The following is a 44,913-nucleotide window of genomic DNA, read 5'->3' on the forward strand; positions in this document are numbered from 1 at the left end:
GAATACATTTTTAAAAATCGAGAGTCGCACCAAGGGCGGAGTCTACCCTTTTTTAGGGTGCTAAGGTAGCAGACCCATCTTTATTTATAGAAAAGCTTGATCGTTCATAAAAATCATCAGAATTGCAGTTGTTTATTGCTTGTTTCTGATGATTTTTTTGATAGTTACGCAAAGATATTCAGGGTATGAATAATTCGGGTAGACTGAAGCAAACCGCTAATGAGGACAGGCATGAGACGACCGTGGCGGAAAGCTGTGAAGGCTGCGGTAAAGACATTCTCTTCTTTTTGTTTATCTAGGAGATTTAGAAAGGCCATTTGAGCACTTGCAGCAAAAAAGATGATGAGGAGTCCCCCAAAACCAAAGGTGAGAAAAGCAAGAAAACTTGGTAATAAGGTTATCAGTAGGGTTAGTGCAACTGCCCAAGTCCAGTTGCCAGCCAAGGCCTTTTTGGCTTGATTTTTTAACAGTGTTCGATTCATGAAAACCTCCCAAAAATAATACAGAGGCTAGTATAGCAGAATTGGTAGCTTTGTCAAGATTTAGTCTTTTAGTTTATCTTTTATTACTGTGTTAGCTCGTCTTGCCGTACTTCAGTACTGTCTACGACTCGCTGCCTTGTACTAAAAGTAAACTAAAAGACTATATAAAAAAGACCAGGCACAAGGCCTAGTCCTTGATTCTCTCTTATTCCTCTGATTCTGTCTCGCTTAGAATAGCAGCAATTTTCGTATTGATGAGGTCAATAGCAACTTTGTTGGTGACCCCTTCTGGAATTATGACATCCGCATAGCGTTTGGTAGGTTCGATAAATTGGTGATACATGGGTTTGACCACTTCAAGGTACTGTTTGATCACAGAATCTAAGCTACGACCGCGTTCCTCAATATCCCGTTTAATCCGTCGGATGATACGAACATCATCGTCAGTGTCTACGAAGATTTTGATATCCATGAGGTCACGGAGACGCTTGTCTTCCAATACTAGAATTCCCTCAACGATAAAGACATCTTGAGGTTCTTGGCGATAACGGCGGTCGCTGCGGGTGTGGGCAGTGTAGTCATAGGTTGGGATATCTACAGGTCGTCCAGCGCGGAGTTCGCTCAATTGTTCAATCATCAAATCTGTGTCAAAGGCTAGGGGATGGTCATAGTTGGTTTTGACCCGCTCCTCAGGAGTTAGGTGAGACTGATCCTTGTAGTAGGAATCGTGCTCAATCATGGCAATCTTAGCATTTGGGAAATTGGACAAGATGGCCCGAGATACACTGGTTTTTCCGCCACCGGATCCACCTGTTACACCGATAATGATTGGTTTTTTATGCATGAAATCGTCCTCTCTATTTTTCCTATTCATTGTACACTATTTTCCCTGCTATGTCAGTAGCCTGGACCATGTTATAATGGAGTGAGGTGAAAAAATATGATTACATTTGGAATTTTAGCAACCAGTCCGATTGCCCATGAGTGGATGAAGGCTGTGACAGTAGCAGGGGGCTATAAACTTGGTGCGGTTTATTCACGAAGTCTTGAGAAAGCACAAGCTTTTGCGGATCAATATGGTTCGGAGATAGAGACTTACGACTCTTTGGAGTCCTTCCTCGCGGATCCCAAACTCGACTTGATTTACATCGCCTCGCCCAATGGCCTTCATTTCCAACATAGCCGCTTGGCCCTTGAAGGTGGGAAACATGTCGTGGTGGAGAAACCAGCAGTTTTACGTCCTTTTGAGTGGGCCAGCTTATTTTCTTTGGCCAAGGAAAAAGGGGCCATGCTCTTTGAAGCAGCACGGAATGTGCATGAAAAGGCTGTGACCCTTGTTTCCGATTTTTTGAAAGATCAGGAAATCTTGGGGGCTAATCTGCGTTATGGCAAATACTCTTCGAAAATGCCCGCCCTATTAGCTGGTGAACTGCCCAATGTCTTTTCTGCTAAATTTGGCGGTGGTGCCTTGATGGACTTAGGCATCTATCCTCTCTATGTGGCCCATTACTGGTTTGGGAAACCCGATCAGGTTTCTTATCAGGCTCAAAAATGGGATTGGGATGTTGATTTGGCGGGTCAGGCCAACTTGGTGTATCCAAGAAGTCTGGTGACGATCCAAACTGCAAAAAATTACACAACTTATCTGCCAAGTGAAATTTATACCAGACAGGGAACCTTGATTTTGGATTCGGTAGAGGAAATCAAGTCTGTTCGCTTTCGAGACTTGGCTGGTGAGGAAGAAATGCTTCCTGTTCAAGCTGCTAGCCACCAGATGGCAGAAGAGGCTATGGACTTTGCGCAGATCATTGAGAACGAAGATTGGCTTGCTTGGGAAAAATGGGCAGAACTAGCCCTTGACGTCCATGAAACGATTTGGAAATTACGCCAAGCTGCGGCCATTGTATTTGAAGGAGACAAAGATGCTGAATAATTTTCCCCCAGCCTGGCAGGAACGCTGGCAGGCTCAAGGTTTTGACCAAGCCACGCCCATTCAGGAAGCACTCTGGCAGCCCATTCAAGAAGGGGAATCGCTGCTAGGTATTAGCCCAACTGGCACAGGAAAAACACTAGCTTATTTATTGCCACTCTTGCTGAAGGTGCGAAAAGGCCAGGGGCAGCAGGTGCTCATCCTAGCTCCTAATAGTGAGTTGGCAGGTCAGATTTATGAAGTGACACAGACTTGGGCTCAAGACTTGGGCCTCAAGACACAACTCTTTTTATCCGGTTCTAGCCAAAAACGGCAAATGGAACGCCTGAAGAAAGGACCTGAGGTCTTAATTGGAACCCCCGGACGGGTTTTAGAATTGGTTAAACTCAAAAAAATCAAATTACTGTCTATTGATACCATTGTCCTGGATGAATTTGACCAGTTACTGAGTACCTCACAATTACCGTTTGTGGAGCGTCTGTTGACCTATGTGCCTAAGACTCACACCCATATCTATATGAGTGCTACTCAAGGGATTCCGATGGACCAGTTGCAGGAAGGCACGCGCCTGATTGCCCTCGGTCAAGAAGAAGAAGCCAGTCACTTACAGCACTTCTACATGCAAGTGCCCCAACGTGAGAAAGTGGCGACTCTCAGGAAACTCCTAGCAGTCGATGACTTTCGCGCCTTGGCTTTCTTCAATACCTTATCAGATGTGGGCAATGCAGAGGAAAAACTCCAGTACCATCACTTGCCAGCCTATTCCTTGGCTAGTGATATTAGTGTGCAGATGCGTAAACAAATTTTGGATCGATTTAAAGACGGCTCCATCTCTCTCCTCCTAGCAACCGATTTGGTAGCCAGAGGAATTGATATCCAAGGTTTAGACTGTGTGATTCAGGTGGATTTGGCACGAGATAAGGATACCTATACCCACCGGGCTGGACGTACCGGCCGCATGGGGCGACCAGGTTCTGTGATCACCTTTGTCAGCCATCCCCAGGAATTGAAACAACTTAAAAAATATGCAAAGGTTTCTGAAATTCAATTAAAAAACCGAGAATTATTTCTGGTAGAGGAAGATTAAAAAGCTGTTTGGGCCTTGTCCCAAACAGCTTTTTTCAGAAAATCGAAGTTTTTTTCAAAAACATATTGTAAATTATACAAAAACTATGTATAATATTCACATCAAACAAGAGGAGATACAAGATGAACGTAAAAAATATTCTTAAAGGAATGGCTGTTTTAGGCTTGGGTCTTAGCTTGGCAGCCTGTGGTTCAAGCACTGCTTCAACACCAGAAGCCATTAAAGAAAAAGGGAAATTGGTCGTCGCAACCAGTCCAGACTATGCTCCATTCGAGTTCCAGACTTTGATTGATGGGAAGAACCAAGTTGTGGGTGCAGATATTTCTTTAGCTCAGGACATCGCCGACGAATTGGGGGTCGAGCTCGAAGTTTCAACCATGAATTTTGATAATGTGCTATCGACCCTTCAGAGTGGGAAGGCGGATCTAGCCATTTCTGGTCTGACCAGCACGCCAGAGCGGGAAGCCGTTCTCTCCTTCTCAGATTCTTACTATGAGAATGGGCATTCGCTCCTAGTTCGGGCGGAAGACAAGGATCAATACCAATCTTTGGATTCTTTCAAAGGAAAAAAAGTGGCGGCGCAAAAAGGTTCGATTCCAGAACAAATGGTGAAGGATCAGTTAGCGGACGCGGAATTGGTGTCCCTCCAAGCCATGGGAGAGGCCATTAATGAGTTGGTCGCTGGCAAGGTGGATGCAGTAGCCATTGATGAACCTGTTGCCCTAGGTTATGTCAGCCAAAATAAGGCTTTAGCAATCGCCCAAGCTGGGCTAAAGTCCGATGAGTCTCAAGGTAACGCGGTTGCCATGCAAAAAGACAACAAGGAATTGCAAGAAGTCGTTAACAAGGTCATTGCCAAGGTTAAAAAAGATGATAGCTATACCAAATATTTGGAAGAAGCAAGTAAGTACACGGTAGTAGAAGAATAGGAGTAAGACCATGCAATTAAAAACGGTATTGAAAGGTGTTGGGATTCTGGCTCTAGGCTTGGCCTTAACAGCCTGTGGTTCTAGTAGTGCAGGGTCTACACCTGAAGCGATCAAGGAAAAAGGGAAGCTGGTCGTCGCAACCAGTCCAGACTATGCTCCATTCGAATTTCAAACCCTTATCGATGGTAAAAACCAGGTTGTTGGAGCGGATATTTCCTTAGCACAGGACATTGCGGATGAACTTGGGGTTGAATTAGAAGTCTCAACCATGAGCTTTGATAATGTTTTGACCAGTGTAGCAGGCGGCAAAGCTGATCTTGCCCTCGCCGGCCTCTCCAAAACACCGGAACGGGAAGAGGTGGTCACCTTTTCGGATTCCTACTATGAAAACGGACGGGTCCTGTTAGTCCGAGCTGAAGACAAGGAAAGTCTCAAAGATTTAGAAAGTTTTAAGGGCAAAAAAGTAGCCGCTCAAAAGGGAACCCTCGAAGAACAATTGGCAAAAGAGCAAGTGGCTTCCGCTGAATTGGTTTCTCTACAAGCTATGGGAGAAGCTATCAACGAATTGGTTGCCGGCAAAGTGGATGCAGTTGCCATCGACGAAGCCGTAGCTCTTGGCTATGTATCGCAAAATAACAAATTGGCGATCTCAGAGGCAGCCTTGAAAACCCAAGAAACTGTCGGTACAGCTGTTGCTATGCAAAAAGACAATAAGGAACTCCAAGAAGTTGTCAACAAGGTTATTGCTAAGGTTAAAAAAGACGGTAGTTACGACAAGTATTTGGAAGAAGCAAGTAAATATACGGTTGTAGAAGAATAAGGTTAACTGAATAGTCTAATACTCATTGAATTTCAAATTCTGACTTTGTCGAGCCTCTTTGATGCGTGCACGCACGACTCATCGGGTATATGCAACAGGTCTCCTAGATCTGTTGCACTACCGTCATCGGCTTTCCTTGTTATTTTTTGAAATTCTGAGAGTATTTTGATTGAAATTAGTTAAGTCTGAGTTAAGGGAATAAAACGAAGGAAAAGAAAAAAGGGACCGATTCTTGTTTTTGAGTCAATACAGTCCCTTTTTTCTTATATTAAAAAGTTTATTTGTCTATGGGATACAGTTCTTAAATATTAGAACCTTTTTTTCAACTGCTTTAGGGAGATTACTGAGCAGGTGAGTAGCCAAAATACTACAATTCCAACCTTGGGCCAGGCGATGTCTTGATTTTGAAAGAATGTATTGCGAATTAAATCTCCCGAAGGAACGAAGGGCAGGAATTGATAGATTGCAAGAATTGCAGCAGGTATCCGTTCAGCTGGGTATAGAATCGGTGCGAAGAGTAAACCAATCATCAAGATAATTTGTGTCATTAAAATTGTTAAACTAGGACTAGTAGCATAGGCAATAGAAAAACCAAGGCTAATCATCGTTACAAGTATGAGATAAAGGACTAACAGACCTGACCAACTAAAGGTAGGTAGGATCCTAAATTTTATAAATACCACTAAGAAAGAAATACAGACACCGGGAATAGCCGAAAGGCTCCATATGAGTATATCTGAAAGTAGGATAAGTTCTCTATTTACAGGAAGGGTTTTTACATAGGTTACAAGTCCGTTTTCTTTATCCTTTGTTAAGGACTGTGGGGCGATCGTTGTCCCGATGGTCACCATCCCCATAGTAATAGCACCAGATGCCAGATAAAGATTAATTTGATCATCCGCTTGTGGTATGATCTGCGAGTAACCAAATGTTAGAGCCAAGGTCATCAGTAGTTGAAAAATGCAGCACAGTAGCAATAAATTCCGGTTTCGGATGTAGCTCCAGCTCATCAAAGCTAATAGTTGTTGTCGCTTACTGGTCATCGTTCATCTCCTCGTATTGGTCATTTAAGGTTACAGTTGTTATGCTGTAATGGCTAATTTCCCCTCTTTCAATTTTTTTCGTCATCCACGTTAGAACCTGTGGTACCTCTCCATTATCTACTCGGACTTCAATCTGACCATCTTCTTTGTGAATGAAGGAAAGTGGAAAATCCATTAACACGTGAAGGTTTTGAGGAAGAAAACTGATCTTTATTTTAGCTTGATGAGAGAGTTTTTTTACAGATCCTGCTGCTTTAATTTGTCCTTGTTCCAATAGATAAAAACCGTCAGCATATTGTTCCACCTCAAGAATATTATGGGTAACAACGACTACTATATGTCCGCAAGCCGTTAATCCTTGAAGGTAAGACCAAAGTAACTTACGACGGATGGGGTCAACATCATTGGTCGGTTCATCTAAAAGTAGGATGGGAGGGGGAGCGATGACGGCCATCGCAAAAGAGGTTAGACGCTTGAGACCACCAGATAAATGATCCCCAGATTTGTTTTCCCATTTCCGAATATCTAGAGCGTCTAAAATGTGCGACACCTGCTCTTCTAATTCCGAACCTAACAATCCCCGAATTTTGCCAATTGCACGAACTGCTTGGCGGATTGAAACGCCTTTTAGAGGGGCATGCAACTGGGGCATCATTGCTACCTTCATACGTGCATCATCGGGATTTATTGTTAGGGATTGATCCTCAAACAGTACTTGGCCTGAAGTCGGCTTAACGAGACCTATGATCTGATTGAGTAGGGTCGTTTTTCCTGCTCCGTTATGACCGATTAAAGCAGTTAACTGACCAGCAGGGAAAGTACACGTAATATCTTTGTTTGCGAAAAACTGTTCTTTTTCATACTGTTTGGATAGATGTTTAATTTCTAAGTCCATGTTTCATACTCCTTTTCATCGCTATAGTATGAAAAGATTTCCCAGTCTTCCACATTTCCGTCTCCACATGTAGGACAATCTTCTTCGTAGCGGGGCCATGGATCATGGCAGAATGAAGCTCCATCTTCAAAGTTTACTTCAAATTGTGTACTTAAACTCATCGGTGGTGTGTAATTTGTGAGAACCCTGACGAATTCGTCTGCAAGTACTGCACTTAATTGAAAAATAGCTGGTCCATAAGCAATTGTAGGCGGAGAAAAATTTATTTTTTGAAATCCTAAAAACTGCCCTACAAAATTTGGCGAAGTTTTTGTATAGTGAATGTTCAAGCAATCAAAACAACCGGTTATTCCGGGAATAACAGAATAGATGCGTCCTCTACTTATCTGAGAACCACCAAATATACAAGGAACTCCTGCCTTGATGATAGCTTCATTTACACGTCTCTGTGCGGTAAAAGGAGGCTCATCCATGACGCAAATCACAATTGTCGCTTTAGATTCTAAAATAAGTTCATACACATCAGCTGAAGATTCTATTTTTTTTGTAATAGCTTTTAATGCGACAGACGAGTTCATTTTTCGAAACTCTCTTTCGGCAACTTTTGCTTTACTCAAACCAATATCGTCTTGCTTATAGAGAAGTTGACGTCCTAAATTACTCAGCTCGACAGTGTCGTAGTCTACGATTGTCAGTTGTTTGGGTCCTAAGCCAGCTAGTAAGGTTAAAACATTTGCCCCACCTCCCCCTAGCCCAAGCAGTAGAACGGAACTCTCGTTAATGTTTCTCTGTATATCTATACATTTGTTAATATCCTTTAAATATCTACGGAAATAATGGATATTTGGAATATATCTATCGTCAATTATTGGGAGCTCACAATATTCTTCTAAAACATCTGCTTGATCCAATAAATCAATTCCAAATTCGATATCCTCAGTCGTTAAAGTAGGATACATTTCTTTTAGATTCTCAATCACAAGGGATAGTGGTTTTCCATTTAGTTGATTTGCTAAGGCCAACAGCTGTCCTGAAGGGTCTACAAATTCTTTCGTAATACCTAACTGAGCTCCAATTCGAAAAACGGTCTCATTTATTGAATAGATAGGGTAGATATGTTTTACGCATGGTCTTTTAAACTTCATCATACTTCCTCCTATAGTCTTTTAGTTTATCTTTTATTACTGTGTTAGCTCGTCTTGCCGTACTTCAGTACTGTCTACGACTCGCTGCCTTGTACTAAAAGTAAACTAAAAGACTATAAATGATAACCTTAGATAGAAAAAGGGGATTAGAAATCTGTGATATTCCTAACCCCATGGTTTTCTTCATTCCTAGAAAACAACCCACAGAACATCACCAGCCTGAATAGGCTCACGAACTTTTGCCTGTCGCATATCCCCATCTCCTTTCTATATTTTCCTTATTTTATCTTTTTAATGAGTCGCCATAGATTCTTATGTAAAAAACTGCAGATTTTGTGTCATTTTTGGTATAATAAAATCAATAATTTATCAAGGAAGGTGGATTTATGTTGCTTAAACTAGCCATTTGCGATGATAACCCTCAAGCAAGTACGATAGTCGAATGTGCGCTAGCAGAGAATTTTTCAGAAATAGACTATACGTTAGATATTTATGAAAAACCTGAAAAATTATTGCAATCTGGGGCATCTAATTACCATCTTCTTTTTTTAGATATTGAACTGGGTTCACAGTCAGGTATTGATGTTGCTGCGAAACTGCGCAAACAAAATCCGGATATTCTGATAGTCTTTCTAACAAGTCATCGTGAGTATATGGAAAAAATTTTTCCACTTCAACCCTTTGATTATTTATTAAAACCACTAGCATTAGAACGTCTTAAACAAGTGATGGAGCGGGCGGAACAAGTTTTAGTCCTAAGTAAACGATTTTTTACTTTCTCCTACAATCATGTTCATTATAATCTACATATGATGGAGATTTTATATTTCGAAAAGGAAGGGCGTAAACTTGTCATTCATACTTTGACAGGAATCCATACTTGCTTTATGTCCACGAAGGAAGTATTAGAGCAGGTTGCAAACTATTTTGTACAGTCTCATAATTCTTATATCTTTAATGTTCAGTATTTTTATAAACTTGAGGGAGGGAATGTCATCTTATCTCATCCAGATGGTCGATGGAGCTCCTTACCAATTAGTCGGAAGTTTCGTAAAGAACTTCCAAATCAGATCTTTCAAATTTTAAGGAAGCTAAATGGTTTTAATTAGTCTGTTTCATATTTATACAGCTATCGCAAATATCTTTATGATGGGTTACTTTTTCTATCAAGAATCTTATTCAAAATTCCCAAACAGGAGACAGATTCTGTTTTTAGTAGGACTAGTAGGAGTGGAAGCCTATGTCTACTATCAAGATCTATCATTAGCGGCTATCGTTTCTATCCTTTGTGGAGGGGGCGCGAATCTCTATTTAGCTCGTATCTACGGACATTCTTGGAAACAAGGTGTGTTTTGGACATTTTTCTTTTTAGCTCAAAGCTTACTTCTAGAGAGCTGTTTGGCACTAGTTCTGATGAATTTTATTGCCAATTTGTACACCATTGAAAGTCTTTTTATCTACATCAATTTACTGATTTTACTGGGAGCACTGCTAACTTTTTTCTTAAAACAATTTCTACGTCCAACCGAGGGAGGTGCTAGCATATTAAGATTGACCATTGTTCCAATCATTACAGCAGTTCTCCTATTTTTGGAATTGACGCAACAACAAAACAGACTCATTTTAACTTTTGGCCTGCTCATCATTAATGGACTTGTACTTTTCTTCTATGATTGGATGCAGAAAGAAGAAGTGGAGCGCATTCGAATACAATCAGAAATGGAGAGATGGGAAGGACTGCTTGAGAGCGCTAAGGCTACTCGGGCACTCAAACATGATTTGAAAAATCATCATGTGACCCTCCTTGCTCTTCTGCAGGAAGAGAAGTATGACCAAGTGAAACAGGTTCTGGGGCAAAATCTAGCTAGCTTGGAATCCTCAGAAACTTTTTATACGAACGACGGTACTTTGAATTACTTGCTCAATCAGAAACAGAGTGAGGCGAAAAAAGTTGGTGTAGAGGTCCGTATCCATTGTCTCTTACCTGAGAATATAGCGCTTAATCCGAATATCATTGCAATTCTCTTGGGGAATCTACTGGATAACAGTATTGCGGCAGTTGCTCGGCTTGAGACTGCTGCTTCTCCTATAGAGTTACAGATTTACTATTTTAAAAACAAGTTAACGATTGCCATCCAGAATCCTTTTGATATTAAAGAAAAAAGCAGCCGTGTCCACCGTCAAAAGAGTGGTCTTGGAACGAAAAATATTCGAAAACTCGTCAGTAATAACGGTGGTCTTTACCATCAAGAAACTGATGGCCCTTTCTATAAGGTTGAAATTATTTTCCCCCGTGTGGAGTTAGTTACAAGTGTGACCAACTAACTTTTCTGCTGCTTTTTAAGAATTGTAGGTTACAACTTTTGTCTTCAGTTCCATTTCTAGATAAGATTAAGTCTATTTTTAAGGTAATGGAAGAAAGTTAGAACATGCTTGTTGAAGAATGAATATGCAGAAGGTTAGATGCTCCCAGTCTTTGGTTTTTATTTAAATACGTATTACACGTATGGTGTGCTTTTCTTGTCAGGAGATAAAATCACTATGCTTATGTCGAAAAAGAAAATGGTTGCGCTACTTTCCTCTCATGGCTGGAAAAAGTTAAGGAAAGAAAAGAATCTCATGTAAAGATGGATAAATCTGGTCAGAGACTTATATGGATTCCCAGATGGGTAGATCGATTGGGAAATGAATAAGGGTTAAACTTTTCTAAAACTCTATCAGAAGCGATAGCTGAGAAGAAATTACAGAATTTTTAAATAGGTTTTTGCTTGAAATATTAGACTTCCTGCGGAACCAATGTATTTGATCCAATTTCACAGCAGGATATATAGCATAACCACACTGAAATATCTTGTGACTCAGTCTTTTTTCAAATGATAACTCCGATGAATCTCAAGTTCCGTCACTGTTTTGCAGGAAGTCTAATGATAGAAATGAAGGGAGTATAGATGAATAAAATACGTTTTTTGTTAAAAATGTAAGTGTTGCTTTCCTATCGTTTAATGTACATGGAAGCTCCATTCTAAAAACTCTTGATTAGGCAGCGAAAATGAATCTTAAAAAATTTAGAATGATTGATAAAAGATTGGGGATGACATAAGAAGGTAAAGATCGTATTGGCTGAACTAAATTGTTTTGTATAAAGGCGCAGTACCTCAAACATTAGATGTAGACTCTAGTGATTGGGTTTTTTTTGATATCCGAAAGGGCTATCTGAATGTATAAATTTATCGTATAATAGAAAGCATGAATACTAAACCAAGGGCAGCTTATGTCCATATACCTTTTTGTACACAAATATGCCATTACTGTGATTTTTCTAAGGTCTTTATTAAGAACCAACCGGTAGATGATTATTTACGGGCTTTGATGGAGGAGATTCGAGCTTATGATCCGGGGCCTGTGGATACACTCTATATCGGGGGTGGGACGCCGTCAGCTTTGACGGCACCGCAATTGGAGTTCCTTTTGGAGGGCTTGGCGTCGATTTTTGATATTAGCCAGGTGCAGGAGTGGACCTTGGAGGCGAATCCGGGGGATTTGTCTCAAGATAAGATTGAGGTTATGGCCAAGGCGGGCTTGAATCGAATTTCGCTTGGGGTTCAGACGTTTGATGACCGTGAATTACGGCAAATAGGCCGCATGCACCAGGAGAAGGATATTTATGAAAGTATCGATCAGCTCAAAGCTGCAGGTTTTCATAATATTTCCATTGACTTGATTTATGCCTTACCTAATCAAACCATGGACCAAGTTGTGACCAATGTAGAGAAGGCTTTGGCCTTGGATATTCCCCATATGAGTCTTTATTCCTTGATTTTGGAAAATCATACGGTTTTTATGAATCGGATGCGACGGGGCCAACTGAATCTCCCCCAGGAGGATTTGGAAGTGGATATGTTCCACTTTATTATCAATCGGCTCAAGGAGGCGGGCTTTGACCATTATGAGATTTCCAATTTTTGCCGGCCAGGTTATGAGAGCCAACATAATCTTATGTATTGGGATAATGCAGAGTACTATGGTCTAGGAGCAGGAGCTTCGGGCTATTTAAATGGCGTTCGTTACCGAAATCATGGTCCTATCCGCCATTATTTAGAGGCGGTTGCGGCTGGAGATGCGCGTGTCTATAAAGAAGAACTCAGCCTCAAAGAACAAATGGAAGAAGAGCTTTTCCTTGGACTTCGCAAACGGTCCGGGGTTTCGATTCAGCGATTTGAGCAGAAGTTTGCACGTTCTTTTGAAGAAGTCTATGGTAAGGTCGTAGCCCAATTGCTGGAGGAAGGCTTACTGATTCGGGAAGGTGATCGGCTTCGAACGAGCCAGAAGGGGCTCTTTTTAGGGGATACAGTAGCCGAACGATTTATTCTGGAGTAGCTATGGGAAAGGTTTTTCAAGAACGAGTTCCGGTTCGATTTGAATGGGTAGATAGGACAGGTCGGATTTCCCTGCCTCGTTTTATCAGTCAATTATTGCAATTTTCTGGTAGGCAATCACAAGCACTGGGGATTTCTGACCAGGACTTGGCTGATCGCTATGGCTTGGCCTGGATTGTATTGGAGCACCAAGTTACGGTCACGCGCCTGCCTGGTTTAGATGAGGAAGTTATTCTAGAAACCGAGGTCTTGTCCCACAACCGGTTTCTCTGTCATCGGAGTTTTCGGGTGCTGGATACATCCGGTCAGGTCTTGCTGGAGATGCAGTCCTTGTTTGCGCTTTTAGATTTGTCCAAGCGAAAACTCAGCCGGGTTCCAGAGGAGCTGGTCCAGCGCTATGGCTCGGTTTTCCAAAAACGGGGACTGAACCCCCACTCTTTTGCGGCATTGGAGCAGTTTGAAGAGGTGATCCATCCCCTTCATTTTTTCCATATAGATCGGAATGGGCATGTCAATAATGCACATTATTTGGAGTGGGCTATGGCCAGCTTGGGTTTTAATTTTTTGGAGCAGCACCAAGTTGCGCGCGTGGCGATTAAGTATGTGAAGGAAATTCGGAGAGCCGATGAGGTTGTCGTGCAGACGCAGGTAGAGGGTCGGCGGTCGCGCCATGAAGTCTATGCTGATGGCGATTTGCGGGCTCAAGTTGAAGTAGAATGGAGAGAGAATCAAGATGTATAAGGGATATTTGTTGGATTTAGATGGGACCATTTACCGGGGCAAGGAGCTGATCCCAGAGGCGCGTGATTTTGTCCAGGAGTTGCAGAAACGGGAGATCCCCTACCTCTTTGTGACCAATAACACCACCCGCCGCCCGGAGGCCATCCAGACCATGTTGGCCGAGCGCTTCGACCTCTCGGTCCCCCTCTCTACTATTTATACCGCTAGTCTTGCGACAGTGGATTATATGTTGGAGAAAAATTTAGGGAAGACCGCCTACGTCATTGGTGAGGACGGGTTAAAGGCAGCCATCTCCGAAGCCGGTTTTGAAGAAGATCCTGTTACCCCAGCCTATGTGGTGGTCGGATTGGATACTGATTTAACCTATGAGAAGGCTAAAATTGCCAGTCTAGCCATCCAAAATGGTGCCCATTTTATCGGAACCAACCCTGACCTGAATATCCCTACAGAAGAAGGACTCTTGCCAGGCGCTGGTTCCCTCGTTCGGTTCATCCAAGCCAGCACCCGGGTGGAACCTGTCTATATCGGCAAACCTCAAGCCATTATCATGGAAAAAGCCTTGGAACGCATTGGCTTGACCAAAGAAGAAGTGGTCATGGTCGGGGATAATTACATGACCGATATCCGAGCAGGGATCGATAATGGCATAGCCAGTCTGCTAGTTCTGACCGGCTTTACCCAAGCAGAAGAAGTACCTGACTTGCCAATCCCTCCAACCCATGTGGTGAACTCGCTTGCGGAATGGAGTTTCCATGAATAGGCGGATTCTGGGCACAGGCCTGGTCCTCGTATTTTGGGGCCTGTCTGCATCCATCCTGTTAACCATCCTGGCTTTTGATCTAAGCTACCCACTATTTATAGAGGCCTGGGACTTACCAGGTACATTGGGGTGGACAGCGGAGCGCTTGCTTCGACAAGTCGATGTTTTGATGGACTACCTAACCCTGCCCTGGGTGACAGAATTGAAGTTTCCAGACCTACCCTCTTCGGAATCTGGACTCTACCACTTTTTCGTGGTTAAGCTGCTCTTTCATTTCTGCCAACTGGTCTTTCTTGGAACAAGTATCGGAATGCTGATCAGCAAACCATGGCGCTGGTTGCCCTCGTCTTGGTACCGAACTTGGATCCTGCTTCCCTTAGGCCTTGCTTTTTTAGCAGCCCTAGTCGGATTTGACCAGTTCTTCATCTGGTTCCACCAAGTCCTATTCCCAGGAGATTCCAGCTGGCTCTTTGATCCTGCTAAAGACCCGATTATTTTGTTACTGCCACAGGATGCCTTTATGCTCGCTTTTGTTTTCTGCGGAATCCTCTATGAACTTTATTTCCTTTCTTGGTACATTTATGCCAAAAGAAAAGAGCGCCGATAAATCTTCGACAACTCTTTGAGAAAAGTGTATACTGGAAAAGTAGAAAGTTACAAAGCGGGGCGAAAATCTGAATCTGGAGGTGATGCTTATGCAGGAACCACCTAGAAAGGAAATTCGCATGAGTGTTGAGCTGCCATAGGGCTAATGCTTCAATTCGGGACCTTACTCCTGGCACTGTTGACATTTATTGTCTTATGTATTAACCATATGAACAAAAAATGACAAACAGCCGCTATGAACTTGACAGGTGATTAGCGGCTGTTTGTCGACAATCAATTTGTCCCGTCTTTACAACGGTCTACGATGAGGTTGAGTTAGCACCTCAATCTCTTTCATAACTAGTATAGCAAATGATTTTCTTAAAGGCAAAGAAATAGTGGTTGAGCGGGTATAGTCTTTTAGTTTATTTTTAGTACAATGCAGCGAGTCGAAGACAGTACTGACGTACGACAAGACGAGCTAACACAGTATTAAAAGATAAACTAAAAGAGTATAAAGTTAACTCATTATCCTGAAAATCTAATAGGCCAGTTCCGTAAAGGAGCTGGTTTTTTGAGTGGAATGGTTGAACATTTATTGTTTCACTCAGTGAATTTATACTCAGTTAAGTTCAAAATCTGAAACCAGCCATTGTCTTCGAACAATGGTTTTTAAATCTTCCCAATGTAAACCTCTAATGACTGTTTCTAATTGATCGATGACTGCTTCAAGTGAAGAAAATACCTTGTTCTTAAATCCTCGTTTTCGAATTTCTGCCCAAACCTGTTCAATTGGATTCATTTCTGGTGTATATGGCGGAATGAATTCAAAGCCTATATTGCTAGGGATAACTAATTCCTGAGATTTATGCCATACTGCATTATCCATAATTAATAGGATGTAGTCATCTGGATACTGTTCAGAAAGCTGCTTCAAGAATTCGTTCATCCAAGCTGAATTACAACCGCCAGCTATTATAAAGAACGACTCCCCAGTAAAAGCATCGATAGCTCCATAACAATAACGATATTCTCGGATATGATGGCTTCCTACTATAGGACGGTGTCCTTTGGGAGCCCAAGCTTTCCCAAGTTTACTAATACGCCCAAAACCAGCTTCATCTTGATACATCACACGAACTTTGTTGTAGCGTCTACTGTGTTTAAAGCGCTTTCTCAACTCCCGAAATTTAGATTAGTATGTTTAGACGCCTCAATGGTTTGGGCGTCTGCCTTTTTGGGATGTTCTGGACGGGGAGTTATTTTTCGCCATCCGTGACGTTTTAAAAGATCGTAGAAAGCTACTTTTGATGTGCTTTTGTTAATTTTCTTTTGATAGGCTTGGTGTAAATGAGTAGCAGTAACAATCTCTCCAGCCTGAGCTGATTCCAATTCGTTCTCTAGAAATTCAGCCTCCTCTTCAAAGGATAGATAGGAGTTACGTCGACCTCCACGGCCATCTTTTGTTAGAGCGGACAAGCCATCTGATTCATATTTAGTTACCAAACGCCAAACCATATCGTGAGATAAATTGAGTAGTTGTTTAATTTCTGAGTAGGTTTTATCCTGGCTTCTAAACATACGGCTTGGATACGCTTATGAAAAGGAGCTAGTGACTTATCTTTTAGGGCTGTTTCTAATTCGTTAATGTGTTCTGATGTAAAAATCATAATACTATTATATTTCAGGTTTTGAAACTAATCAAGTATTAATGTTGTTCGGACTTTATATATGCTAGTTACAAACAAATATAAAAATGGTTCTTGGGTTTTGCGCGCTATACTACAGTATAGCAGGTATAGGTAGTCATTGACATTCCTACCTATACCTTATAAAACTTTTCAGCCTTTAAAACACTTTCAAGTGCTTCCATGAAAATCAATTCTGCTCGTTAGTGCTTTAATGGCAGTGTGGAGGCATTATGGCAAAACTAGATATTATTACAATTGAAGACAAGATTCAGCAATTATTAGAGGATGATTTTGATCAGACTTCTTTTATTTTTGAATTCTTGTCTTTTTATGATATTCCCAAAGCAACGATTACGCGTATTCGAAAGGCAAATAGTGGAGAAATAAAAAATAAACTTCATTTTAAGGCCATTAAAGCCGACAAATCTGTGGTAGCGGGTGTTGCCGAAATTGAAGACGCAATCAAGGATAAAAAATCACAGCCGCGCTACATCATCGTGACCAATTTTGTGGATTTTGCAGCAAAGGATACTAAAACTGGCGACACCCTACAAATTCCTTTTGGAGATTTACCAAGCTACGCTGATTTCTTCTTAGCTTGGAATGGAGTTGAGAAAGTAGATTATGCCAAGGAAAATCCAGCGGATATTAGGGCTGCTGAACGTTTTACTCGTTTATACGATGAATTGAAGAAAATCAATCATTTTGATGATCGTAGCCAAGAGGAAAAAGAGTTTAATCTATTTTTAATTCGTTTACTCTTTCTTTTATTTGCTGAAGATACGGAAATCATGAAAAAAGGTATATTTACCAATGCTATCAAAACGAGATCTCGTGAAGATGGTAGTGATTTGAATTTCCTTTTCAATCAGATTTTTTCTAGTCTTGATATATCTAACCGTTTTAGTCAAGAGAGCTGGCTGCAGGAATTTCCTTACGTCAATGGAAAACTGTTTACAGATGCTGAGACCAACTTAGTTTTTGACAAAAAAACGAGAAAGTTAATCTTGGAAGCAGGTGAGCTGCTTAACTGGAATGAAATTAATCCTGATATTTTAGGGGCTATGATTCAAACAGTCGCTAATAGTGAACATCGCTCTAAATCAGGGATGCATTATACCTCTGTTGAAAATATCATGAAGGTCATCAAACCTCTATTCCTAGACAACTTGACTGCCATCTATGATTCAATTGTGGACAAAATAAATGAAAATGAGGATAAAGAGATAACAGAGCGGACCCGACGTGAAAATAGGAATATCTATCAAGGGGAGCTAAAGAAACTTCATGAAAGACTCTCTAAGATAAAATTCTTTGACCCTGCCTGTGGTTCAGGAAACTTCCTCATTATTACTTATAAAGAACTTCGACGTCTGGAAATTCAAATTTTGAAAACCCTCCGTCATCTAAAAAATGACAATAGCATTGATTTTTTCGAGGAATCAAAAATCAGCCTCAATCAGTTTTATGGAATTGAGCTGGATGATTTTGCTCATGAGGTGGCTCGTCTTTCACTCTGGATTGCTGAACATCAAATGAATGTGGAAACGGAAAAGGAAATCTCACTAAAACAAGCCTTTCTCCCTCTACGTGATGCAGGAAATATAACTCAAGGAAATGCACTTAGACTTGATTGGGATAGGGTTGTTCCTCATGCGTCGACCGATGAAATCTATCTGATAGGAAATCCGCCTTATATTGGGGCAAAATTACAAACTAAAGAGCAAAAAGAAGATTTACGCCTAACGATTGGTGAGCAGTTCAAGTATAAAAAAATGGATTATATTACAGGTTGGTTTTATAAAGGCATTGATTTCATTAATACGGCAAATGCGAAACTTGCCTTTGTAACAACAAATTCCATTTTTCAAGGAGAACAGGTAGCCTTTATTTGGCAACCAGTATTGCATAAAATGGAAATAGATTTTGCCTATACTTCATTCAAGTGGGGAAATAGCGCCGCAAACAATGCTGGTGTGACGGTCGCGATTGTAGGGCTGGCAAATAAGAATAATGCAAATGTCAAAAAATATATTTTTGATGAAACCTTGGTTCGTCAAACTGTTACTCGTATCAATCCTTACTTAGCTGGTGGGGAAGATATTCTCGTTGAGAGTGCGAGTTATCCGCTTAATAGATTACCTAAAATGGTTTTCGGTAGTATGCCAAGAGATGGTGGAAATCTTATTATTTCTGACCTAAATGAACGAGATAGGATTGTAGTAGAAAATCCTGAACTTGAACCATTTATTAAGAGATATGTTGGCAGTGAGGAGTATATCAAAGATAAACCAAGGTATGTGTTTTGGTTGAATAAAGAAGAGTATCAAACTGTTAAGGATAATTCGCTGTTAAGTTTAAGAATTGAGAGAGTAGTAGAGGCCAGGTTGAGTAGTCCTGCAAAATCAACTCAGGATGCAGCAAGAACACCTTATGCATTTGTTCAAAAAGGTGAGTGGGACGAAGCCTATTCGACCTTCCAACAATCTGGAGCAGATGAGTTTGTTCAACTTTTAGTTCCACGTGTGTCCTCTGAAAGTCGGGATTATGTTCCGATGGGATTTGTTGGAGAAGATACTATTATCTCTGATTCCGCCATGGCTGTTTACAACGCCCCAGTCTACCTTCTTGGTCTTCTCATGTCTCGCCTCCACATGACGTGGTTACGGGCTATTGGTGGGAAGTTAAAAACAGATTATCGATATTCTGCTGGGTTGGTCTACAACACCTTCCCTGTACCAGAGTTATCCACCAAGCGAAAAAATCAGATTGAAGAGCAAGTTTTTGAAATCCTTGATTTACGGGAAGAATTAGGTGGAACCTTAGCAGAGCTATATCATCGAGATACCATGCCACAAGCTCTCAGAGATGCCCATCAGGTACTAGATGGCATTGTTGAACGTGCCTATAAGGAAACACCATTTAATAGCGATGAAGAACGGCTCAGCCACCTCTTGAAACGATATAAGGAGATGAAGGAATGCCAAGACTGAGTAATGATATTCTATTATCTTTGAGTTATGCGATTGGAGAAGTATTTACCGCTCAACAAATCAAGCGTCACTTTTCGGATTATTGTTTAAAGCACGATTTGGAGAAGGATTTGTTTCCGATGAAGAGACTTGAAAGTAAATCTGATTATTGTCATCGGCTTTTTTCCTGCTTTGATGATGTTGAACAAGCAGCTCTAATTTCCTATTTAGCTGAACAAGATGAACGATTAAAACAGACAGAAGTGGTACAAAAAGCTTTATATCGATTGGCCAATTCATATGGTGTTATAACTTTAACTGTACAAGAACAGCAGCAGACTACTGAAATTGAAAACTTGTTAGGTGATTTTCCAGGATGTTTGGATTTATGGAAAAAATCCCAAAGTCATTACCAGTCCTTTCAATATAGGGAAAGTCTTGATAATGCAAGACTTGGTTTGGAGTTGTTTCTGAAATCTCTATTGGGTAATAGCAGGTCTTTAGAAAATCAAAGAGAACATTTAGCACGTTGGTTAGGCGAAAGAAATGTACCAAATGAGATTGGAACTATGGTTTGGGACAGTATAGCGAAATATTTTAAAGTTCAAAATGAACACATTAAGCATGATATCCCGACAGAGCTAACAGCAAATGAAGTTACTCTTATTCTTGATCAAACCTATGCTATTCTCAAATATTTAGTAAAAAAATCAAACGAGGAGCAATCATGAGTCAATTGTTTGAAGTGACCTATGGTCAGAAGAAAACCAGCGTCAATACCAATGAATTGGGCATGCGTGAGATGCAGGCGCGTGTTTATGAAAAAAGAAATAGTTCATATCTATTGGTTAAGGCACCGCCAGCTTCAGGTAAGTCTAGGGCACTCATGTTTGTTGCCCTGGATAAATTGAAACGTCAGGGCTTGAAAAAGGCAATTATAGCCGTGCCTGAAAAGTCCATTGGCAAGTCTTTCCGTTCAACCAAGCTATCAGATTTTGGTTACTACTGGGATTGGATAGTTAAAGAAGAGAACAACCTGACGACATCAGGTACTGCTAGGAGTAAAGTAGAATCTTTTATTCAATTTATGAAATCTACAGATAGTTCGGATGATGTACTTATTGCAACACATGCGACCTTACGTTTTGCATCAGAGCAATTAGATGCTAGTGACTTTGATGATTGTCTACTTGCTATTGATGAGTTTCATCATGTATCTCAAGATGATAATTCTGTTCTAGGAAATGCGCTTCGGGAAGTAATGCAGAAATCATCAGCTCATGTATTCGCCATGACTGGTTCCTATTTCCGTGGAGATAGTGTGCCTATCTTGGATCCGGCAGATGAAGCACGTTTTGATCGAGTAACCTACACTTACTATGAGCAGTTAGAGGGGTATCAATATCTCAAATCCTTCGTCATGAATTATAAATTTTATCAAGGACGATACACGGATGCATTTCCGAATTTATTACCCGAGTTTATTGATAAAAAAACCATTATTCATATTCCAAATGTGAACTCTGGGGAGTCTTCTAAAGATAAATATGGTGAAGTAGATGAAATATTGGATTGTCTAGGAGAATATCTCAATAAAGATGAGCATGGAATCATACACTTACGTTCTACGACTGGAAAAATTTTGAAGATTGCCGATTTGGTAACAGAGGAAGGACGAGATCTTGTAAGTAATTATCTAGCAAAGATGGATGGAGTTGATGACTTAGATATGATTATCGCTCTAGGGATGGCCAAGGAAGGTTTTGATTGGCCGTTTGCGGAATACGCCCTGACCATCGGCTACCGTTCTTCGCTGACAGAAATTGTACAGATTATCGGACGGGTCACACGTGATAGCTCAAATAAGACCAGAGCTCAATTTACCAATCTTATCGCAGAGCCTGATGCTGAAGACGAGGAAGTGCAATTCTCCGTCAATAATATCATGAAAGCTATTACGGAAAGTTTATTAATGGAAAATGTCCTCTCGCCATCTTTCAAATTTAAGCGAAAAGAAAATGAGGGGCAGAAAGCTAACGGAGCGGAAATCTTTATCAAGGGTCTGGCTAAGCCATCAACGGATCGGACACAAAAAATCATTGAACAAGACATCACAGATTTAAAAGCTTCTGTCTTGCAAGATGATGTGGTGCAGGCAGCTATTTCTGCAGGTGCAGAGAGTAAGGTCATCAATAAACAGTTGATTCCTAGAGTAATTGCGACCCGTTATCCAGATTTGACACAGACAGAGGTTGAGGAAGTTCGTCAGCATTTGGTAGCTGATGTAACCTTATCCAATGCTAAGAAGGACAGCGAGAACAAGCAACTCTTAAAAATGGCGGATAAATTTATCAATATTGATGACTTGAGTATTGATCTGATTGATAGTGTTAATCCTTTCCAAAGTGCCTATGAGGTTCTGTCAAGAGATGTAGATAGTCGGACATTGAGCTTGATTGCACGTGTATTTGATGCCAAAAAAGTTGAGTTTACGACTGATGAATTACGGATGCTCTACCCTCAAATTAAGGTATTTCAAGCCGAGCACGGACGTTCACCAAGACGAAATGCATCAGATTTAGAAGAAGAACGCCTGTATTTTGCCTTAGCAAAACTTGACGAACTCCGTCGCGAAAGGGATAATCAATGATAGAAAACTTTGCAACCTTAGATGATATTTTTGCTGATGAAGCCTTTGAAAATCTTGTGGCTGGTATCCGTGTCCAAAAGGTTGAAAAATTACCCCCAGAGATAGAGAAATTTCTGGAGATTTTACACTGGGTTAAGGAACATGGGCGAGAGCCTCAAAAGAGCACTCAAATTAAAGAGCGACAGTTATTCAGTCGTTTGAAGGCGATTCGTTCGAATGAGGATAGGAAGCGATTGCTCATAGCTTATGATGAGTTGGATTTGCTGGGAGATAGACATAATGGATGATTTAGATGATATTTTGAATGATGAGGAGTTGTTTGAAACTTTTGAAACAGATGAATCCTTATTTAATACCAAACGTTATCAGCGTACAGTAAAAGCCTATAGTAAATCCAGTAGTCGCAAACGTGTTCGGACTGGTTTTGATTATTATCGGAAGTTGTTTGAACAGATTCATACTGCCATTGCGAGTGGTGAACGTCAAATAAAATCCTTTGAAGAAACCATTCAAGGAAACCGTATTAGTCAAAAAAATCCAATCAAACAGGGGAATTTTTATGTTGATAATGGTGTTATGTTGTATATTGACAAAATTTATGACCCTCTAACTGGTGTGGAAGTAAATCAATCTACAGACCGTAAGTATAAGGTCCATGTTGTTTATGAAAATGGAACGGAGAATCACATTTGGCTATTAAGTTTAATCTCTTCTCTGTACGATAAAAAGCGTTCGGGAAGATTGGTGACGGAACCGTTGGATTCTATTTCTATGCTTGGAGAGGAAGTTTCAAATTACCAGACGACTGGCTATATTTATGTTGTGAAATATGCTGGGACCGACAGCAGGTTTACGGAATTGGATAATCTCTTCAAGATTGGTGTAGCAACAGATATAAAAAAAAGGTTATCAAATAGCCAAAATGAAGCAACATATCTGTTTGCTCCGGTCCAGCTTGTAGCCAGTTATGAAATTCAAAATATATCTGCAAATAAACTAGAAAAATACTTACACGATTCTTTTGCTGAAAAGAGAGTTCAACTTGACACAGTTTCTCCTACTGGAAAAATGGTTTCGGTAAATGAGTGGTTTCTAGTTTCTAGAGATGAAATCGATGCTACGATTAATGAATTGTTTACGAAGATTCAGTTGAATTGATAAGTGAAATAACCAAAAACATTAACAGTTTTATTCTTGTATTAGAACAAAGAATATGATAAATTGTAATCATTCATCAGGAACTCCATTAAAAGAATTCAATGGGGTTCGCATGACGACGTTTTATTAATATTGTAGTGCTTCGTATTTTTGATACTTGACAAATACATCAATTATATAAAGGAGGTCTCCCAGTATGAACTTAGAATATTGGTTTGATTTTATGGAAGGTTGGACTACTGAAGAGATTGTATTCTCAATTGGCTTATTTGTAGTGGTTGGTTTTCTTGCTCTTCTTACTACACCTTATTCATCTTCTTTTATGAAAGCGAAGCGAAACGCCATCATTGAAGATGAGTATCGAAAGAGATTTAAGAAGTGAGAAATCCATTTTGGAAAATCCCTGTTATCTATTTACTTTAGTTTGATATTTTACACGAAGCAGCAAATCAATATTTTGATAGTGATTTGCTGCTTTTTTCTATGGTTTAGGAATCACGTCCGATTTTTCCTCCGAATAAATAAGTGAGAACTTAGGTTATGATTTGGTTAAATTGGAGGGATTTGATATGATAAAAAATAGGATGGTCGTGTTGAATGAGGAACGGAAAATCACTTTGGGTTGTTTTCATGGGACTAAGTTAGAAAATGCTAAGTCTATATTTTTGGAACAAGAATTTCGATTTCGGCCGCGTCCTAATCACTGGTTAGGGAATGGTGTTTATTTTTTCGTGGATGATGAATATCAAGCCAAGTGGTGGGCCGGTAAGGATGGTCATAGGGAAACGAACTTACCAGCGGTTTTATATTTTCCGTTAACGATTTCTAGAAATGAGCTGCTAAATTTAAATTCAATTCGAGATTTAGAAATCTTAGATAAATTCGCGGAAGAATTGTTTTTTAATTTTGGGAAGGTTTTTGTAGAGTTTAGTGAATTGGAAGTTCAGAATTTTCATTGTTTTCTTCTAGATTATTTTTTTAGGGTTAATAATCAGTATAAGGCTGTTCGTCGAACCTTTTTATCTACGAAAAAGGCGATTGGATTGAGTCGCTTCGCGCAGTTGTCGGATCAACTGTGTGTGTTTGATCAGTCCATCATTCCTTTTTCTAGGATAAAAATTCTAGATATCTAGTTTGGAGGTAGTTTATGAATCTTACACGAGAAGAACTAGCTAAACTCTTTGATGAGTATGGCTTCGAATACAAATTTGATTCCCCCACTCCAGGAATTCATTTTAGAGATGGGTCTTTTAAAAGATTTGATGAACTTCCATTGCCGAGTGAATATTTAGGAGATTTAGAGTGGATGGCGGAATATGAGCGTCAGTTACTGGCGAGTTTGGAAGAGGAAGCCTAACAGAAAAAGTCTGGCAGTTTATTAGTCTGCCAGACTTTTTCTGGTACGACGGGCATGTCGTACATCTGAGGTGTAAGTCCTCTGTGGGCACCTGCTACCGGTGAACCCAATAGCGACTCCCAAGCCTGACTATCGTGAGATAGCGGGGAGAGGAAGGGATAGCGAAATCGTGGCTCTACGAATAGAAATGTGATATTAAGGCGTATATAGGGGATAAGGAGGCCAGAAACTCTAAAGTCCAAGAAGGTAGTCGTAACCTATATGCGTAAATCATGAGAGTAAACGAGGAAAGATGTACGACTTATCCCGTGAGGTCTTGTCGAGGTAAAAGCCTAGTAACAACGAACGACAAGAAGTCAGCCGAACCCATAGTAGTGAAGAAGCTTCTGTAATGGAGGTGGAGCGAAGGGGTGAACAGTTAACTGAAGTATACCTACTTCACTTGTATCTGTAACACTAAGGGTCTGATAGAACTGGAGGCGGTCACGTATTGACTAGAGGAAGGTTCACCAATTTAAGATGTCCTACAGATAGCGAAACAAGAAAGGAATACACACATGTCTAAACTACTAGACCAGATATTATCAAGAGACAATCTTCTTGAAGCCTACAAACAGGTCAAAGCCAACAAGGGTTCTGCAGGTATTGATGGTGTCACAGTTGATACGATTGATGATTACCTGAGAGAGCACTGGCGAGAAATCAAAAAGCAGATATTGGAAAGAAAGTATAAACCTCAGCCAGTACTGCGAGTTGAAATCCCGAAGCCTAATGGAGGTGTTCGTCAGCTAGGCATTCCAAGCATGATGGACAGGATAATTCAACAGGCCATTGTACAGGTTTTAAGTCCAATCTTTGAAAGTCACTTTTCAGACTATAGCTATGGCTTTCGTCCCAACCGTTCTTGTGAGACAGCCTTAATCCAGTTATTGGAATATTTGAATGATGGTTATGAATGGATTGTAGACATAGACTTAGAGAAATTCTTCGACACAGTTCCACAGGATAGACTTATGTCATTGGTCCATCGTGTCATTGAGGATGGAGATACTGAGTCCCTCATCCGAAAGTACCTTCATTCAGGTGTTGTGATAAATGTTCAGCGCCAGAAAACCTTAGTAGGAACACCTCAAGGAGGAAATCTATCTCCTCTCTTGTCTAATATTATGCTCAATGAACTAGACAAGGAATTGGAAAAACGGGGACTGCGTTTCGTACGCTATGCGGATGATTGTGTTATCACAGTCGGAAGTGAAGCTGCGGCTAAGAGGGTTATGTACTCAGTCAGTCGCTTTATTGAGAAACGACTAGGTCTCAAGGTGAATATGGAGAAGACAAAAATTGTCCGCCCAACCAAACTGAAGTACCTAGGCTATGGCTTCTGGAAATCTCCAAAGGGTTGGCACAGCCGTCCTCATAAAGAGAGTGTGCAGAAGTTTGTGAGGAAACTTAAGCAACTGACTTCGAGAAAATGGAGTATTAGCTTGAGTGAACGAATCACACTATTAAACTCTGTCATCAGAGGTTGGGTCAACTATTTTTCAATCACGGACATGAAAACGGTGATGTCAAAAGTAGATGAGCGACTTCGAACGAGAATACGAGTAATTATCTGGAAACAGTGGAAAAAGAAGTCACGTCGCCTATGGGGCTTACTGAAACTCGGAGTTCCTAGATGGATAGCGGACAAAGTGTCAGGTTGGGGTGACCATTATCAACTAGTAGCACAAAAGTCAGTATTAAAGAGAGCAATATCAAAACCAGTCCTCGCCAAACGAGGACTGGTCAGCTGTCTCGATTACTACCTAAAACGACATGCGTTAAAAGTTAACTGAACCGCCGTGTGCCGAACGGCACGCACGGTGGTGTGAGAGGGACTATCTATTAGTCTCTACTCGATTTTAATGATGATGTCCGTGGTCGTGGATGTCGAGTTTTTCGGTGTGATGTTGGTGCTCGAAGCTGGAGTAGTCGAATTCGACGGCGCTTTCTTCGATGTTTTGGGCTTGTAGGAGGTGGTGAACTTGGTCTTTGAGGAGGCGTTCATCTGTCCCTTGGGCGATGTGGAGGTGCAGCATCGCAACGTGGCGCAAGCCATCCATGGTCCAGACGTTAAGCTGGTTGACTTGGTAGACGCCTTCCATTTTTTCGAGTTGCTCGCGTAAACCTTCCAGATTGAGGTCTTCTGGCGCTTTTTCAAGAAAAATTTGAAGATTGGCTAGGAATTTAGGAAGGGATTGGCTGAGGATGAAAAGGGAGATGGCAACGGAGAGCAGGGGATCGAGGAAATACCAGTCGGTAAACTGGAGGACGATGCTGACGAGGAGGACGGCGACCCAACCGAGGATATCTTCTAGGAAATGGAGGGTGAGGATTTGCTGGTTGGCGGTTTCACCTTTGTGAACCATGCGGGCAGCCAAGCCATTGATGAGGATGGCTAAAATGGCTAGGACAAGGGTTCCTTGGCTGTTCACAACTGGTGGGTTGAAAATTTTCGGTGTATTTTCAATGAGCAGGATGGTGGAACCGGTAATGAGGATGGTAGCGGTGACCAGAGCTGCTAAGATACTGTAGCGTTTGTAGCCTAGGGTATAACGCAGGTCGGTCTGTTTGTCAGAGATCTTTTCCAAATAGGCTGAAAGTCCAATCGCCATGGCATCTCCAAAATCATGGACTGCGTCGGCGAGGACGGCAGAAGACTGGAAAAGCACGCCGAAAATGGCTTCAAGAATGGCGAAGGAGAGGTTTAGGATAAAGGCGATAAAGGTGGTTTTAGAGCTGTTTTTCATAATTTTTTCCTATCTAGTTGCTTCTAAAAGCTGAATTAGTTGAGTTTTTTCGTCTGCAGTTAATCCTCGGTAGCTTCCGTAGGGAAGGCTTGTATCCAATTGGAAAGGACCGAATTGGATTCGTTTGAGGCTTATGACTTTGACACCAACGGCTAGGAACATTTTTTTAACCTGATGGAACTTACCTTCGGCCAGGCTGATGAGGGCTTGGCTCTGGTTGGGGTTAGAATCTTGGATGGTCAGTTTTGCCGGTAGACATTGGTAGCCATCGTCAAAAATGATGCCTGTCGCAAAGAGGTCTGGCAGGTCGGTATGCAGAGGACCGTTGACCTGGACTTGGTAGGTCTTGGTGACATGGGCATCAGGGTGGAGTAATTGGTAGCCAAGTGGGCCGTTGTCAGTAAGCAAGAGTAGTCCTGAGGTGTCTCGGTCCAGACGACCGACCGCGTAGAGGTCAGGATTCCAATCCGACCTTGCTAGGGAATCAAAAACAGTAGCGTGGTGTCTATCTTGGTTGGCGGTAACGACACCCCTTGGTTTGTGAAGTAACCAATAGTGGTGGTTAGTTGATGGGGCTGGCTTCCCCTCAATCGTGACTTCTTGAAGATCCGTGTCGACATTTTGAGCTAGGGATTTTGAGGGCTTGCCGTCGACTAGAATTTGCCCTTTAGCTAAGGCTCGCTTCATGTCTTTTCGGCTATAAGTGTTGGCCAACAGTTGATCGATTCTCATGCCTCCATTGTAACAAATTTTCTGTAAAGGGAAGCGTTTTTTCAAGTTTTTGTGCTTGAAGAGGACATTGGTTTTTGCTATACTGGTAAAGTTTTTGAAAGGAGAATTTTATGTCAATTATTTCACAAGTTTTGGTGACTCTCTCAGCTGCATTGTGTCTATTTATTTTTTATTTAGAGACACTAGCAACTACTTCTGATAGAACCAGCAAGGTTTTTTCAATCTCAAAAGAGGTTTTAGAAGCTAAAGCCATGAATGTTTTGATGAAAAATCAAGGGGTCTATAATGGTTTTATTGGTTTGGCACTTCTTTATGCAGCCTTTTTTAGCCCAAATGGACGTGAAGTGGCAGCGGTATTTTTGGTTAATATCTTAGTTGCTGCAGCTTATGGGGGAGCAACTAGTAGCCCATCTATTTTGATGAAACAAGGAACACTTCCATTTTTGGCACTTTTGAGTCTCTTGTTTTTCTAATTTAAAATATAGGGAAAGCCTATTGAGGTAGGAGAGATTTTCTTGTTCCATTTTGAGCAGATAAAAATAGCTTAGAATCATTGTCTTATAAAAGCTGATTCTAAGCTATTTTTCTATATTTAGAGTTTTATTTAGAATTAGTTTGTCTCGTAACCAATCAGGATTCCACCCTCTTCAGCGTAGAAGCTACAAATTCCTGACGTTGGGAGAATGTGGATATCGGCTTGAGGGTATTCAGACCAAACGAGTTTGCTTAGATCCTGGCAGAAATCAGGATTGCTGCGGTGTGACATGTGGATGCGACCGCCTTGATAGCCCGCCTTTTGCATTTCTGCCCAGGTGGTAGAGACGGCTTTTTTATTTCCACGCGCTTTTTGAAGGAGTTCGAGTTCCCCTTTGCTGCTGGCTTGGCCGACCATGCGGATGTTGAGGAGGCCAACAACTTTCCCAACAATTTTGTTGAGGCGGCCATTTTTGACCAGATTATCCACCTTTTCAAGAACAAAGATTAATTTGCTTTGTTTTTGATAATCATCAATGGCAGCGACGATTTCAGGGTAAGTCAACCCTTGTTTGATATAATCATTGATTTGGTAGACTAAGAGATCCATCTCACCACCAGCTGAAAGGCTGTCAATCACGTGAACCTTGGCATCTGGATGGCTTTCTAGATAAATTTCTCGTGCTAATCGCGCAGCATTGTTGCTGCCGGATAGGGCACCAGTAATGGTCACTACAAAGATGGTGTCAGCATCCCCAAAGGCTTGGAGGTACTGGTCTGGGCTTGGACAGGCTGACTTCGAAGCCTGTTCGCTGGCATACATGACCTCCATCATAAAATCAATATCTAAGCTCTGTTTATCTGCGAAGGTCTTATCGCCAACTTGCACATACATAGGAATCGATTCAAAACTTGTGTTGGGCGCGAGGTGTTCCAACTGACGATAGTTACACGCCGAGTCCGCAATAATTTTCCACTTCATATCGTTACTCCTTAAAATTGTACACTTGCTGTACTTTTGTCTTTTTGAGTATATCATATTTTAAGCTAAAATCAAAAGAAAAAGGGAATATGCTATAATTGGCTTGTACTCAGGAGGAAAAGGTATGACACATCAACGACTGGCCTGGGATGAATATTTTGCAGCTCAGGCACTTTTAATATCCAACCGCTCAACCTGTAACCGCGCTAAAGTTGGGGCGGTCTTGGTCCACGATCATAAGGTAGTTTCCACTGGCTATAACGGTTCCGTTTCCGGAACCGAACACTGTACGGACCAGGGCTGTCTGGTTGTAGAGGGGCACTGTGTCCGGACCTTGCATGCCGAGGTAAATGCGATTTTACAAGGTGCAGAGCGTGGAATCCCAAGAGATTTTACGGCTTACGTCACCCATTTTCCCTGTCTAAATTGTTCCAAACAGTTAATGCAGGTTGGGTGTTCTCGGGTGGTTTATATCCATGATTACCGAATGGATGACTATGCTCAAAAATTGTACCAACAAAAAGGAGTCACCCTCTTACAAATCCCATTGGATCAAGTACAGAAAGCTGTGCAGGAAAGTGGATTCTTCCAATAGCCGTCAATTTTTTTACTTTCTGGCTATCATATGGTAGACTGGAAAAGTTAAATAGTCCCGAAAAGGTAGTCTTTGACTAGTTCTTTGTAACTTTTTAACGAATTTTAATTAAAAGGGGGACATTATATGTCTGAACGTAAATTGTTTACTTCAGAATCTGTATCAGAGGGCCATCCGGATAAGATCGCCGATCAAATCTCTGATGCCATTCTGGACGCGATTCTTGAACAGGATCCAGATGCCCATGTAGCAGCGGAAACAGCGGTCTACACGGGTTCTGTCCATGTCTTTGGCGAAATTTCGACCAAGGCTTATGTGGATATTAACCGGATTGTTCGGGATACCATTGCCGAGATTGGGTATACCAATACGGAATATGGTTTTTCTGCTGAAACGGTGGGGGTTCACCCATCCTTGGTAGAGCAATCACCAGATATTGCCCAAGGTGTTGACGCTTCTTTAGAGACTCGGCAAGGGCAAGGACAGGATCCTTTGGATCAGATTGGTGCTGGGGACCAAGGACTGATGTTTGGTTTTGCGGTGAATGAGACACCAGAGTTAATGCCATTGGCTATTTCACTTTCCCATAAGTTAGTGAAGCGTTTGGCCGATTTACGGAAGTCTGGTCAAGTTTCTTATCTGAGACCCGATGCTAAAAGTCAGGTGACAGTAGAATACGATGAGGCCGGCAAACCGGTTCGAGTGGACACTGTCGTGATTTCAACTCAGCATGATCCAGAAGTTGCTTATGAAGATTTGGCCCAGATGGTCAAGGAGGAAGTCATTGCTCCGGTGATTCCAGCGGAACTCTTGGATGAGGAGACCTGTTACTTCATCAATCCAACCGGACGTTTCGTGATCGGAGGCCCACAAGGGGATTCCGGTTTGACCGGACGCAAAATTATTGTCGATACCTATGGAGGGGCAGCTCGTCATGGTGGTGGAGCTTTCTCTGGTAAAGATGCAACCAAGGTGGACCGTTCTGCCTCCTATGCTGCTCGCTACATTGCCAAAAACATTGTAGCCGCTGGATTGGCGGATAAGGCTGAAGTGCAATTGGCCTACGCCATCGGGGTAGCTCAGCCAGTGTCTATTCGAATTGACACTTTTGGAACGGGCAAAAAAGATGAGGCTGCTCTTGAAGAAGCAGTTCGAGCTCACTTTGACTTGCGTCCAGCAGGAATTATCAAGATGTTGGATTTGAAGAAACCAATTTATAAGCAAACAGCCGCTTATGGTCACATGGGAAGAGAAGATCTCGATTTACCATGGGAACGTCTGGATAAGGTCCAAGCCCTTCAAGGCTTTTTCAATTAACAAAAAGAAACTACTGGTTTAATCGTTGCCGGTAGTTTTTTCTTGTGTTGAAAACGGAGGTCAATTTCCAAGCCTAGCAAGCTAGGTGGAAATGTGGTATAATCAAGCCAAACCGTCTGGTTTTTTTAGTAGTTTCAAGAAAGAGTCTAAAACATGAAAAAAATTGTGATTAATGGCGGGCGACCTCTTAAGGGAGAGGTGGCTGTTTCAGGTGCCAAAAATAGTGTAGTGGCCTTGATTCCAGCAATTATTTTGTCGGATGATGTGGTGACTTTAGACGGCGTGCCAGATATTTCTGACGTCGCGAGTTTGATTGATATTATGGAAGTGATGGGGGCTAAGGTCAAACGTGAAGGAGATACCTTGGAGATAGATCCTTCTGGTGTGCAATCCATGCCCATGCCTTATGGAAAAATCAATTCGCTTCGGGCTTCCTACTATTTTTATGGTTCTTTGTTAGGTCGCTTCGGAGAGGCGACTGTCGGTTTGCCTGGAGGCTGTGACCTTGGTCCTCGGCCCATTGATCTCCATCTGAAGGCATTTGAAGCCATGGGGGCCCGGATGACTTATGAAGGAAACTCCATGCATTTGACAACGGATGGTCAGGGAATTCATGGAGCTACGATTTACATGGATACGGTCTCCGTGGGGGCTACCATCAATACGATGCTAGCAGCTGTCAAAGCAAAAGGGAAGACCGTTATTGAAAATGCGGCGCGTGAGCCTGAGATTATCGATGTGGCGACCCTTCTCAACAATATGGGAGCCCATGTTCGGGGGGCAGGGACAGATGTCATCACCATTGAAGGAGTGGAACGCCTCCATGGCACTCGTCACCAGGTGATTCCAGATCGAATTGAAGCGGGGAGCTATATCGCCATGGCGGCTGCCGTTGGGGAAGGGGTAAAAATTACCAATGTTCTCTATGAGCATTTGGAAGGTTTTATTGCCAAGTTGGAAGAAATGGGGGTTCGTATGACTGTTTCTGAAGATAGTGTCTTCGTCGAGAAACAAGACAGCCTCAAAGCGATTCATATTAAAACAGCCCCTTATCCTGGTTTTGCGACGGACTTGCAACAACCCATCACTCCTTTGCTGTTGAAAGCTGAGGGCCGTGGTTTAATCATGGATACCATCTATGAAAAGCGGGTCAACCATGTGCCAGAATTGGCCCGAATGGGAGCGACGATTACAACTGTTGGGAATCAGATTAGTTACGAAGGTCCCAATCAATTGCATGGCGCTCCGGTAAAAGCTACGGATTTACGTGCAGGTGCTGCGCTTGTGACAGCTGGTTTGATGGCTCAAGGGCAGACTGAAATTACCAATGTCGAATTTATCTTACGTGGCTATTCGAACATTATTGAAAAATTGCGGAACTTAGGTGCTTCTATCGAATTAGTGGAAGAATAAATCCTAAGTAAGAGACCAATTGGCCTGAACTTCCATCGTTACAGGTGTAACCAATGAATGTGATGAGGGCAGGGCGCATGTCCTAGCTCTTTTCTTTTGGACCAAGGAGGCGCCAATATGACTATTTGGACTCATTTAGCTCAACACTCTTTTGAAGAGACGCCCCGCCTGTTTTTGCGCCCCCCTCTCATAACGGACTTGGCCGCTTTTCATGAGTTGGCTAGCGATCCACAAAATGTAACCTACATTTTTCCAGCTCAGGCAAGTAGGGAAGAGAGTCTCCATTTATGGACTCATGCTTTTCTTAAACATCCACTTGGGACTTGGGTTTTGGAGGATCCTCATGAGCATCGGCTAATAGGGGTTATTCGTTTGGAAAAAATCCAAGAATCGCTAAGGCAGGCAGAAGTTGGCTATTTTTTACATAAAAAGTATTGGGGTCAGAGCCTGATGGCGGAAGCTTTAAGTCACCTTTGTCAGATCTTGCTGGAATCAGGTGGCTTGGAATCCCTGAGTCTTCAGGTACACTTGGAAAATACGGCCAGCCAGCGGGTGGCCCAGAAAGCCGGCTTTGAACTTTTACGCCAATTCAAAGGTAGTGATCGCTATAGTCGGAAAATGCGGGACTACTTAGAATTCCGACGAAAGCGAGGACGCTATGAGTAAGCATCAGGATGTCTTAGATTATTTAGAATCTATGGTGGTTGGCCGCAAGGTCAGTGTTCGTAGTGTGGCAAATTTCCTTGGAATTAGTGAGGGAACCGCCTACAGGGCTATCAAGGAGGCCCAGGCACGGGGCTGGGTAGAAACACGGCCTCGAAGTGGGACTGTCAGAGTGGCACCACGAGAGGAAAGCCAGACACCCCTAACCTATGCGGAAATTGTGGAGGTCACCCAAGCAAGAGTTTTAGCAGGAGAGGCAGGTTTACAGAAGGAATTCTCAGCCTTTAGTATTGGAGCCATGTCCAGGGAGAATGTGGTCACACATTTGAAGGATGGCGGCTTAGTAATCGTCGGTGATCGGACCTCAGTTCAGCGTTTGGCCTTGCACCATGATTGTGCGGTTTTAGTAACCGGAGGGTTTCCTGTGACTGAAGAGATTCTTGCCTTGGCGAATTCCCTATCCATTCCCATTCTATCAAGTGGGGAAGATACCTATCAGGTGGCTAGTCAGATTTCCCAAGCGGTTTCCCAGCGGCAAATCAAGGCCCACATTATGACCGTCGCGGATGGTTACCGGTCGAGTGATATTTATGGAGTATTGACCGATCAGGATTTAGTCAGAGATTTCTTGGCCATGGTTCAGAAGAAGCACTTTTCGTCCTTTCCTATCGTCAACGGGACTGGACAATACCTTGGTGTGGTCCGGCTCCAGGATATAGGTGGTCAGGCTGGTAGTGTGGTTTTGGAATCGGTGTTGACGAATAGCCTTTTACCGGTGGCAGCCTATACGAGTTTGGCCGTGGCCCAGCGGAAGATGATGGACCAGGGAGTAGAGCTTTTGCCGGTTGTAGATGACGAAAATCAACTTTTAGGAGTTCTGACCCGAGAGGATGTAATTGCCCTTTTGTCACAGGAAGGGACCCAGTTAAAGGCTACATTTTCCGAGCAGGTTCGCCCGCACCTGGAGAAGCTAGGTTCGGACTACCGCTTGCGGGTAGACCCATCGCTTTTGGATGAGCAGGGGAGTCTGGCTGCGGGAGTCTTGACTGAGGTTGCCCTACAGGTCTCTAAGAAAGAATTGGCGCTAGCCGGCTCTGGATTCTTTCTGACTTCAGCTTCGGTCCATGTTTTTCAGACCATAGAAGTGGAAGAGGAGTTGCTTGTGGTGGTCCGCCTCTTGCACCAAAGTCGGTCTAGTCGCGTTTTACAATTATTATTTAAGGAAAATGAGCAGGCAGTTGCTCAAGTTACAATAGAAATTACAGTTCAATGAGGAGAGAAGATGATTACCTTAAAATCACAGCGAGAAATTGAGTTAATGAAGGCGAGTGGGGAGTTCTTGGCGAGCGTACATCGTGGATTGAGAGATATGATTAAGCCAGGAATTGATATGTGGGAAATTGAGGAGTATGTCCGTCGCCGTTGCAAGGAAGACAATGCGCTGCCTTTGCAAATTGGGGTTGAGGGGCATTTAATGGACTATCCTTATGCAACTTGTTGTTCATTGAACGATGAAGTGGCCCATGCTTTCCCTCGTCATCAAAAATTAAAGAATGGCGACTTGATCAAGGTGGATATGGTCGTTGGCTTAGTCGATAAGACTGAGTTGGATGTTTCCAAGTTGGATTTTGATGATGTACCAACAATGCGTCGTTTGTCTGAAGATTTCCGTGGAGGGGTAGCAGATTCCTGTTGGGCATATGCCGTTGGGGAGGTTACACCAGCAGTTCAAGAGCTGATGGACGTCACTAAGGAGTGCTTGTACCGTGGAATCGCGGCTGCACAAGTTGGCAATCGCTTAGGTGACATCGGAGCTGCGATTCAAGAATACGCTGAGAGCAAAGGTTACGGTGTGGTTCGAGATTTGGTAGGGCATGGAGTCGGTCCAACCATGCACGAAGAGCCCAACGTCCCCCATTATGGTCGAGCTGGTCGTGGTCTCCGCCTTAAAGAGGGGATGGTTCTAACCATTGAGCCTATGATTAACCAAGGTACTTGGGAAATCGATACTGATATGAAAACGGGTTGGGCCCACAAAACCCTTGATGGTAGCTGGTCTTGCCAATATGAACACCAGTTCGTGATTACCAAGGATGGGCCAGTTATTTTGACGAGTCAAGGGGAAGAAGGAACTTATTAATACTTAACGAATTTCAAAATCAGAATACTCGCGGAATTTCAAAAAATGACAAGGACAGCTGATGATAGTGCAACTGGTCTGGGAGACTTGTTGAATTTTATCAATAGACTTCCTTCAAAACAGTGACGGAACTTGAGATTCATCGGGGTTATCATTTGAAAAAAAAGACTGAGTCACAAGATATTTCAGTGTGGTTATGCGATATTTCATGTGTGAAATTGAATCAAATACATTAGTTCCGCAGGAAGTTAATGAAGCGTGCAAGGCACGCAATCAATCAGTTCATCAAAGAGGCTTGACAAAGTCAGATTTTGAAATTCAATGAGTATAAGATTACCGATTATGGCTAGACTAGATTAAAGGATGATGGAAGTTTGTGACTTGATCAGTTAGGGGCGCTATCGGTAGAGGTAAAAAAATGAAACAACAACTGCATGCACTCCTAGACTGGGGGAAGACTTTACTTCAAGGACCATGGTTACAAGCGGGAATCCGCTTTTATGGTCAGGCGGGGAGTCAAGTAATGGCTATCGCCATTGCCTACTATTTGATGCTCTCCCTGATTCCATTTTTTCTGATAGTGGCCAACCTTTTACCCTACCTGCCGATTGATAGTGGAGATATTTTGTCTTATCTTGAAGCCTGGGTTCCAGAGAGTCTCTATCCCTCTTTAGCCCAAGTGGTAGAGGGAGTACTCTCAAAACCTTCGACTGGTTTTTGGAGTATAGCTTTGATCTCGGCTTTCTGGACTCTGTCTTCAGCTATGTGGATGGTCGAGCAAAGTTTCAATAAGGTTTACGGAGTGGAGAAGCGAACCAGTTATCTAGTGTCGCGGATACTGAGTTTAGTCATGGGAGTCCTCTTACAATTAGTAATCTTTTTTTTAAGCTTTCTTTCTCTCTTTAGCAGTTACTTGTTGGAGACGTTGAAGAGCTTCTTGAATTTAGATTATTTGCCCTTAGAGGACCTCATTCGAGGCCTCAGTAACTGGAGCTTTGTTCCTCTGCTAATATTGCTTTTCTTTCTCTATTTCAGTTTGCCCAATGTTCGGATTACACGTATCCGTTATACCCTTCCGGGGATTCTTTTAGTCACTGGCTTTTTCTACGTCTTTAATGGCTTGATTAACCAATATTTGATTCGGTACATGGGCCGCTTTACAGATTATCGTTTGGTCGGTTCTGTTGTCCTCTTCGCTGTTATTTTTTGGTTCGTTTTAGTAGGGCGGATTTTAATTATTGGCGCCGTATTAAACGCCTCCTACCAATTTGTGCAGGAAGGCGATTTTGAGAGTAAATCATATCTAAAATAAAAAAAGAGGCTGGGACGAAAAATCCTAGCCTTTCTTGTTGGTAAAAACAAATAGTTTGCTTAGCACGTAATTGAGAACAATAATGAAGACCTGAGAGAAGAGCGCCACAATGGCATTGACAGCTTGGAGGTCCTGGTTCACAAATTGCCCAATAATCCCCGGAAAGAGGGTCACGAAGAAGTAGCTCAAAGCAATGTCCAAAACCAAGGTGCCTAAGCGGGCCATGAAAAATTTGACTAAGCGCTGCCAGCGACCATCTTTGGCTTGCTGAAAAACAAAGAGATCGTTGGTGATAAAAGCAAAGAGAATCGTCAAAATATTGGCTACCGCTGTAGACAAGACCGCAGCTTGGGTTAAATAAAAGAAACTTGTCCGTAATATCAGGTAGACGACTGTCGCCAGAACTCCAAAAAAGAGATAGGACAAAACTTCGTTGTTAAAAAATTTTTTTAGTAATGCTTTCATAAATGTTAGTCTACCACAAAGACAGAAATTGTGCTATACTTGGGGAGTTGTGGAACAACCCTTGACGCTTCCTTCTTTCGTCAAGCATATTATAAGCGGTGGAGCCGCTAAAGGAGTTTTTATGAAATCTTTGACAACCCGAGATTGGGCTCAGATGTCCCTAGTTGCAGCACTCTATGTTCTCTTAACGGTCTTGCCCCCCTTTAATGCGTTGAGCTATGGGGCCTACCAGTTACGTTTATCAGAGATGCTGAATTTTTTTGCTTTTTTGCATCCCAAGTATATTTTGTCTTTGACTGTTGGGTGTATGTTGGCCAATTTCTATAGTTTTGGAATGATTGATGTTTTCGTTGGTGGAGGTTCGACCTTGGTCTTTGTCTCAATAGGGGTCTATTTGTTTAAATCCTGGGTTGGCAAGGGGAAAATTTTTGGCCTCTTTGATCGGGGTTATTTTGCATTTGCCCTATTCTTTGCCATTTCCATGATAACAATTGCCTTGGAATTACACCTTTTGCAAGGCTTACCTCTTTTCTTGACTTGGTTTACGACTGCAGTTGGAGAATTCGTTTCACTCTTGCTTGGAGTTGTCCTTTTCCAAAACTTGGAAAAACGTCTGCGGACCTTTTTTTAATCCACTAGTTGGTAGGTCGGCGCTTTCCTTTAAAAACCTGGGACTGGATTAGCTTGCATAGCTTTACGGACTGAAGAATAAAAAGACTGATAAACGGATAGTTGTCAGTCTTTTTTGCACGAAAAAAGGCAAGGATTTGTGATAAAATTGAACTATGAAAGATAGAATGACTGAATTGGTCCAAGAGCTTAATCACTATGCTCAGGCCTATTATGAAAAGGATCGACCGCTGGTAACGGATTCCGAATACGACCGGCTTTATCGAGAGTTACAAGAACTGGAGGCCCAGCACCCGGACTTGGTTTTGGCAGATAGTCCAAGCCATCGTGTAGGAGGGAAAGTTTTAGAGGGATTTAATAAGTACCAGCATGCTTATCCGCTTTTTAGTTTGCAGGACGCCTTTAGTTATGAAGAGTTGGTAGAATTTGATCAACGGGTCCGTAAAGAGTTTCCGAAAGCCGCTTATGTTTGTGAAATGAAGATTGACGGCCTCTCTATTTCTCTGACTTATGAGAATGGCATCTTGGTCGCGGGAGCTACTCGAGGGGATGGTCAAGTTGGTGAGGATATTACTGAAAATCTTCGCCGCGTTCAGGATTTGCCGCTCCGTTTGAAGGAAGCTGTAGATATCACAGTACGTGGTGAGTGTTACATGCCCAAGGCAGCTTTCCAGGCCCTTAATGAGGAACGGGAGCAAGAGGGGGCTTCCAGCTTCGCCAATCCACGAAATGCCGCGGCTGGAACGTTGCGACAATTGGATACGGGAGTCGTTGCCAAACGTCAATTGGCTACCTTTTTGTATCAGGTGGCTGGTCCTTGGACTGCTACGACTCAGGAAGCTGTCTTGGTGGATTTAGAAGCCTTGGGCTTTGAGGTGAACCCCCTTCGTAGAACCCTGACAAGTATTGAAGCAGTCTGGGAGTTTATCCAAGAAATCCAGGATAAGCGGGAATCATTACCGTATGAGATTGATGGAATGGTCATTAAGGTGGATGATTTGTCCATGCAAGAAGAGCTAGGGTTCACTGTCAAGTATCCTAAGTGGGCCATCGCCTATAAGTTCCCTGCAGAAGAAAAGGAGGCCCGTCTGCTTTCAGTGGACTGGACAGTGGGTCGGACGGGTGTGGTAACCCCTACGGCCAACCTTAGTCCGGTCCAGCTGGCTGGGACAACTGTTAGCCGCGCAACACTTCATAATCGAGATTATATCCTGGAAAAAAACATTCATGAAGGGGATACCGTGGTCGTCTACAAGGCCGGTGACATCATACCCGCAGTATCTCACGTGGTCCAAGCAGCCCGTCCAGAAGGAAGCCAACCTTTGGCGACTCCGAGTCACTGTCCAAGCTGTGGATCTGAATTGGAGCAGCTTAAGGATGAAGTTGCTTTGCGTTGTGTCAACGCCCAGTGTCCGGCACAGTTCCGTGAGCGCCTGGTTCATTTTGCCAGCCGTGCGGCCATGAATATCCAAGGGCTTGGTCCCTCCATGATTGAGAAGCTCTATGAGGCGAAATTCATTAAGCACGTATCTGACCTTTATCGGTTGGACCTAGATATGCTTCTGACCTTGGATGGGGTCCAAGAAAAGTCAAGTCAGAAATTACTCGATGCCCTAAGTTTATCGAAACAGAATTCAGCTGACCGCCTACTTTTTGGACTGGGGATTCGATTTGTTGGGGCTAAAGCTAGTCGCCTTTTATTGGAAAAATTTGAAAATCTAAAGGTATTAAGCCGAGCGAGTGAAGAAGAAATGGTGCAAATTGATGGTATTGGTCCATCGGTAGCGCAAAGTCTGGGGCACTATTTTGAGCATCCAGAGGCTCAGCAGTTACTCGATGAGTTGGCGGATGTGGGCATGAATCTGGACTACTTGGGACAAAAAACGGTAACGGATGGGCTTTTGTCCGGTCAAACTGTGGTTTTAACAGGAAAGCTCAGTCGAATGAAACGGGCAGAAGCTAAAGCTAAGTTAGAGTCTTTGGGGGCGAAGGTAACTGGGTCTGTCTCCAAGAAGACCAGTTTGGTTGTGGCTGGAGATGATGCTGGAAGCAAGTTAACCAAGGCTCAGGAATTGGGAATTCCAGTTCAGGATGAAGCCTGGTTGGAGGAATTGTAATGGTAGAAGAAAGACAAAGAGCTCGGTTGATTTACAATCCGACCTCTGGGCAGGAAATCATGAAACGCTATATTGCAGATGTACTGGATGTCCTTGAAGACATCGGGTATGAAACCTCCGCCTACCAAACCACCCCCCTGCCATTTTCAGCTCAAAAGGAAGCTGAAAGAGCAGCGCGTGCAGGTTTTGATTTAGTGATTGCTGCGGGGGGAGATGGGACTATCAATGAGGTTGTAAATGGAATTGCCCATCTGGCTAAGCGACCCCGAATGGCTTTTATTCCTGTCGGGACTACCAATGACTATGCCAGGGCCTTGAAAATTCCTATGGGGGATCCAGTAGCAGCAGCCAAGGTTATTGCACAGAAGCAATTGGTTGAAATGGATATTGGCCGAGCTTATGGCAATAAACATTTTATCAATATTGCTGCTGCAGGCACCTTGTCGGAGCTGACCTATAGTGTTCCGAGTAATATCAAGACTCGGCTGGGTTATTTGGCCTATGTCGCTAAAGGGGCGGAAATGTTGCCGCGGTCAAAGTCTCGGAAGGTACGATTGGAACATGACCAAGGTGTTTTTGAAGGCAAGGTTTCCTTGATTTTCGTAGCCTTAACCAATTCAATTGCCGGCTTTGAAAAGCTGGCTCCTGACGCAAAGTTGGATGATGGGAATTTCACCGTCATCGTTGTCAAAACGGATCGGATTTTTGATATGATGTCACTCATAATCCAAGCGATAAATGGTGGGCAGCATGTTTCAGATCCCAATGTGATTTATATAAAAAGTAAAGAAATTAAGTTGGAAGTTCTTGAAGGGGATCAGCAGTTCATGCTCAACTTAGATGGAGAGTATGGAGGTGATACTCCAGTCCATTTGGAAGTACTTCCCAACCACTTAGAATTTTATGCCGATGTTGATGAAATTTCTGATGAAGCATTGACGGGCGATAGAGGATAAAAATGATAGAATACCGTGTTTTGATTCACTACCATAGCCAGGAGGGGCGCTATGCTGGCGCTAATTTGTGGCAGTGGAAGGATGGCGATTTGGGGAGGGAAGTCTCCTTCACGACCTATGATTATTTTGGGATGACGACTGAACTTACATACCATAGTCAAGGCCCTTTATCCAATGCTAAGTTTTTGATCAAGGCTCAAGACTGGTCCTGGCAGTCCAGGGATTTTGAAGTACAACTCTTACCTGTTAATCTTCGTACTGAGGTTTGGGTCATTGAGGGGGATGATACCCTTTATTATTCCAGGCAAGCAGCTATGGCTAGTCCGCGTTTTCGTTACCGCAATCCCCACGCCTTTGATATGGCTAATCATGCTCAGGGCTTTGATCAATACTGGGCTTATCAGGGCTGGCTGGGGGCTCGTTATGAGTCGGAAGCTTCCTTTTTTAAAGTTTGGGCACCGACTGCTAAACAGGTTGACCTAGTGGTTTACACCTCTGCTGCTAATGATGCACCGGTTTGGAAGATTTATCCTATGGAGCGTGGGAGTGTAGCTTCTACAGATCACGCCAAAAATGATATTGGGGTTTGGTATGCGCGTGTGACTACAGACATTCGTGGCCTAGCCTATCAATACCATGTTTACCAAGACTTTGATGATCGGTTGACCAGGGATCCCTATGCCCAGGCTGCCACAGAAGACGGTTTGCGTTCAGTCCTTCTAGCAGAGGAAGATCGAGCTATTCCTAATTTTATCTTAGGGGATCAACGGGAAGCGACTTGGCGGATCGACCAGCCAACCAAGGCGGTCATCTATGAAATGCACGTGCGCGATTTAACAAAGTCACCGACATCTGGTGTGCCAGCCAGCTTACGGGGCACTTACTTGGGGGCTGCCTATCCAGGAGCTCAGACAGATTCTGGGCAGGCGACTGGGCTTGATTATATTAAGAGGTTGGGTGTAAACTATGTTCAACTACAGCCCATTGCAGATCGCTTTAAGCAGTATGATTCAAATGGGCAAGTGCTCTATAATTGGGGGTATGATCCGCAGAACTATAATGTGCCAGAATCCAGTCTGTCCAATCATTCCCATTCCCCAGCTCAGGTGATTCGGGATCTTAAAACCATGATTAAAACGTATCATGATGCTGGTATTGGGGTCATTTTGGATGTGGTTTATAACCATGTTTACTCTACTCATAATAGTCCCTTTCAGGACCTGGTGCCAGACTATTATTTTCGAATGGCTCCTGATGGATCTTTCGAAAATGGAACGGGTGTCGGTAGTGAGACTGCCAGCGAACACGCCATGTTTCGAAAATATATGTTAGACTCGTTACGGTATTGGGTGGAGGAGTATCAGGTCGACGGCTTCCGCTTTGATTTGATGGGAATTCACGATGTGGAAACCATGAATCAGATTCGCCAAGCGATGGACGAGATCGACCCTCGTATTCTACTCTATGGTGAAGGTTGGGATATGGGCACTGTCCTTAGCCCAGAAGAGAAAGCTAAGAAAGACAATGCCTTTTTGATGCCAAGAATCGGTTTTTTTAATGATGATCAGCGCGACGCTTTGAAGGGATCAGAAGTTTTTGGCCATTTAAAAGCTGGATTTGTGAGTGGCCAAGGCAGTGATCATCAAGTTGTTCAAGCCTTCAAGGCCAGTCGCAACTTGGGAAGCTATCTAACTCCTTCTCAGGTCTTAAATTATGTACAAGCTCATGACAACTACAATCTTCACGATCTTTTGCAGGAACTTCATCCAGGTGAAGATGTGGCTATTCGGTGGCGACGCCAGGAGTTAGCTACCGTTCTAAATCTCCTGATGCCTGGTATGACCTTCATGGAAGCCGGGCAGGAATTTGGTCGGACCAAACTTCGAGCTACTGGGCCAGACGGGCAGGTAACCCAAGATGATAAAGAACGAGCCATGAATTCCTACAACGCCCCAGATGCAGTCAATCAAATTGATTGGAGCCGCCTAGACCATGTCGGTCCTGCCCTGGATCGCATCCAAACTCTAATTGCACTCAAAGAAACCGAAAGCAATTTCAGTCCTTCCACCTATGAAGAAGTAGAGGAAAGATTGGTCTTTGGACCAATCCAAGAAGGTGCGGGACGATTAGAAGTGACTTTCCTTGGAAGTCAAAAAGACTACCGCCTTTATCTAACAGTGAAAGAACCGATACCTCTTGAAAAACTAGAGGAGTGGAATTTGGTTGTCAGCAACCAAATTAGCCTTGAAACGGGCAACCTAGAGCCACTTCACTATGCTCTTTTTGAAAAAATCGTATAAAAATAGCCCCCGAATTTGAATGAATCGGGGGTTTTTGATACTCGAAACAGTTCGAAATCTGAAAAGGCAATCCGATGAAGACAGAACTTAGGGTTCGGCGAAGAGGATTATACTCTTTTATACTCATTAAATTTCAAAATCTGACGTTGTCAAGCCTCTTCGGTGAACCTTAGTTCTACCATCATCGGCTTTCCTAGTCATCTTTTTGAAATTTTTCGAGTATTCCGATTTAGAAGTTAGTTAAGTATTAGTTTATCTTTTATTACTGTGTTAGCTCGTCTTGCCGTACTTCAGTACTGTCTACGACTCGCTGCCTTGTACTAAAAGTAAACTAAAAGACTATAACACATTCAGATTTTGAAATGTAATGAGTATGAGTTTATAGATCACGAACCATTTTATAGAGCATGTCCGAATAAAAAGAAACGGTGTCGGCGGATGAGATAGGACCAAAGAAATCCAAGTTTTTTTCTTGATAGATTTGGGCGAAAAAACCAAAATTGGAGATTGTGGTGATTAAGAGATAGAACTGGTGCACAGCCTTTAAAATATCGACCTGATTGGCCGAGGGAAACTGCTGTTGGAAAATAAAAGCCAATGATTCAAAGAAAGGAACGACCTCTATCTGTAGCTGCATGGCTTCTTCATCCGTTTGATGACACTGAATACTTGTGAAAGGGATGGATAAGAGCTTTATGAAGAGAGGGTGTTCTACTACCAGTGCAATGAGCTCCTGGCAAAATAATGGTAGCTCTTTTGCTTCCTTAAAGTGATGGAGAGAAGCATCCGCAAATTTCAAGCCTTCTTCCTTTAGCAATTGTAGAAAAAGGGCATCCTTCGATGGAAAGTAGGTGTAGAAGGAGGGACGGGAAATATCCAATTGTTTAGCTAGACTGACCAAGGAAATCTGGTCATAGGATTTGACCAGAAAGAGCTTGCGTGCAGCACTGAGTATGTCTTTATAGCGTTGCTCAATGGCTTCTTGTGATCGGGCACGTTTCTGTGTCATAGTGGTATCTTTCTAACTTCTTTTACTTAAGTTTACCATACTTTAGCAAAAATGTAAGCCCTTTTGAAGACTTTTGGTTTTATTGGGAAATAAAAAATAGGAAATGCCTAAAAATCAACTTGTTAGACGTTTTCATAAAATGACTTCCTAGGAAGCGACTCAAAAGTATGATAGAATCCCGAGTTTATCACTTTGTGTTGTAAGCAATCCAGCTCAACCGCTTGATAGAACTGGATTTTTTCAACATTTTTCACACAAAATACTTGTTGTGTATGGTTGTGTATGATATAATAGAAATATGGCTTTTATTAAAACGACTACTAACAAAGAAGGTCGGACTCACGTTTATCTTGTTGAAGGATATCGTAAGGACGGGAAAGTAAAACAAAGAATACTTC

42 protein-coding genes, 1 pseudogene and 1 riboswitch are annotated in these 44,913 nt (G+C 42.5%); of the genes and pseudogenes, 32 read left to right on the top strand and 11 right to left on the bottom strand.

What is annotated here, in order from left to right:
- Positions 1-164: 164 nt before the first annotated feature.
- A complete protein-coding gene (locus JEQ21_RS03865) occupies positions 165-482 on the bottom strand; it encodes a hypothetical protein (RefSeq protein WP_199364034.1) in 318 nt (105 codons plus the stop codon).
- Between the two features lie 205 nt (positions 483-687).
- Complete coding sequence (udk, locus tag JEQ21_RS03870; RefSeq protein WP_199364035.1) at positions 688-1,326, bottom strand: uridine kinase; 639 nt, start codon at positions 1,324-1,326, stop codon at positions 688-690.
- Positions 1,327-1,422: 96 nt separating this feature from the next.
- Between udk and JEQ21_RS03875 the strand changes: the two genes are divergently transcribed.
- The 4 genes from JEQ21_RS03875 (at position 1,423) to JEQ21_RS03890 (ending at position 5,248) form a co-directional block, all read left to right on the top strand.
- Positions 1,423-2,415 (top strand): Gfo/Idh/MocA family protein, encoded by a 993-nt coding sequence (locus JEQ21_RS03875; RefSeq protein ID WP_199364036.1) that lies wholly within the window; start codon positions 1,423-1,425, stop codon positions 2,413-2,415.
- Positions 2,405-3,499, top strand: coding sequence for a DEAD/DEAH box helicase (locus tag JEQ21_RS03880; RefSeq protein ID WP_199364038.1), 1,095 nt, complete (start codon positions 2,405-2,407; stop codon positions 3,497-3,499). The genes JEQ21_RS03875 and JEQ21_RS03880 overlap by 11 nt, the downstream gene beginning before the upstream one ends.
- 122 nt (positions 3,500-3,621) lie before the next feature.
- The gene (locus tag JEQ21_RS03885) at positions 3,622-4,428 is read left to right on the top strand and encodes an ABC transporter substrate-binding protein (RefSeq protein ID WP_199364040.1); all 807 of its coding nucleotides are present in this window, start codon (positions 3,622-3,624) and stop codon (positions 4,426-4,428) included.
- Positions 4,429-4,438: 10 nt separating this feature from the next.
- Positions 4,439-5,248, top strand: a complete 810-nt coding sequence (locus tag JEQ21_RS03890) for a transporter substrate-binding domain-containing protein (protein WP_199364043.1) — start codon at positions 4,439-4,441, stop codon at positions 5,246-5,248.
- A gap of 308 nt (positions 5,249-5,556) precedes the next feature.
- On the opposite strand, the gene JEQ21_RS03895 is transcribed toward JEQ21_RS03890, so the two are convergent.
- Genes JEQ21_RS03895 through JEQ21_RS03905 form a run of 3 tightly spaced genes read right to left on the bottom strand, consistent with a single transcriptional unit; the run spans position 5,557 to position 8,331 of the window.
- Positions 5,557-6,291, bottom strand: a complete 735-nt coding sequence (locus tag JEQ21_RS03895; protein WP_199364045.1) for an ABC transporter permease — start codon at positions 6,289-6,291, stop codon at positions 5,557-5,559.
- Positions 6,281-7,186, bottom strand: a complete 906-nt coding sequence (locus JEQ21_RS03900; RefSeq protein ID WP_199364046.1) for an ABC transporter ATP-binding protein — start codon at positions 7,184-7,186, stop codon at positions 6,281-6,283. Before JEQ21_RS03900 ends, JEQ21_RS03895 begins: the two co-directional genes overlap by 11 nt.
- Positions 7,177-8,331: a ThiF family adenylyltransferase gene (locus JEQ21_RS03905; protein WP_199364102.1), complete on the bottom strand. Its 1,155-nt coding sequence runs from the start codon at positions 8,329-8,331 to the stop codon at positions 7,177-7,179. The genes JEQ21_RS03900 and JEQ21_RS03905 overlap by 10 nt, the downstream gene beginning before the upstream one ends.
- Before the next feature lie 386 nt (positions 8,332-8,717).
- Here JEQ21_RS03905 and JEQ21_RS03910 point away from each other — a divergent pair, with 386 nt between their 5' ends.
- From JEQ21_RS03910 to JEQ21_RS10250, 7 genes are all read left to right on the top strand, one after another.
- A complete protein-coding gene (locus JEQ21_RS03910) occupies positions 8,718-9,440 on the top strand; it encodes a LytR/AlgR family response regulator transcription factor (protein ID WP_199364048.1) in 723 nt (240 codons plus the stop codon).
- The gene (locus tag JEQ21_RS03915) at positions 9,427-10,656 is read left to right on the top strand and encodes a sensor histidine kinase (RefSeq protein ID WP_199364050.1); all 1,230 of its coding nucleotides are present in this window, start codon (positions 9,427-9,429) and stop codon (positions 10,654-10,656) included. The genes JEQ21_RS03910 and JEQ21_RS03915 overlap by 14 nt, the downstream gene beginning before the upstream one ends.
- Positions 10,657-11,577: 921 nt before the next feature.
- Positions 11,578-12,708, top strand: a complete 1,131-nt coding sequence (hemW, locus tag JEQ21_RS03920) for a radical SAM family heme chaperone HemW (protein ID WP_199364052.1) — start codon at positions 11,578-11,580, stop codon at positions 12,706-12,708.
- A gap of 2 nt (positions 12,709-12,710) precedes the next feature.
- The gene (locus JEQ21_RS03925) at positions 12,711-13,448 is read left to right on the top strand and encodes an acyl-ACP thioesterase domain-containing protein (RefSeq protein ID WP_199364054.1); all 738 of its coding nucleotides are present in this window, start codon (positions 12,711-12,713) and stop codon (positions 13,446-13,448) included.
- On the top strand, positions 13,441-14,208 hold the full coding sequence (locus JEQ21_RS03930) for a TIGR01457 family HAD-type hydrolase (RefSeq protein ID WP_199364055.1): 768 nt from the start codon (positions 13,441-13,443) through the stop codon (positions 14,206-14,208). The genes JEQ21_RS03925 and JEQ21_RS03930 overlap by 8 nt, the downstream gene beginning before the upstream one ends.
- Positions 14,201-14,815, top strand: coding sequence for a TIGR01906 family membrane protein (locus tag JEQ21_RS03935; RefSeq protein WP_199364057.1), 615 nt, complete (start codon positions 14,201-14,203; stop codon positions 14,813-14,815). The genes JEQ21_RS03930 and JEQ21_RS03935 overlap by 8 nt, the downstream gene beginning before the upstream one ends.
- Before the next feature lie 144 nt (positions 14,816-14,959).
- Positions 14,960-15,037, top strand: a complete 78-nt coding sequence (locus JEQ21_RS10250; protein ID WP_199364103.1) for a putative holin-like toxin — start codon at positions 14,960-14,962, stop codon at positions 15,035-15,037.
- A gap of 378 nt (positions 15,038-15,415) precedes the next feature.
- Here JEQ21_RS10250 and JEQ21_RS03945 read toward each other — a convergent pair.
- A pseudogene (locus JEQ21_RS03945) lies at positions 15,416-16,463 on the bottom strand (IS630 family transposase).
- Positions 16,464-16,714: 251 nt separating this feature from the next.
- Here JEQ21_RS03945 and JEQ21_RS03950 point away from each other — a divergent pair.
- The 9 genes from JEQ21_RS03950 to ltrA all read left to right on the top strand — a co-directional run bounded on the left by JEQ21_RS03950 (position 16,715) and on the right by ltrA (position 26,456).
- Positions 16,715-19,477, top strand: a complete 2,763-nt coding sequence (locus tag JEQ21_RS03950; RefSeq protein ID WP_199364059.1) for a class I SAM-dependent DNA methyltransferase — start codon at positions 16,715-16,717, stop codon at positions 19,475-19,477.
- On the top strand, positions 19,465-20,187 hold the full coding sequence (locus tag JEQ21_RS03955) for a hypothetical protein (protein WP_199364060.1): 723 nt from the start codon (positions 19,465-19,467) through the stop codon (positions 20,185-20,187). The genes JEQ21_RS03950 and JEQ21_RS03955 overlap by 13 nt, the downstream gene beginning before the upstream one ends.
- Positions 20,184-22,106 (top strand): DEAD/DEAH box helicase, encoded by a 1,923-nt coding sequence (locus JEQ21_RS03960; protein WP_199364061.1) that lies wholly within the window; start codon positions 20,184-20,186, stop codon positions 22,104-22,106. The genes JEQ21_RS03955 and JEQ21_RS03960 overlap by 4 nt, the downstream gene beginning before the upstream one ends.
- The gene (locus JEQ21_RS03965) at positions 22,103-22,393 is read left to right on the top strand and encodes a hypothetical protein (RefSeq protein ID WP_199364062.1); all 291 of its coding nucleotides are present in this window, start codon (positions 22,103-22,105) and stop codon (positions 22,391-22,393) included. The genes JEQ21_RS03960 and JEQ21_RS03965 overlap by 4 nt, the downstream gene beginning before the upstream one ends.
- Positions 22,386-23,264 carry a GIY-YIG nuclease family protein gene (locus JEQ21_RS03970; RefSeq protein WP_199364064.1) on the top strand — a complete coding sequence of 293 codons (879 nt, stop codon included), beginning with the start codon at positions 22,386-22,388 and terminating at the stop codon, positions 23,262-23,264. The genes JEQ21_RS03965 and JEQ21_RS03970 overlap by 8 nt, the downstream gene beginning before the upstream one ends.
- A 196-nt stretch (positions 23,265-23,460) precedes the next feature.
- Complete coding sequence (locus tag JEQ21_RS03975; RefSeq protein ID WP_196966922.1) at positions 23,461-23,646, top strand: hypothetical protein; 186 nt, start codon at positions 23,461-23,463, stop codon at positions 23,644-23,646.
- Positions 23,647-23,833: 187 nt separating this feature from the next.
- Positions 23,834-24,397, top strand: coding sequence for a hypothetical protein (locus JEQ21_RS03980; RefSeq protein ID WP_199364066.1), 564 nt, complete (start codon positions 23,834-23,836; stop codon positions 24,395-24,397).
- A gap of 14 nt (positions 24,398-24,411) precedes the next feature.
- On the top strand, positions 24,412-24,621 hold the full coding sequence (locus JEQ21_RS03985; protein ID WP_199364067.1) for a hypothetical protein: 210 nt from the start codon (positions 24,412-24,414) through the stop codon (positions 24,619-24,621).
- 557 nt (positions 24,622-25,178) lie between these two features.
- Positions 25,179-26,456, top strand: a complete 1,278-nt coding sequence (gene ltrA / locus JEQ21_RS03990; RefSeq protein WP_199364069.1) for a group II intron reverse transcriptase/maturase — start codon at positions 25,179-25,181, stop codon at positions 26,454-26,456.
- Between the two features lie 66 nt (positions 26,457-26,522).
- Here ltrA and JEQ21_RS03995 read toward each other — a convergent pair whose 3' ends face one another.
- A complete protein-coding gene (locus JEQ21_RS03995; protein WP_199364070.1) occupies positions 26,523-27,410 on the bottom strand; it encodes a cation diffusion facilitator family transporter in 888 nt (295 codons plus the stop codon).
- 9 nt (positions 27,411-27,419) lie between these two features.
- On the bottom strand, positions 27,420-28,142 hold the full coding sequence (locus JEQ21_RS04000) for a pseudouridine synthase (RefSeq protein ID WP_199364071.1): 723 nt from the start codon (positions 28,140-28,142) through the stop codon (positions 27,420-27,422).
- A gap of 110 nt (positions 28,143-28,252) precedes the next feature.
- Between JEQ21_RS04000 and JEQ21_RS04005 the strand changes: the two genes are divergently transcribed.
- Complete coding sequence (locus JEQ21_RS04005; protein WP_199364073.1) at positions 28,253-28,615, top strand: DUF1304 domain-containing protein; 363 nt, start codon at positions 28,253-28,255, stop codon at positions 28,613-28,615.
- 137 nt (positions 28,616-28,752) lie between these two features.
- On the opposite strand, the gene JEQ21_RS04010 is transcribed toward JEQ21_RS04005, so the two are convergent.
- Entirely contained in the window at positions 28,753-29,598 is an 846-nt protein-coding gene (locus JEQ21_RS04010) for a DegV family protein (protein WP_199364074.1), read from the bottom strand.
- Between the two features lie 124 nt (positions 29,599-29,722).
- Between JEQ21_RS04010 and JEQ21_RS04015 the strand changes: the two genes are divergently transcribed.
- The 7 genes from JEQ21_RS04015 to JEQ21_RS04045 all read left to right on the top strand — a co-directional run bounded on the left by JEQ21_RS04015 (position 29,723) and on the right by JEQ21_RS04045 (position 37,038).
- On the top strand, positions 29,723-30,193 hold the full coding sequence (locus tag JEQ21_RS04015) for a deoxycytidylate deaminase (RefSeq protein WP_199364076.1): 471 nt from the start codon (positions 29,723-29,725) through the stop codon (positions 30,191-30,193).
- Between the two features lie 126 nt (positions 30,194-30,319).
- On the top strand, positions 30,320-31,510 hold the full coding sequence (gene metK, locus JEQ21_RS04020; RefSeq protein WP_199364077.1) for a methionine adenosyltransferase: 1,191 nt from the start codon (positions 30,320-30,322) through the stop codon (positions 31,508-31,510).
- Between the two features lie 153 nt (positions 31,511-31,663).
- Positions 31,664-32,923 (top strand): UDP-N-acetylglucosamine 1-carboxyvinyltransferase, encoded by a 1,260-nt coding sequence (locus JEQ21_RS04025; protein ID WP_199364078.1) that lies wholly within the window; start codon positions 31,664-31,666, stop codon positions 32,921-32,923.
- 117 nt (positions 32,924-33,040) lie between these two features.
- Positions 33,041-33,589, top strand: coding sequence for a GNAT family N-acetyltransferase (locus tag JEQ21_RS04030; protein ID WP_199364080.1), 549 nt, complete (start codon positions 33,041-33,043; stop codon positions 33,587-33,589).
- Positions 33,582-34,859: a DRTGG domain-containing protein gene (locus JEQ21_RS04035; protein ID WP_199364089.1), complete on the top strand. Its 1,278-nt coding sequence runs from the start codon at positions 33,582-33,584 to the stop codon at positions 34,857-34,859. The genes JEQ21_RS04030 and JEQ21_RS04035 overlap by 8 nt, the downstream gene beginning before the upstream one ends.
- A gap of 9 nt (positions 34,860-34,868) precedes the next feature.
- Positions 34,869-35,726 (top strand): methionyl aminopeptidase, encoded by an 858-nt coding sequence (locus tag JEQ21_RS04040; RefSeq protein WP_199364091.1) that lies wholly within the window; start codon positions 34,869-34,871, stop codon positions 35,724-35,726.
- 418 nt (positions 35,727-36,144) lie between these two features.
- Positions 36,145-37,038, top strand: coding sequence for a YihY/virulence factor BrkB family protein (locus JEQ21_RS04045; protein WP_199364093.1), 894 nt, complete (start codon positions 36,145-36,147; stop codon positions 37,036-37,038).
- A gap of 24 nt (positions 37,039-37,062) precedes the next feature.
- On the opposite strand, the gene JEQ21_RS04050 is transcribed toward JEQ21_RS04045, so the two are convergent.
- Positions 37,063-37,503, bottom strand: a complete 441-nt coding sequence (locus JEQ21_RS04050; protein ID WP_196092023.1) for a GtrA family protein — start codon at positions 37,501-37,503, stop codon at positions 37,063-37,065.
- Positions 37,504-37,532: 29 nt separating this feature from the next.
- A riboswitch (PreQ1 riboswitch) is annotated at positions 37,533-37,627 on the top strand.
- On the opposite strand from JEQ21_RS04050, the gene JEQ21_RS04055 reads away from it, so the two are divergent.
- The 4 genes from JEQ21_RS04055 (at position 37,625) to pulA (ending at position 43,506) form a co-directional block, all read left to right on the top strand.
- Positions 37,625-38,134, top strand: a complete 510-nt coding sequence (locus tag JEQ21_RS04055; protein WP_199364095.1) for a QueT transporter family protein — start codon at positions 37,625-37,627, stop codon at positions 38,132-38,134. It overlaps the preceding riboswitch by 3 nt.
- A gap of 154 nt (positions 38,135-38,288) precedes the next feature.
- On the top strand, positions 38,289-40,250 hold the full coding sequence (gene ligA, locus JEQ21_RS04060) for an NAD-dependent DNA ligase LigA (protein ID WP_199364097.1): 1,962 nt from the start codon (positions 38,289-38,291) through the stop codon (positions 40,248-40,250).
- Positions 40,250-41,206 (top strand): diacylglycerol kinase family lipid kinase, encoded by a 957-nt coding sequence (locus JEQ21_RS04065; protein WP_199364099.1) that lies wholly within the window; start codon positions 40,250-40,252, stop codon positions 41,204-41,206. The genes ligA and JEQ21_RS04065 overlap by 1 nt, the downstream gene beginning before the upstream one ends.
- 2 nt (positions 41,207-41,208) lie before the next feature.
- A complete protein-coding gene (pulA, locus tag JEQ21_RS04070; RefSeq protein WP_199364100.1) occupies positions 41,209-43,506 on the top strand; it encodes a type I pullulanase in 2,298 nt (765 codons plus the stop codon).
- A 379-nt stretch (positions 43,507-43,885) separates the two neighbouring features.
- Here the strand turns inward: pulA and JEQ21_RS04075 are convergent, their stop codons facing one another.
- Positions 43,886-44,515, bottom strand: a complete 630-nt coding sequence (locus JEQ21_RS04075; protein ID WP_196090779.1) for a TetR/AcrR family transcriptional regulator — start codon at positions 44,513-44,515, stop codon at positions 43,886-43,888.
- Positions 44,516-44,913 lie beyond the last annotated feature (398 nt).

It is taken from the genome of Streptococcus sp. 121 (assembly GCF_016458205.1).
Lineage (GTDB): Bacteria > Bacillota > Bacilli > Lactobacillales > Streptococcaceae > Streptococcus.

What these genes read in the sequence shown, in the direction of transcription:
- JEQ21_RS04045 (WP_199364093.1), top strand. Translation starts at nt 36,145, where the DNA reads ATGAAACAACAACTGCATGCACTCCTAGACTGGGGGAAGACTTTACTT.
- JEQ21_RS03885 (WP_199364040.1), top strand. Translation starts at nt 3,622, where the DNA reads ATGAACGTAAAAAATATTCTTAAAGGAATGGCTGTTTTAGGCTTGGGT.
- JEQ21_RS03955 (WP_199364060.1), top strand. Translation starts at nt 19,465, where the DNA reads ATGCCAAGACTGAGTAATGATATTCTATTATCTTTGAGTTATGCGATT.
- JEQ21_RS04030 (WP_199364080.1), top strand. Translation starts at nt 33,041, where the DNA reads ATGACTATTTGGACTCATTTAGCTCAACACTCTTTTGAAGAGACGCCC.
- metK (WP_199364077.1), top strand. Translation starts at nt 30,320, where the DNA reads ATGTCTGAACGTAAATTGTTTACTTCAGAATCTGTATCAGAGGGCCAT.
- JEQ21_RS03875 (WP_199364036.1), top strand. Translation starts at nt 1,423, where the DNA reads ATGATTACATTTGGAATTTTAGCAACCAGTCCGATTGCCCATGAGTGG.
- JEQ21_RS03935 (WP_199364057.1), top strand. Translation starts at nt 14,201, where the DNA reads ATGAATAGGCGGATTCTGGGCACAGGCCTGGTCCTCGTATTTTGGGGC.
- JEQ21_RS04035 (WP_199364089.1), top strand. Translation starts at nt 33,582, where the DNA reads ATGAGTAAGCATCAGGATGTCTTAGATTATTTAGAATCTATGGTGGTT.
- JEQ21_RS03865 (WP_199364034.1), bottom strand. Translation starts at nt 482, where the DNA reads ATGAATCGAACACTGTTAAAAAATCAAGCCAAAAAGGCCTTGGCTGGC.
- JEQ21_RS03895 (WP_199364045.1), bottom strand. Translation starts at nt 6,291, where the DNA reads ATGACCAGTAAGCGACAACAACTATTAGCTTTGATGAGCTGGAGCTAC.
- JEQ21_RS03910 (WP_199364048.1), top strand. Translation starts at nt 8,718, where the DNA reads ATGTTGCTTAAACTAGCCATTTGCGATGATAACCCTCAAGCAAGTACG.
- JEQ21_RS03950 (WP_199364059.1), top strand. Translation starts at nt 16,715, where the DNA reads ATGGCAAAACTAGATATTATTACAATTGAAGACAAGATTCAGCAATTA.
- JEQ21_RS03975 (WP_196966922.1), top strand. Translation starts at nt 23,461, where the DNA reads ATGAACTTAGAATATTGGTTTGATTTTATGGAAGGTTGGACTACTGAA.
- JEQ21_RS03995 (WP_199364070.1), bottom strand. Translation starts at nt 27,410, where the DNA reads ATGAAAAACAGCTCTAAAACCACCTTTATCGCCTTTATCCTAAACCTC.
- JEQ21_RS03915 (WP_199364050.1), top strand. Translation starts at nt 9,427, where the DNA reads ATGGTTTTAATTAGTCTGTTTCATATTTATACAGCTATCGCAAATATC.
- udk (WP_199364035.1), bottom strand. Translation starts at nt 1,326, where the DNA reads ATGCATAAAAAACCAATCATTATCGGTGTAACAGGTGGATCCGGTGGC.
- JEQ21_RS10250 (WP_199364103.1), top strand. Translation starts at nt 14,960, where the DNA reads ATGCTTCAATTCGGGACCTTACTCCTGGCACTGTTGACATTTATTGTC.
- JEQ21_RS04075 (WP_196090779.1), bottom strand. Translation starts at nt 44,515, where the DNA reads ATGACACAGAAACGTGCCCGATCACAAGAAGCCATTGAGCAACGCTAT.
- JEQ21_RS03985 (WP_199364067.1), top strand. Translation starts at nt 24,412, where the DNA reads ATGAATCTTACACGAGAAGAACTAGCTAAACTCTTTGATGAGTATGGC.
- JEQ21_RS04000 (WP_199364071.1), bottom strand. Translation starts at nt 28,142, where the DNA reads ATGAGAATCGATCAACTGTTGGCCAACACTTATAGCCGAAAAGACATG.
- JEQ21_RS03980 (WP_199364066.1), top strand. Translation starts at nt 23,834, where the DNA reads ATGATAAAAAATAGGATGGTCGTGTTGAATGAGGAACGGAAAATCACT.
- JEQ21_RS04005 (WP_199364073.1), top strand. Translation starts at nt 28,253, where the DNA reads ATGTCAATTATTTCACAAGTTTTGGTGACTCTCTCAGCTGCATTGTGT.
- JEQ21_RS04050 (WP_196092023.1), bottom strand. Translation starts at nt 37,503, where the DNA reads ATGAAAGCATTACTAAAAAAATTTTTTAACAACGAAGTTTTGTCCTAT.
- JEQ21_RS04010 (WP_199364074.1), bottom strand. Translation starts at nt 29,598, where the DNA reads ATGAAGTGGAAAATTATTGCGGACTCGGCGTGTAACTATCGTCAGTTG.
- JEQ21_RS04025 (WP_199364078.1), top strand. Translation starts at nt 31,664, where the DNA reads ATGAAAAAAATTGTGATTAATGGCGGGCGACCTCTTAAGGGAGAGGTG.
- JEQ21_RS04055 (WP_199364095.1), top strand. Translation starts at nt 37,625, where the DNA reads ATGAAATCTTTGACAACCCGAGATTGGGCTCAGATGTCCCTAGTTGCA.
- JEQ21_RS03900 (WP_199364046.1), bottom strand. Translation starts at nt 7,186, where the DNA reads ATGGACTTAGAAATTAAACATCTATCCAAACAGTATGAAAAAGAACAG.
- JEQ21_RS04015 (WP_199364076.1), top strand. Translation starts at nt 29,723, where the DNA reads ATGACACATCAACGACTGGCCTGGGATGAATATTTTGCAGCTCAGGCA.
- JEQ21_RS03965 (WP_199364062.1), top strand. Translation starts at nt 22,103, where the DNA reads ATGATAGAAAACTTTGCAACCTTAGATGATATTTTTGCTGATGAAGCC.
- ltrA (WP_199364069.1), top strand. Translation starts at nt 25,179, where the DNA reads ATGTCTAAACTACTAGACCAGATATTATCAAGAGACAATCTTCTTGAA.
- JEQ21_RS03925 (WP_199364054.1), top strand. Translation starts at nt 12,711, where the DNA reads ATGGGAAAGGTTTTTCAAGAACGAGTTCCGGTTCGATTTGAATGGGTA.
- JEQ21_RS04065 (WP_199364099.1), top strand. Translation starts at nt 40,250, where the DNA reads ATGGTAGAAGAAAGACAAAGAGCTCGGTTGATTTACAATCCGACCTCT.
- pulA (WP_199364100.1), top strand. Translation starts at nt 41,209, where the DNA reads ATGATAGAATACCGTGTTTTGATTCACTACCATAGCCAGGAGGGGCGC.
- hemW (WP_199364052.1), top strand. Translation starts at nt 11,578, where the DNA reads ATGAATACTAAACCAAGGGCAGCTTATGTCCATATACCTTTTTGTACA.
- JEQ21_RS03930 (WP_199364055.1), top strand. Translation starts at nt 13,441, where the DNA reads ATGTATAAGGGATATTTGTTGGATTTAGATGGGACCATTTACCGGGGC.
- JEQ21_RS04040 (WP_199364091.1), top strand. Translation starts at nt 34,869, where the DNA reads ATGATTACCTTAAAATCACAGCGAGAAATTGAGTTAATGAAGGCGAGT.
- JEQ21_RS03970 (WP_199364064.1), top strand. Translation starts at nt 22,386, where the DNA reads ATGGATGATTTAGATGATATTTTGAATGATGAGGAGTTGTTTGAAACT.
- JEQ21_RS03880 (WP_199364038.1), top strand. Translation starts at nt 2,405, where the DNA reads ATGCTGAATAATTTTCCCCCAGCCTGGCAGGAACGCTGGCAGGCTCAA.
- JEQ21_RS03905 (WP_199364102.1), bottom strand. Translation starts at nt 8,331, where the DNA reads ATGAAGTTTAAAAGACCATGCGTAAAACATATCTACCCTATCTATTCA.
- ligA (WP_199364097.1), top strand. Translation starts at nt 38,289, where the DNA reads ATGAAAGATAGAATGACTGAATTGGTCCAAGAGCTTAATCACTATGCT.
- JEQ21_RS03890 (WP_199364043.1), top strand. Translation starts at nt 4,439, where the DNA reads ATGCAATTAAAAACGGTATTGAAAGGTGTTGGGATTCTGGCTCTAGGC.
- JEQ21_RS03960 (WP_199364061.1), top strand. Translation starts at nt 20,184, where the DNA reads ATGAGTCAATTGTTTGAAGTGACCTATGGTCAGAAGAAAACCAGCGTC.